Raw genomic sequence first — 52,564 nt, forward strand, 5'->3', positions numbered from 1 at the left:
TGCTCACACCCCTAATTGTGGAATACTTGGTTCACTATAACGCATATTAGAATGAACGGTACAAAACGGAGGAGTGCACATGGGCCGCCCGCAAGCATTCGACACGGACGCCGTCGTGCGCTCAGCCCGAAACGTCTTCTGGCGACTCGGCTACGAGAGCACCTCCGTACCCGACCTTGAGGCCGCCACGGGTTTGAACCGGTCGAGCATCTATCACGCATTCGGCAGCAAACGCGGCCTCTTCGATACCAGCGTTGAGAGTTACCTTACGGAGGTCGTGCGTCCGCGACTCGAGCCCCTCACAGGCGAAAAAATCTCCCCACGGGCACTCGTCGATTACCTGGTCGCGCTTCGCTCAGCCCTCGCTGAACGGTCCGCGCTCGCGTCACACGGGTGCATGCTCATCAACACGGCTGGCGCGAGGATCGGTCAGGACGAAGCAGTGCGAGAAGCCATTGCCGGCTACCAGCGCGAACTGCGGGCGGCATTCTTGCGCGGGCTACAAGCCGCCCACCCCGAGCTCGACGACGAGACGGCGGATCGGGGATCGCGCATCATCGCCGCACTCGTCATTACCGCCCTTGCCCTCACCCGAGCAGATTTCGACGCAGCAATGGAGAATGTCAATACCGCCATCGAACTCGCTGCAGGCGCAAACACGGGAGGGTCCGTTCGCGGATAGACCAGAGACCACGAAGGATGCAAAGCAGAAATCCGCCACCTGCACAGCCGGAGCCCCGCACGGCAACGCAAGTCTCGACAGGAGCAGATGCATGTCGGCGCGAGAGGTCACTGTCGTGGGCGTATCGGGTTGGTGAAGAAGCGGGTCCACGCAGCCCCTGGTCTGGTCGCCAGCCGTAGCCAGCGTTTCACTGAGCAGGCCTGCAGGGCCGTTAATACGAGGAGCGGTCACCGTGGCGATGTCTTTCGAGCGAGAATTACGAGAGCTCTCTCGAAGGACTCCGGCGGTGATCGCTCCTGCGTCAGCAACGAGGTTCACGACCACCATGCGGCCACACCACTCAAAGGGGCACTACTACGAGAACGCCCCTGATCTGCGATAACTCGCGGATCAGGGGCGTGATCAGGTTTTTCCCTGGAGCCTCAGAGACTTAGAAGTCCCAGTCCTCGTCTTCTGTCGCCTCGGCGGTGCCGATGACATAGGAGGATCCGGAGCCGGAGAAGAAGTCATGGTTCTCGTCGGCACCCGGGGAGAGGGCAGCAAGAATGGCCGGGTTCACGGCTGTCTGATCACTCGGGAAGAGCGCCTCGTAGCCGAGGTTCATGAGCGCCTTGTTCGCGTTGTACCGGAGGAACATTTTGACGTCCTCGGTGAGGCCAAGATCGTCGTACAGGGACTCGGTGTAGTCCTCTTCGTTGTCGTAGAGGTCCTGGAGAAGGTCGTACGTGTACTCCTTCAGTTCATCCTGTCGGGCCTGGTCCATACCGCTGACGGCGACCTGGTACTTGTAGCCGATGTAGTAGCCGTGGACTGCCTCGTCACGGATGATGAGGCGGATAAGGTCGGCGGTATTCGTGAGCTTGCCGTGTGCAGACCAGTACATGGGCGCGTAGAAGCCCGAGTAGAACAGGAATGACTCAAGCATGACGGAGGCGATCTTGCGCTTCTCCGGATCATCACCGTGGTAGTAGTCGAGGATGATGCGGGCCTTCTTCTGAAGGTGCTCATTCTCCTCGGACCAGCGGAAGGTCTGCTCGATCTCTTCCGAGGTGTTGAGCGTCGAGAAGATCGACGAATATGACTTCGCGTGCACCGACTCCATGAAGGCGATGTTCGTGTAGACAGCCTCCTCGTGCGGGGTGACAGCGTCGGGGATGAGAGAGACCGCGCCGACAGTACCCTGCACGGTATCCAGCAGAGTAAGGCCCGTGAACACGCGGGTCGTCATGAGCTGTTCCTGCGGGGTCAACGTATTCCACGACTGGATGTCGTTCGACAGCGGAATCTTCTCCGGCAACCAGAAATTGGCTGTCAGGCGATCCCAGACCTCTTCATCCTTGTCGTCCTCGATCCTGTTCCAGTTGATCGCTTGGACCCGTGAGACCAGGGGCAACTTTTCAGTCACGCCAACTCCTTTTTCTGATGAGGCATATTTTCAATCCATCTTGTCATGAACGAGACCCGTCTTCGAGAGGTGATCCCCACTCGCGGGCCTTGCCGCTAGCCGGGAAAGCCACATGGCCGCCCAGACCCGCATCTCACAGCCAATTGCCGCCATACTTCCAGGGCCTTGGAGAACCCTGGGTAGGGGCTCTCTCTAACGGCTGAAACTCTTCCCCTCGTCAAGCGCAGCGGGAAGAGTGTGGGTATGGCCAACGAAGAGAAAACACTGTCCGTTTCCCGAATCATCGACCATTCAGCGAAAGACATCTTTGACACGCTGTCTCTGCCCCAGCGCCATCCGCAGTTCGACGGATCAGGCATGGTTCGATCTGCCGACAACTCCGAAAGAATCCAGGCAACCGGCGACGTGTTCGTCATGAACATGGTGGGCAGGACAGGAACCGAATATCAGACCCATAATCACGTCACCGCTTTCGATGACGGAAAGATGGTCGGATGGAAGCCCGCTCTTGCCGAGAATCCTGGCGAACCGGGAGGCTGGGAGTGGCTCTACACGCTGAAGCCTCTCGATGCTCACTCAACAGACGTCACGCTCACCTACAGTTGGGGAGCGGTGACCGACAAGAAGCTTGCGGAAAGCCTTCCGCTGATCACCGAAGAAGAGATGGAGCAGTCGCTCAACCTCTTGGCTTCCGCCATCAACTGACCCGAGCGTCTCGGAACTAGAAGAGCGCAGGAGCGGTGCCGAGTGGCACCGCTCCTGCGCTCAGACGTTTCTCAGGCGTCGCGCTTCTTGATCGACAACGCACCGGCCCCGACGAACACGATCGTGTAGACGAGGAGCACTGCCAACGATGCGTTGGCGCTCAGAGCATCTTCGCGGAGCAGGACATCGCCGAGAATCCCTTCTTCTCTCGGCGCGACGGCCGATGACATGACGTTGATGGGGAAGTAGGGTGCCATGTCGCTGAGGAAGTCGAGCGGAATCACCTCGAGGATCGGGAGAATCAGGACGAGCCCGAACATGAGGGTTGTCGCTCCCACCGTGGAGCGAAGCACCGCCCCCATGCCAGCCGCCATGAGGGCCCCGCAGACGATGACGACGACGCAACTGGCAAGGCTAGCCCAGAAACCGATCTCTCCGAGCGGGAGCGAAACATCGTGGCGCGAGATCGAGATGTTGATCAGCAACGTTGAGAGCAGCAGAGCCGTGGCCGCAACGCTGGCCCAGAAGACGGTGAGGACAAGGATCTTCGCACCATAGAAAGACAGCCGCGAGCGCGAGGCGAGCAGGGATGTCTGGATCGTGTTGTGCGAGTATTCGGCTGTCATCACCATGGTCCCGAACGCGATCCCGAAGAGCAGCGCGATCTGGAAGATGCTCGTCACCATATAGGAGCTCGTGAAGGCGGCAAGTTCTCGACGCGACATGTAGGACGTCATCGAGTCGACCGCTTCAGCGACGAAGAAGGAGATGAGGAGATAGAAGAGGACCGTGAGGACAGAGATCACCCACGTTGAGCGCAGGGTCGTCAGCTTTCGCAGCTCCGAGCGGGCGAGGCGCGGGAAGGTCGGGCGGTAGTGCGTGACTGTGCTCATCGGTTTCCTCCTGAACGGAACTCGACGGACGAACCGGTGAGCTCCATGAAGACGTCCTCCAGGGAGGAGTGCGTGGTGGACAGCTCGTGGATCTCAAGACCTGCCACGTGGAGGGCGTGGCCGATGTCAGATGCTTGTGCGCCTTGGATGACGAGAGTGTCTCTGCCGTCCACGCGCTCAAGGGTCGGCATCATCTGCGCCAGTGTTTCGCCGATCGCAGCGAGGTCCGGGCCCGCCACGCGCACGGTGGAGTGACCGACGGATTCTGTGAACTGCTTGATGGGGCCCGAGGCGATGAGGCGTCCGCCGCCGATGACGACGAGGTTGGTTGCCGTCATCGCCATCTCCGACATGAGGTGGGAGGAGATAAGCACGGTGCCACCGATGCGGGCGTGGTTCTTGACAAGGTCACGCACCCACCGCACACCGTCGGGATCGAGACCGTTGACTGGCTCATCGAGGAGAAGGTACTCGGGGTTGCCGAGCATTGCGGTCGCAATACCCAGCCTTTGCCCCATGCCGAGCGAGAAGCCTTTGACCTTCTTTCCCGCGACGTCTGTCAGGCCCGTGAGGTTGAGGATCTCGTCGATACGGCTCTTCGGAAAGCCGTGAGTGTCGGCGACTGTCGCCAGGTGCTGACGTGCTGTCCGTGCAGGATGGAAGGCTTTCGCGTCGAGGAGTGCACCCACTGTCGTGAGCGGGCTCCGCAGCTGGCCATAGGGCACGCCCTGGATAAGCGCCTGGCCTTCAGTGGGCCGGTCGAGGCCGACAATGCATCGCATTGTTGTCGACTTGCCCGAACCGTTGGGTCCGAGGAAGCCCGTGACCTGGCCGGATGGAACGGTGAACGACAGGTGGTCGGTTGCCGTCTTCTTCCCGTATTTCTTTGTCAGATTCTCAATCGTGATCATAGGTGGCCTTTCGCCGATACGGCTCCACTGTATGCGCGATGGGGGGAGCGTTCCACATGATCGACACTCATCTCGGGAAAAACTCAGGGATTTCCCTGGTGGGAACGCCGGGGAGCAGTGCCCCGGTGGATGACCCGCCCTCACTCACGGTGACACGGCTACTGTTAGCTCATGATCCAGACCCCGCCCTCCTTGCGCTACTCGGGCCGCATCGCCGCCCTCGACATCGCCCGCGGCATCGCCGTTCTCGGCATGTTCGCCGCCCATGTCGGTCCAGAACGAGACGGCCTGTCGGGCTGGTTCTTGGATCTCGCGGATGGCAGATCATCGATCCTGTTCGCAACGCTTGCCGGTGTGTCTCTCGCGATCCTGACGGGGCGGAACGTCCCCTACACGGGTGTCGAGTTCCTCCAGGCAAAGGTTCGTATCTTCACACGCGCAGCGCTCCTCATCGCCATCTCGGGCGTCCTTGCCCTCATGAACGACATTGTCGCTCTTATTCTCACCTTCTACGCGACGTGGTTCGTGCTTGCCATCCCGTTCCTGCAGTGGCGCCCCCGAAACCTGTTCATCCTTGCCGGCGGGTGCTGGATTCTCGGCCCGATCGCAGCCACGTACCTCAATGTCTTCTTCGAGAAGGCAGGTCTCTACTCGATGGGGGACTCCTCGGGTTTCCTCGTCGACACTCTGATCAACGGAACCTATGTTGGACTCGTCTACATGGGGTTCGTCTTTGCGGGGCTCGGTATTGGACGCCTCGATCTGGCAGACCGTTCTGTCGCCGCGACCCTTGCCCCGATCGGCAGCTCTCTCGCAATACTCGGCTATGGAACTGCGTTCCTGCTGACGAAAATGGGCATGGGCCCGACGTGGGAGGACTACGGCTCGTCTTTTGTCGACTCCGGCGATCTGGGATGGCGGACGGACGGGATGGGGCCCGAATGGGATCCATCCGTTTCCGCGCCGAGCCTGGACATGTTCCTCGGGGCCGAACCCCACTCGGGAACGATTCTCGAAGCGATAGGTTCAGGCGGTTTCGCGATCGCCATTATCGGTTTCCTCCTCCTCGGGGGGCCGATTCTCGGAAAAGTCCTTTATCCGATCGCCTCTGTGGGTTCGATGCCGCTGTCCGCGTACTCGTTCCACATCATCGCCATCTGGGCCATTCCCGCCCTCGTCTTTCCCGACTCTTTCGCCCCGCTCGCGTGGCTTGTCGGAGCGACGCTCGTTCTCTGTTCCGCGTGGCGGCTGGTTCTTGGTCGGGGACCGTTGGAGCGGCTCCTGCACGTGGCATCGACGCGGGCCTCTCAGATCACCGCGCCGCCGCCCTATACTCCTCTGCCAGTCGCTCCCAATGGCGAATCTCCTCGTCAGTGATCTCACGGATGACGCGGCACGGATTGCCTGCGGCCACGACGTTCGACGGGATATCCCGTGTCACAACCGATCCTGAACCGATCACGGTGTGATCACCGATCGTGACTCCTGGGTTGACGACGACATGCCCGCCCAGCCAGACATTGCTGCCGATGGTGATGGGCTGGCCCGATTCGAGCAGCTCCGCGCGCGGGCCGGAGGCAATCGGGTGGGTTGCGGTGAGGAGGGAGACGCGGGGGCCGAACATGCAGTTGTCACCGATACGGACCTCACACACGTCAAGCACGATAAGGTCCATGTTCGCGAAGAAGTTCTCGCCAACATGCGTATTCCAGCCGTAGTCGAATCCGATGGGCGCCATGAGGGTGCACGACACGCCTCGACTGCCGAGGAGTTCAGTGAGGATCTCGTCGTGGCGGCGTTCGTCCGGCGAGGTATTGAACTCGCGCACGAGACGACGCGTCTCCCGCTGCAGTGCGGCGTTACCCTCTCCGTACATGTAGAGCTCCCCGGCAAGCATGCGCCGCACGTCGAAGGATTCTTTCGGGTCTGTCATTTTGCTCCTGAGCTCGACACTGCCTCTTTCTGTGGGGACCATTGTTCCATGAGCACTCCCGCAGTTTCGTTCCTCCAAGCCTCCGGCAAGCCTTTCCGCGTCTTTGACACCGATGTCGATGGAGTCGACTTCTCCACCATCGACATCGGCGCCTTCTTCGCGGAGCAGATGGGGATGCCGGGAGAGCGCGTCTATAAGTCGCTCATGGCGTCAGCGCAGGGATCCCTCGTCATGGGGCTCGTCCCCGTCACTCAGAAGATCTCGCTCAAGCATCTTGCACTGGCGGTGGGAAAGAGGAAGGCCACAATGGTGCCGCCGGAGAAGGCAGAGGAGCTGTCAGGCTCAGTCATCGGCGGGATCTCGCCTTTCGGGTTGGACACGCCCATGCCGATCGTCATCGACCAGGGAGCGTTCGCCCATCCGACGATCGCAGTGTCCGGAGGCAGTCGAGAGTTGAAGGTTGAGCTCACTCCCGCTGACCTCGTCGACATGCTCGGCGCGACGATCGCCGACATCGCCATCACGTGAGTGGGGGGCGATCCTCAACGGATCGCCCCCCAGGTGCTGGTGCTGGTGCTGGTGCTACAGCATGCAGGACACGCAGCCGTCGACCTCGGTCCCTTCGAGGGCCTGCTGTCGGATGCGCATGTAGTACAGGGTCTTGATGCCCTTTCGCCATGCATAGATGTAGTTCTTGTTGACGTCACGAGTCGTCACGGTGTCCGGGTAGAACAGGGTCAGAGACAGCCCCTGGTCAACGTGCTGGGTGGCTACCGCGTACGTGTCGATGATGGCCTCGGGGCCGATCTCGTAGGCATCCTTGTAGAACTCGAGATTCTCGTTGTTCATGTAGGGCGCGGGGTAGTAGACGCGGCCGATCTTGCCCTCCTTGCGGATCTCGATCTTGGACACGATCGGATGGATCGAGGACGTCGAGTGGTTGATGTAGGAGATCGACCCTGTCGGAGGCACGGCCTGAAGGTTCTGGTTGTAGATGCCGTGCTCCATGACAGACGCCTTGAGCCGCACCCAGTCCTCCTGCGTGGGGATGTGGATGCCGGCGAAGAGCTCCTTGACGCGGTCGGTCGTGGGAGCCCACTCCTGCTCGATGTACTTCGTGAAGAACTCACCCGAGGCATAGTCGGACTTCTCGAAGTTGTAGAACGTCTCGCCCTTCTCGATTGCCAGCTTGTTCGACTCTGTCAGCGCATGGAAGAGCACCGTGTAGAAGTAGATGTTCGTGAAGTCGAGCGCCTCCTCGGATCCGTAGTGGATCCGCTCGCGCCCGAGGTAGCCGTGCAGGTTCATCTGGCCCAGGCCGATGGCGTGGGACAGTCTGTTGCCGCGTTCGATCGACGGTACGGATGCGATATCAGACGTTTCAGAGACCGCGGTGAGGGCGCGGATGGCGGTGCCCACGGTCCGTCCGAAGTCAGGAGAGTCCATTGTCCGCGCGATGTTGAGCGAACCGAGATTGCAGGAGATATCCTTGCCGATCTCGTCGTAGGACAGGTCTGCGTTATAGGTGGACGGCTCCGATACCTGGAGGATCTCCGAGCAGAGGTTCGACATGGAGATTCGACCGTCGATCGGGTTCGCCTTGTTCACCGTGTCTTCGAAGACGATGTAGGGGTATCCCGATTCGAACTGGAGCTCCGCGATCGTCTGGAAGAAGTGACGGGCGTTGATCTTCGTCTTGCGGATCCGCTTGTCGTCGACCATTTCGTCATACTTCTCGGTCACGGAGATGTCCGAGAACGGCTTGCCGTACACTCGCTCCACGTCGTAGGGCGAGAACAGGTACATGTCCGCGTTGGTCTTCGCCAGCTGGAACGTGATGTCGGGGATGACGACCCCGAGCGAGAGGGTCTTGATCCTGATCTTCTCGTCAGCGTTCTCACGCTTCGTGTCGAGGAAGCGCATGATGTCGGGATGGTGCGCGTTGAGGTAGACCGCTCCCGCGCCCTGGCGTGCGCCAAGCTGATTGGCGTAGGAGAAGGAGTCCTCGAGGAGCTTCATGACCGGGATGACACCGGAAGACTGGTTCTGGATCTTCTTGATGGGCGCACCCTGCTCGCGCAGGTTGGTGAGGTTGAGCGCCACGCCGCCGCCGCGCTTCGACAGCTGCAGGGACGAGTTGATCGCCCGCGAGATCGACTCCATGTTGTCTTCGATCCGAAGCAGGAAGCACGAGACGAGTTCCCCGCGCTGCTTCTTCCCCGCGTTGAGGAACGTCGGCGTGGCCGGCTGGAAGCGCCCCGAGATGATCTCGTCGATGACGGGGTAGACCTGGTCCCTGTCGCCCCTGGCGAGGGTGAGTGCGACCATGACGACTCGGTCCTCGAAACGCTCGAGATAGCGCTTCCCGTCGAATGTCTTCAGCGTGTAGGACGTGTAGTACTTGTAGGCGCCGAGGAACGTGGCGAAACGGTACTTCGCGGCGTAGGCGCGTTTGAAGGCCGACTTGATGAACTCGAAGTCGTACTGGTTGAGCACATCCTCTTCGTAGTACCCCTCCTCGACGAGGTAGTCGAGCTTCTCCTTGAGGGAGTGGAAGAACACCGTGTTCTGGTTGACGTGCTGCAGGAAGTACTGCCGTGCGGCCTCACGGTCCGCATCGAATTGAATATTCCCCTCGGCGTCGTAGAGGTTGAGCTGTGCGTTGAGCGAGTGGTAGTCGACCCGCGGGTCGAGGGTTTCTAGCCCCGTATCTGTGAGCGTTGTTCCCAAAACTCTTCCAATCCTTGCTTGACCTTGGCGACGTCTTCTTGCGTGCCGAGGAGTTCGAACCTATACATGTGCGGGACTCGGCATTTGGCGGAGACTATTTCTCCCGCCAGGCAGTATGCCTGTCCAAAGTTTGTGTTTCCTGCAGAGATAACGCCTCGGATGAGGCTGCGATTATGCTCGTCGTTCAGGAACCTGATGACCTGCTTCGGGACCGCTCCCCGATTGTTCCCTCCCCCGTAGGTCGGAACGATCAGGACGTACTCCTCGTCGACGGTGAGATCTGGATCGCTGCGACGGAGCGGGATCCGCTCCGCTTCTATCCCCAGCTTCTCGACAAATCGTGCGGTGTTGTTCGTCGCAGACGAGAAATAGACAACTTTCGCCATCGTGCCATTCCCTTCGCCACAAACGTGCGGGCGGGAATGCCGCCCGCCGCGGGGCTGCTCTACGCTGACGCCGCTGCGCCGATGCTCGCGGCGACAAGAGCCTTGATCTTGTCCGGGCGGAACCCTGCCCAGTGGTCACCGCCTGCCATGACGACGGGTGCCTGCTGGTAGCCCATCGCCTTGACCGCCTCAAGCGCCTCGGCATCTTCTGTCAGATCGATCAGCTCGTACTCGAGGCCTGCCTTGTCGAGAGCCCGCTTCGTGGCGTTGCACTGCACGCAGGCCGGCTTCGTGTAAACGGTAATGCTCATCGAGCGCTCCTTCTTCCCACATCTGTCATTGTTCTTCTGCCGCGAAAGCCGCGGCGCCATCATGATCGAACTCCGACACTACACCTTGTGTTCCATTTTCGCACAACCACTAGATGGTGTGTTTTGACGTCTTGCTCACGACCATTGTGTGGACGGTCGGTGGATAACCTGTGGACGGCTCCAGCGACAGTCCGACAAGGGTCGAGACCGCCGCTCACCATCACCGGGTCGGATCATCATGGCAGGGGCCTCGGACAGAAACATCGACCAGTCCGATGCTGCGTCCACACGGTGTGGAAAGATTTCCCCAAAGTTATCCACAGCTGTGGATACAGGTGGGAGATCCGAGCGAGAATCTCGGCGTGTTGCACACCCGCGTGTTCGAACCTTCCCTGGCCCCGCGGCAAACCGGGCGAGCGATATCCCGCCCCACTCCACCCGCCGGCCACCAAGGGTGGGCCTCCGCCACGCGCGGCTTCGATAACGTATGCAAAACGTTATCCCAGAGGAATGGGTGAGCCGAGGCACACTTGATAGTCTGTACCTGGAGATTCCATCAACATGATCTACCGCACGCCTGCACGCCTACGCTTCGTAGGGCGGGACCAAAGAAATAAGGAGAGTTCATGAGCGAAACTGCAAAGCTCATTCTCGATGGCAAGGAATACGAATTCCCTGTCATTACCGGCACGATGGGAGAGAAGAGCATTGACATCAGCAAGCTCCGCTCGACCACGGGCTACATCACCCTAGACGACGGCTACAGCAACACAGGCTCATGCCAGTCGGATGTCACCTTCATCGATGGCGAGAAGGGCATCCTCCGCTACCGCGGCTACCCGATTGAACAGATCGCACAGAACTCAAGCTTCATCGAGGCAGCTTATCTGGTGATCTTCGGCAAGCTCTGCAACCAGCAGGAGCGCGATGACTTCGCCGACCTGCTGAGCGAGAATGCACCGCTCCACCAGTCGATGCTCAAGCACTTCGATGGCTATGGCTCGAACGGTCAGCCCATGGCGATTCTGTCCGCCATGGTCAACTCGCTCACCGCGTATGACCCGCAGGTTATGCACCCGGAGGACGAGAACGACCTGGTGTATGCTGCCGCGTCGCTGATCTCGAAGGTTCGGACGATCGCCGCCGCGTCCCACAAGACGACAATCGGCGAACCGATCATCTATCCCCGAAAAGATCTCAAGTACGTGGAGAACTTCCTCCACATGATGTTCTCGACCCCGTACTCCGAGTACGAGCCGACCCCGGAAGTCGTCCGCGCCCTCAACATGTTCCTCGTGCTCCACGCGGACCACGAGCAGAACTGCTCGACATCGACAGTGCGCATGGTTGCATCGTCCAAGGCCAACATGTTCGCCTCCGCCTCCGCCGGCATCTCCGCCCTGTGGGGTCGCCTCCACGGCGGTGCGAACGTTGCCGTCATCGAGATGCTCCAGAAGATCCACGACGAGGGTGTCGACCCGTCGGTCTTCATGAACGAGGTCAAGGACAAGGAGTCGGGCCGCAAGCTCATGGGCTTCGGGCACCGCGTCTACAAGAACTTCGACCCGCGTGCGACGATCCTCAAGGATGCCGCCTTCGACATGCTGGAGAAGATGAACATCGAGGATCCGCTCCTCGATGTCGCCCTCAAGCTCGAAGAGGTCGCCCTCCAGGACGACTATTTCGTTGAGCGCAAGCTCTACCCGAATGTCGACTTCTACTCGGGCATCATCCTGCGCGCCATCGGCATCCCGCTCGACATGTTCACCGTCATGTTCGCCATCGGCCGCATGCCAGGCTGGATTGCGAACTGGAAGGAAGTCCACGAGGACCCCAAGGCCCGCATCTACCGTCCCCGCCAGGTCTACCAGGGCGAGGTCGACAAGTTGTGGGTTCCGCGCGACCAGCGCTGACCTCAGACGCGCCCCTGCATTGAACTGCTCCCCGGACTGAGAAATCAGTTTCCAATCCGGGGAGCAGTTCACAATTAACGGGCGGCACATATGTCACGAAATCACCTTCGAGCACCATCGTGACTGGAGCAGAAGCCACCATCATCAAAACGGTCACTGCACCCGTATCAGCACCGCAACGTGCCCTAATCGGACGAGTGGGCGATGTGCGTGATATGCATTAAACACGCGGATTGGCGCGGTTTCCCCTGGTAGCGTGGAGGCGTCAACGCTGGCGATAGAGGGTTTTCCCATGCCCACGGCACTCAGACTGATCGTTGACTCACCACCACGAGATCTACTTGATTTGACCCGAAGTGAGGTGCAGAGGGTATGGCAGTCACGTCGGGACATCGTCGACAGTGGGGCGCGGAGAAGACGACCGCGCCGATGTCGATCAAGCATCCGGTGCCATCGCTGCGCAAGATCGTCGCAGGCCGTCTCGCTATCATCGTCACCATCGTGGCCTGGTTCATGTATGTCGTCACGACCATCATGCGCGAGTTCGTCGAGGGTGACACGGAGTCGCTGCGTTTCGTCCTCGAGGCGGTCTCCTACGTCTTCGTCGTCACGGCCCTGACCTTCTCCGCGTCCATGTATCTCTTGGCACGCCAGGGAGCCCTCTACCGTTTCCGCGATCACATGCGGACTCCGCGTGGCCCACTCGATCAACACTTCGACCAGGGAACCGGGCACGAGATCACCGTCCTCATCCCCTCCTATAAGGAGGAGCTTGACGTCGTTGCCAAGACGGTGTGGTCCGCAGCCTTGCAGGAGTTCCCGAGCAAGAGGGTCGTCCTCCTCATCGATGATCCGCCCAATCCGACGGATCCGGCCGACATTGAACAGCTTGCTGCGACGAGGAGCCTGCCCGTCGCCATTGCGGAGGAGATGGCTGCTCCCCGCAAGCGTTTCGAAGAGTCATCCGATCTTATCCTCAACGAGCTCGCGTCCTCTCAGCACGTCAGCCGGGAAGTCCTGGCCCACGTCTCCGAGGATTACGGCTACGCGGCAGAATGGCTCGAACGCAAGGCTGAGAACCATCCCATGGTTGACCATACAGATGCGTTCTTCGCTGATCGTGTCCTGCTCGGCCTTGCAGGGGACCTGCGGCTGACGAAGATCGCTTTGGATGGAGCGTTGGCGCAGGACACTGCACCCCCTCCGGAGCGGCTGCGCCAGCTCCACAACCGTCTCCTGTGGATCTTTTCCGCTGAGGTCATGGCTTTTGAGCGGAAGCAGTTCCATTCGCTGTCGCACGAAGCGAACAAGGCGATGAACCTCAACGCCTACATCGGGCTCATGGGGAAACGATGGAACGTCGAACCGTCGGCTGCGGGCAATATTCTCGTCCCCGCAGCGCCCGAGGGCGACTGCGATCTCGACGTGCCGTGGACGACCTACATTCTGACTCTCGATGCTGACTCGATGCTGCTGAGGGATTACTGCGTTCGCCTCGTCCACGTCCTCGAGGAGCCCGGCAACGAGCGCATCGCCGTCATACAGACCCCCTACTCGTCCTATCGTGGCGCCCCCAGCCGCATTGAACGCATGGCGGGGGCGACAACCGATATCCAGCACATCCTGCACCAGGGCATGACCTACTATAATGCGACGTTCTGGGTGGGAGCCAACGCCGTTATCCGGCGAGCGGCCCTGGAAGACATCGTCGAGCGGCAAACGGTGGGCGGGTTCGAGATTCTCACCTACGTCCAGGACCGCACGGTCATCGAAGACACCGAGTCGAGCATCGACCTCGGAACCCACGGGTGGACTCTCGAGAACTATCCGGAGCGCTTGAGCTACAGCGCGACACCCCCAGATTTCGGCTCCCTCATCGTGCAGCGTCGCCGCTGGGCGAACGGCGGTCTTCTCATCATGCCCAAGTTCGCCCGTCAGCTTCGGGAGCGCCGCTACCGCCGCGAGCGCGTCCTCCTGCGTGAAGTGTGGCTGCGCGTCAACTACATGGCATCGATTTCGTGGGCGAGTGCTGGTCTGGTCTTCCTCCTCGCCTTCCCCTACGACAGCCGCCTCCTCAGCCCGTGGGTGATCCTCGCGGCAGCGCCCTATTTCCTCTGCATGGCCTCCGACCTGCGTGACAGCGGTCATCGCCCCTCCGACATCTTCCGCATCTACGGCTTCAATCTTGTTCTGCTGGCCGTCAATATCGCCGGTGTCGTCAAGTCGATCCAGCAGGCTCTCACGAACACGAAGATCCCTTTCGCTCGCACGCCGAAAGTCCAGAATCGCACTGCGGCTCCGGGTATCTACGTGTTCGTGCCGCTCGTCATCGTCGGCTTCTCCATCGTCACCTTCATGCGCGACTATCAGGCAGAGAACTGGGGAAACGCCATCTTTGCCGCAACCAACGCGACCCTGTGCCTCTATGCGATCCTCGCCTATATCGGCGTACGGGCCGCGATCACCGACATGGTGCTGGGCGTGGTCAACTGGCTGTATGTGCCAGAGAAGCAGTCCCGGCGCAAGAGCCGCAAGGCACGCAGGGAGGCTCTTGCCCAGCGTCGGGCCGAGGACGCAGCCCGCCCCGTCGCGTGGGAAGCGATCCTCTATCATGGTGACCGCCGGCTCGGCCGGGACACGGTCCGAAAGAACGACCTCCGCCGCAGGATCAAACCCCGCTAGGGTCTGCCCTGACAGTTTAAGGATTACGACATGTCTCAGCGATTTCCTGGACGCCGGCTATCCCTCGTCCGCCTCACGTTCGTCATCGGCGTGACGGTCGCCCTTGCCATGGGCGGGACGACAGGCTTCCGCACGTGGCAGGACTCGCGCCAGGCGAGCGGGAGCGAGCCGTGGTTCTCCGCCTATGTCGATGTCACAGCAACCCCAACCTACGCCTTCGAGCAGCCGTCTGCGGATCACGAGCTCAACACGGTGCTCAGCTTCATCGTTGCGGCAGAGCGCGACACGTGCGAGGCGAGCTGGGGCACCTACTATTCCCTCGATGAGGCGAATGTTGCCCTCGATCTGGAGCGGCGTATCGCGCGCCTGCGCCAGAGCGGAGGAAACATTCTCATTTCACTCGGCGGCGAAGCGAACTCGAACCTTGCTCTGGCGTGCGATAGCGCCGACAGTCTTGCCGCTCAGTACCGGGACATCATCGATCGATATGATCCTGCCGCGCTCGATCTCGACATCGAGGGGGAGGCTCTCACTGACCTTGAGTCACGCCAGCGGAGGGTGGACGCCATCGCCCAGATCCAGGACGGCGAGACAGACCCCCTCCCCATTTGGCTCACGCTCCCGGTGGGACCGAGCGGGCTCACGACGGACGGCGTGGAGATCGTGCGGGAGTTCCTCGAGGCTGGTGTCTCCATTGCGGGAGTGAATGCGATGACGATGAACTACGCCTCGCAGGAGGCTGCCGACGATCTGGGCCAGGTGGTCATCTCATCGCTCGAGGCCACACATCGGCAGATCATGGCGATCTATGCCGACCACGGCACGCCGCTCGGCTCTCAGACTGCATGGCGGCGGCTTGGCGCCACGCCGATGATCGGCCAGAACAACATCACCGCCGAAGTGTTCTCCCTGGATGATGCGAGGGAGCTTCACGAGTTCGCCACTTCTGTCGGCCTTGGACGCATGTCCATGTGGTCGGCCAACCGTGACCGCACATGTGCGGACGCCTATGCCGCCATCAATGTCATGTCCGATTCGTGCAGCAGCATCGACCAGGGTGAGGAGACGTTCGCTGAGATCCTCAGCGGCGGATTCACCGGATCACCGAGCGAATCCCGTGCCACAGACGATCCTGCCGATAATGTGCGCCCGGAGGATATCGTCGACGACCCCGAGACCAGTCCGTACCCGGTGTGGAATGCGACAGCCACCTATCCTGCGAATACGCGAGTCGTCTGGCGCAAGAACGTCTATTCTGCCGAATGGTGGAACACGGCGATTCAGCCGGATGATCCTGCCTTGAACGCGACGGATAATCCCTGGCACCTGATCGGGCCCGTTCTGCCGGGGGAGACGCCCGTCCCGATCCTGACGCTGCCCGCGGACTATTACCCGCTGTGGGATATTGGCACGACCTACACGAGGGGCGACAGGGTGATGTTCAACGACGTCGCGTACGAGGCCCAGTGGTGGACGGTGGGAGACAATCCTGCCGCGGGTCAAGAGGATCCGGGAGCCTCACCGTGGCGCGTCATCACTCAGGAGGAGATTGAGGTGCTCCTGGCGGAGTAGTGGTTGCGGGGGTCAGACGACGGCGGCAAGCCCGTGGGTTTCGAATCTGAGCAAGGATTCCTCGACGAGAAGCGGCTTTCCGAAACGATATCCCTGCATGTACCTGACGCCCAGGTCTCGAAGAATCTGGTAGACCTCATCAGTCTCGACTCCCTCGAAGACCATGCGAGCATCCATCGAACCCACGAGGTTGACGAGTGCGCCCACGACGAGCCGGGCCTTGTGCTGGCGGATGCAATCCGCCATTGACTGGTCGATCTTCAGCACATCGAAGGGATAGTGCACGATCGACTGCAGGGTGCACGAGTCCCGCCCGAAGTCGTCGAGCGCAACGTGGAGCCCGTCGACCCCCATGGCCCAATTGAGACAGGAGATGATCTCTCGGGAGTGGCGGTCGAGCGAGGACTCGCCCAGTTCCAGCGTGAGTTCGATACCGCTGCCACCCCACTCGGATGCGAGAGCATCGGCGAAATCGGGGTCGACGAGCTGCTCGACATCGATGTTGACGTGGAGGCTCGTGAGAGTCGGCACGACGCTCTGGAATCTCTTGAAGTCAGCGAGCGAGGTCTTGACGAGGTGGATGCTGAGCTCCGTGAGCAGACCCTCGCATCGTGCCTCATCGATGATCTGCTCAGCCGTGAGGCTGGCGATCGCATCGGTGCCCGGCCGGACGAGAGCCTCCAATGCGACGATCGTGCCGGTGGTCGTATCGACGATCGGCTGGTAGGCGAAGACGAGATTGGATGCTGAGATCGCCCGCGCAACAGCCGCGCTGTTCTCCCGCGGCCGGGTTGTGTTGTGTGCCGTTTCGCCACCTGCTCCCGATCGTCGAGCTCTCCGACCCGCATACATGAGAGCATCTGCTTCTTCTACAACATGTTGAATATCATCCGTTGCCCCCGAAGAGAAGGACAGACCGTAGGACAAGACGATCGGTATCTCCACGTCGTCGACGCGGACCGGGTCGACAACGCTCATGAGGACCTCATCAACCCGACTATGTGCGGTCTGTTCGTCGTGAACGCCGGTGATGACGAGAACGAACTCGTCACCGCCCACGCGCGCCACGAACTCGTTCTCTCGAATGTGATCGGTAAACCGAGCGCCGAGGGATTTCAGGATGACGTTTCCAGCCTGGTGGCCGTAATGGTCATTGATGTACTTGAAACCATCGATATCGATGTAGGCCACAGCGAAACCGCCCTGCTCGCCCTGAGCGGTCCTGTCGAGCACCTCCATGAAGGCGCGATAGTTCGGTAGCCGTGTCATCGTATCCGTGAGAGCCTTCTCGAAAAGGTCATCGTGGTCCTGTCGGACGGTCGACATCGTCGCACCCATGTGGGCTATCGAGTCGAGAATGATGTGATCCGCCGCGAAGAGCGGAGGCTGGTTGCTGCCTCGTCGTGCGATCAAATGACCGTCCGACATCGGGGCAGAGATTTCGTTGATGTTGCGGCCCGCCTCGTGGCGGAACTCGATCTCGTAGTGGGGAAGTGCGGCCCGGACGAAATCCACGGCATGGTCGGGGACGGACTTGTCGTGCGACCAGGGAAGGTCGATGGCTGCGGCATGGAGTCCTTGGAGTTGCCTGTTGAGAGAGTGAAGGGTCCAAACGCTGGCCAGGATATAACACACCATACCAAGGACGAAGATGACGATCGGACCGGCCCAATGAAGTCCCAGAGCAGGGTTGCGGGTCGCGATGAAATCCTGGAGGCTGCGTGCAAGGAAAGACAGGGAGATGAGGCCGAGAATGAGGAGGCCTGCGCGGACGGGAATGATGCCGGCGAGGATCTCCCGCAGGCGCAGAGAGGTCACGACCGACATGCGGATCGTCGACATCGTGAAGCGGGCCAGGAAATAGATGAGCAGGCAGTAGACGGTATAGATTTCGTGCCAGCCGTAGGCCGACGTCAAGAGCTCCAGCACGCCGATCGAGAGCATGGCGCTTCCCATGATGTAGGCGGTCTGCTCTGCAGCATCGCCGACATGGCGGAGACGAGCGAGGAGGCTCACGAAGTTCGCGGCACCGCCGACGGCAAGCGTCGTAGCGAAATCCGAGCTCGTGTAGATGACAACGATCACTGCGGGCGCCGCTCCGAAGATCAGCGTCGCGTCGAGGCGGGACACAGCCGCGGTCAGGCTTCCCACCAGGGCAATGCCGACAAACGTGACGACGATCCACAGCGGATCCCATTCGATACGGGCAAAGAAACTGGAGACGCCGATCAAGGCCAGGGACACCACGGTCCACAGAACTCCCCACACGAGGGTCGCGCGATCGCTCAGCTTCCGCGGGACGGGAGCGTGATGGACGAGCCCTCCACGGAAGAAATCCGAAGAAGTCATAACGTTAACGTATCGCTAAGCGCGCCACACCACGCCTGTTTATCATGCACGTCACGTGTTCATTGTCTCTCACACGCACCTCTGAGCACCCTCAGCACTCGACGACGTTGACAGCCAGCCCACCTGCAGAGGTCTCCTTGTATTTCGAATGCATGTCTGCGCCCGTCTGGCGCATGGTCTCGATGACGGCGTCGAAGGAGACCGTGTGCTGGCCGTCGCCCCAGAGGGCGAGCCGGGCGGCGTTGATGGCCTTGACGGCGCCGATGGCGTTCCGCTCGATGCAGGGGATCTGCACGAGACCACCCACCGGGTCGCACGTGAGCCCCAGATTGTGCTCCATGGCGATCTCGGCAGCATTCTCGACCTGTGCCGGTGTCCCGCCGAGCGCTTCCGCAAGACCCGCCGCCGCCATCGCACTCGCCGATCCCACTTCGCCCTGACATCCCACCTCCGCGCCGGCTATCGACGCATTCGTCTTGATGAGGGCGCCAATTGCGGTGGCGGCAAGGAAGAAACGCCGTGCACCATCATCGTCTGACCCTTCGACGTGATGCCGATAGTACGTGTACACGGCTGGGACGATCCCTGCAGCACCGTTTGTCGGTGCGGTGACGACACGGTGTCCCGATGCGTTCTCCTCGTTGACCGCGAGCGCCCACAGGTTGACCCAGTCGATGCCGTACATCGAGTCGCGCTTGGTGCTCTCGCTCAGCTCCCGATAGAGACTGGGGGCTCGCCTGCGAACGCCAAGACCCCCGGGCAGGACGCCCTCTGTGGCGGTCCCTGCTTTGATGCAGTCCGTCATGGCAGCCTGAATGTCTGAAATGTACTGGAGGACCTCCCCGCGTTCCCGCGCGGCGGTCTCATTGGCCCACACGATGTCGGAAATCCTCTTCCCTTCGCTGATGCAGAGGGTGAGGAGCTCATCGGCCGTCGAAAAGGGGTAGGGAGCGCGAGTCGAGTGTGCCGCTTGGGATTCGCTAGTCGCCATTGCTCGCACGTCCGGGTTCGCTGCGGGATCCTCGGACAGGTCTTCCATGATGAAGCCGCCGCCGATGGAGTAATAGGTTCGGGCAAGCCTCTCATCCCCCGCATATGCCGTGATGGTGAGCGCGTTGACGTGGTAGGGGAACCGGATTCGCGGCGTCAGGAGCATGTCCTCCTCGAGGTCGAAGGGCACTGTCCCGAATCCTGCGACGGTCACGTGCCCAGTGGTACGAACCTCGTCCATGATCCCGTCGACCGCTTCCGTGCCGACACTTTCGGGACGATATCCTGCCAGGCCTAAGATGACGGCCCGGTCGGTCCAGTGCCCCCGCCCTGTCGCCCCCAAAGAACCGAAAAGCTCGATCGTCACTCGATCGAGGTCCCGACCCTGCCACGCGTCGTACAGCAGGCGGGCGAAGGCGTGGCCTGCCTTCATCGGCCCGACCGTGTGAGACGAGGACGGCCCGATGCCGATCCGGAACATGTCGAAGACTGATAGCGGACGGTTGGCTTGGTCTGCTCGGAGCTGGCCGGAGACGATGGCGGCGGGGAACGAATGCATGGGTCCTACCCTTCGGGGGCGATTGGTAATCGGTTCCGGAGTGCTGGCACGACATGCTTGGCGAGGAGTGGTGCCAAGTCTGTCGGAGGGTTAGCGGCGAGATCGAGCCACGTGATTTCGGCTATCTCTGCGCGTGGGTGGAGTGTTGACTTCTCATCGTCGGTCAACGGTGCGGCAACGAATATGGTGGATGATACACGCCAACCCGGCTCGTTGGCGGCGATTTCGTCATATGCCCCCAACAGAGTCAACTGGTCCGAGGACCGCGTCAGCCCCACCTCTTCGAGGACTTCACGAGATGCGGCCTCGATGGCGGTCTCTCCCGGTTCGAGTTTTCCGCCGACAAGCATGAACTTGTGGGTGTTCTTCTTCCGGACGGTGAGGAGCCGGCCGTTGTCGACGAAACAGACTCCTGTGATCGTGAGGATCATAGACGTTCGTTGATCCGTTCGACCTTGGCGGTCAGCTGGCCCGAATATCCTGGCCGAATGTCTGCTTTCATGACGAGAGACGCTCGCGGTGAGACCGCCAGGACGGCATCTGTTGCCTCTTTGACGACTGCCATGACCTCATCCCATTCACCTTCGATGGTGGTGAACATGGAGGTGGTTTCGTGCGGGAGGCCGGACTGTCGGACGATGGCGACGGCGGCGGCGACAGCTTCGGAGACTGACCCGTCCTCGGCCTGGGAGGTTGCAGGTGCGACAGAAAATGCTAGTAACATCCTTTTACGTTAGTTGACCAACCGGCCCGAATCTAGGTTAAGGGTCGCGCTAAAGACATCAAAAAACGCTCGGATCGCGATACAGTGAGATGATACAAAGCGCAGAGGAGTCCCTATGCCAACCATGAACGTTGAATCCTTCAACCTGGATCACCGGTTCGTCGACGCACCCTACATTCGCGTCGCCGACGTCAAGAAGCTGCCGCACGGAGACATTCTCACAAAATATGATGTCCGCTTCTGCCAGCCCAATGTGGACCACCTCGATATGGCGACCATTCATTCGATCGAGCACACGTTCGCTGAGCTGTCCCGGAACCATTCGGATGCGGTCATCGATTTCTCTCCGATGGGATGCCAGACGGGCTTCTATCTGCTCATGGCAGGCGAACATTCGGACGATGAGATTCACAGTCTCGTCGCTCAGACTCTGGCGGATCTTATCGACGCTGATGAAGTTCCCGCAGCCAACGAGGTGCAGTGCGGGTGGGGAGCGAACCACAGCCTCGACGGCGCGAAGCAGGCTGCCCGGGCGATGCTTGATCAGCGCCACTCCTGGGCCCAGGTCATGAAGGCCTAGCCATGCGTACAGCTGCCGCCATCGTTCTCACCGCCATGCCGGAAGAGGCCAAGCCCTTCCTCGACAAGGCCCGCCTCACCCAACGCGTCGGGGAACTCACGACGCCCTCCTCGTTCAAGGCCTGGTTCCTCGAACTCGCCTCTCCCCGGATCCTCCTCGTCCAGACCGGTATCGGCCAGACCGCTGCCGCAAGCGCACTGACATGGGCGCTCGGACAGGTCTCGACTCGGGACGTCTTCATCTCCGGGACAGCGGGAGGCCTCCACACCTCTGTCAACGTCGGCGACATCATCGTCGGCAGCGAATACCGGTATGGGATGGCAGATGCGACGGCGTTCGGGTACGAGCTCGGCCAGGTCCCTGGACAGCCTGTCACATTCACGGGGTCTGACAGAGTTCTCCAGGCACTCGACCTCGTCGATGGCAAGAACATTCGACCGGGCCTCATGCTCTCCTCGGACAGCTTCATCACGGCGAAGAATGTCAGTGCCGTCCGTGACGCGTTCCCGGACGCTCTGTCGACTGACATGGAATCCACTGCGGCAGCCCAGATCTGCCACGCGTACGGGACAGGTTTCGCCGCTGTTCGCGCGGTCTCCGATCTGTGCGGGCCTGCCGCAGATCAGGACTTCCACATGGAACTGGACAAGGCTGCGAGTCTCGCAGCAGACACGACACTCGCCCTCATCGCCCTCCTGCGCGGAGGCGACCGCCCCGATCGTCGTCGCCGCCAGTTCGGCCTCGATGCTCTCTACGCCGCTCTCTACACCGTCATCGCCATCGACAATGAGCTCGAGCCGAGCGATGCGAGCGGACTCGACCTCGACATGTCGGATCTGACTCGTGACCTGCACGAGGAACAGGTGGCGGCCTTTGCCGAGCTGATCGCTGCAGGGAAGGCCTTCGTTGCCGAGAACCCCCACGGTCGGATCACATCCCAACGGTACGATGCGATCAGAGCAGAGATTCTTCACGACTTGAATCTGGCCGGCGGACGAGGACGGCAGACGTGGCCGCCTACTTCACAGACGATCATGAAACGTTTCGATGGCTACTGGAACAACGCGATGACGTCGATCGGCCTCACGAGCGGCAGCGGGCGCCGTCGGGGTGGATTGAGGTATTCGGATGAGGATTATCGCTCCGCCATCCGTCTCTACCATGAGTCGATGACCGCCCAGCGGAAGAACCCGTCCTATTCCGGCTATCAGCAGTGGTTGGCCGACCAGGACAAGGCCTTCCCCTCGGGCGCTTCGATCCGCCAACACTTCGGCACGTGGGCGGACGCAATCCTCAGCCTCTACGAGGAGCGCTAGAAGCCCTCCGCGGCGCTACTCCCGGCGTGCGGGGGCTTCCCCGGTTCACCAACCGCTCCCCCTCATCGACCGGCGTACGCAGATCGTCTCTGCGTAGCCGTGGGGCATCCTTCGCACCACAGCCGCCGGTGGGTGCGCGATGCGGCTTAGCCGGTGAAATGGAGCCTAGAGCCCCTGCCTGTCCCATTCGCGTGCCAGGCTGACAAGGGATTCTTCGCGCGCGGCGGGATCGTAGGCGTAGCAGGTGAGGATCACTTCATCGAGTGCGTGCATGTCCACGAAGCGGCCGATCTGCTCAGCGACTGAACCGGGAGTACCTACGATGAGTCTCGGATCGTTTCGCGGCAATGGTTCAACCTTCTCCTCCGCCGGCGGCTGGAGGGGACCGGCCGCTCCGAAACGAAGCTGGTTCTGCAATGCCCTGTGGGTGGTTGCGAGATAGAGGGCTTCCTCCTCGGTATCCGCCACCATGACGTTCACCCCGGCCATCACCGTCGGTTGAGACACCTGCGCCGTCTCCGCATCAGTCCGGAACCGGTTCCGGTAGACGCTGAGGGCGGCTGACATGTGGGTCGGTGCGAAATGCGAGGCGAACGAGAACGGCAACCCCAGCTCGGCGGCGACCTGGGCGCCTCCCGTTGACGATCCCAGCATCCAGAGGGGCACGTGCGTGCCTTCGCCGGGGATCGCACGGACGGTGCGATGGAGGTGCTGGGGGTTCACGGACAGTCCGAGAACGGAGGCTTGCGCACCAGACACGCCGTCCCCCTGTTCGATGTCGCCGAAGAACCGCTGCAGTTTGAGCACGTCTGCCGCGACATCGTTGAGGTCGGAGCCTCCGCGACGGAGTTCCGCGGCCGTGACCGGATCTGTCCCGGGGGCGCGTCCGAGCCCCAGATCAACCCTGTCGGGGTAGAGCGTGGCAAGAGTTCCATAGTATTCGGCAACCATGAGCGGCGAATGGTTGGGAAGCATGACCCCGCCGGAGCCTACCCGAATCGTCGATGTATGCTCGGCTGCCCGCCCGAGAAGGAGAGCGGTGGCTGACGACATGAAGGTCGACGATCCGTGGTGCTCCGCCATCCAGAACCTGTGGAAGCCGGCCTGTTCCGCCGCCTGCGCGAGCCTCAGGGAGTCATCGAGTGCCTCTTTTCTCGTTTTCCCGACAGAGGCGGGGGCAAGGTCGAGGATGCTGAGCGGTGTTGTCATACCGCTACTCTTCCCGACCCTGCCCTCAGCATTCAAGCACTGATGCTACTGGCGAACCCCCAACTGCCACAGCACGAAGGCTCTCCGCAGAGCCTGGTCCTCCCATGCGTTGTAGCGGCCCGACCGTCCGCCGTGGCCCGCCACCATCTCCGTCTTCAGCAGAAGGGGCCGGTCCTCACCGTTCGTCGCCACATCCTGAAGGCGGGCTATCCACTTGGCGGGTTCGACGAAGAAGACTCGCGTGTCGTTGAGGGAGGTCGTGGCGAGTATTGCCGGATACTCTTTCGCCTCGACATTCTCGTACGGGGAGTAGCTCTTCATGTACTCGTAGACCTCGGGATCATGGTAGGGATCCCCCCACTCCTCCCATTCTCCGACCGTCAATGGCAGGGAAGGATCGAGGATGGTTGTGAGAGCATCCACGAACGGCACCACGGCTGAGATGGCACGGAAGCGATCCCCTCCCATGTTCGCGACAGCTCCCATGAGCATGCCGCCCGCACTGCCGCCCTCTGCCGCGAGACGGCCCCGGTCCACCCACCCGGATTCGTGCAGGTGGTCGGCTGCGGCGATGAAGTCTGTGAAAGTGTTCTTCTTCTGGAGCATCTTGCCCTCGTCATACCACTGCCTCCCCATCTCACCCCCTCCGCGAATGTGTGCGAAGGCGAAGACGACGCCGCGGTCGAGGAGGGAGATGATGGAGACCGCGAAGGAAGGATCGACAGAGATCTCGTACGAACCGTAGCCGTAGAGCAGGCCCGGGTTTGTGCCATCCGGTTCTATGTCGGCCCTGTACGCGAGCGTCAGCGGGATCCTCGTGCCGTCTGCTGCTGTCGCCCATTCCCGGCGCGTCACGTATCTCGAACGGTCATAGTTCGGGACTTCGTTCTCCTTGAGGAGGACCGTCTGCCCTGTCGGTACGGAGTAGCTGTACACGGAGGCTGGCTGGATGAGGGAGGTCAGCGTGTAATCGATCGTTTCCGTGTCATAGTCGTTGTGTGCGAGATCGATCGTCGACAGGTCCGCGCTGGGGAGCACGAACGGCTCACCCCAGCCCTGGTCGCGGGGGATGATGCGAAGCTGCGGCAGCCCGCCCGAGCGCATCGACACGACGGCGAAACGTGCGAACGCACTGACTCCTTCGATCCTCTCGCCAGGGCCTGCGGCGAGGAGCGGCTGCCAGGATTCCGGTTCGCTCGCCCCGAGGTGGGCGGTTGCGACCTCGAAATCTGCTCGATTGAGGTTATGGACGATGAGGAGGTGATCGCCAGCCGGTTCGACGCTGTAGTCGAGTCCATCGCGGCGCGGGGAGACGACGACCATCTCACCGTCTGCGGCGGCCGGCATGATCCGCACCTCGGATGTCAGTCTCGACGAGGAGTGGAGCAGGAGCCACTGCCCATCGCGCGACGTGTAGGGAAGGACGGTGTATTTCTCGTCCTCCTCCTCGTAGATCAGCCTGTCCTCGCTCATCTCCCCGCCCAGGGCGTGGACCCACACCTGGTGGGATCGCCAGGCGTCATCGACCATTCCATAGAAGAGATGGCGGGAATCCGTCGACCATTCCATGCCGTAGCCAGCGCCCGTCACGGCCTCGTCGACGACGTCGCCGGTTTCGATGTTCGTCACTCGGATCGTGAACCGCTCATCGCCCGAGACGTCGATGCCGAGGGCCACGAATCGACCATCCGGGGATACCTCGAAACCTGCGGTGCTGAAGAACTCTCGCCCCTCGGCGAGAACGTTCTGGTCGAACAGCAGCTGCTCGCCGTCGGTCACGACGGACGGGTCGGGCCGCTCATCGCTCTTCGTGCGATGGAAGGAGGCGTAGGCCTTGCCCTCATAGGTTCGGGCGAAATACCACCATCCCCTGTCGAAGAACGGTACGGAGCTGTCCGTCTCTTTCGTCCGCGACTTGATTTCACGGACGATGTCTTTGCGCAGCTGCTCGGTCGGAGCCATCACCTCATCGGTGTAGGCATTCTGTGCGTGGAGGTAGTCGAGAACCTCAGGGTCTGTCTTGTCCCTCATCCACTCGTATGGGTCGACGACAGTATCGCCGTGGAAGCTGCGTGTTGTGGGAATCTTCTTCGCTACGGGAGGCATCATGCCACCAAGCCTAGGGGATCCTCGGCCATCCGTTCGGTTCGCACCCGCCCAGATCGAGTGTCTGCTGCATCATGACAGGTGCTCGACCATCTGCTCGGCAGGATGTCTCATGACCATACCCGAGGTAGTGCCCCGTCTCGTGGTTGACGAGATAGGTGCGATAGTCCTCAACAGTTCCCCCCGCATCAAGAAAATCTGGAGTTGCGCTCGACCAACGATCGACATTGAGGATGATCTCGTCGTCGATCCGGCATGACGTGTACCCATTCGTGGGGAGCGGGGCACACAGCTCGTCCACAGTGCCGGGAGTGGCCAGTCTGATCGTCAGATCCGCCTCCTCGATAACAAGGTCGAAGCTCACGGAGCCATCCCCTCCCCAGCCCCGCTCATCGTTCGCCGTATCGAAGACGAGTTCCGCGAAGGCGTCCGTGTCGACAAGGAGCTCTCGTTCGGTCACGATCGCTACGCGTACAGTCCTCTCTGCCTCCGGCCCGGCTCGCTCGATCGTGGCGGGCGTGAAAACCCCGGCCGCGGGCTGGTCGCTCCGATCGATGCCGCCAAGGCTCTCTCCCACCTTGGCAGCGGCACCCACCGTGTCGTCGGGAGCGACAGAGAGGCCGCTCGCCAGGCCGAGTAGGAGTACCCCACCCCCAATTTTTATAACGTTTCTATAACGGGACATGGTGTGATGCTACGTGACGGGACCACCGTGACGTCAAGCGTGCGGCAGGTGATATAAGAGGATCATGGAAAGAGTCGTCGTTCACGTGTGGTCTGAACTAGCCGACCCCCGCAGCCTCGAGGGGATCCTCAACCTCGTCTCCGCCGTGTCCGGCCGGAATGTCGCCGTCGAGCATCACGCCTTCATCGCCCCCGCCCCGGAACCCGTCCAGGCGGGAGACCCCGAGAACCACCCTTCGACTCGGTCCGCCCAAGAACTGATCTATGCGGCGAAGGAGCAGGGCGCCACTCCCGAGGAGGCCGCCGAGCGCGGCTTCGCCATGGCAGTGCGACTCCACGAAGCATCCCGTGACGGCATCGACCTGACCAATCTTGACAATCTCCTCGCGCTCGGCGCAAGCGCGGGCCTCGACCCTGACGCCCTTCGTTCCGGCCTGGCGGAGGGCCGCTGGGCTGAACCAGTCAGGGTGGATGAAGCAGACGCTGATCGTCTGCGCCTGCGCCAAGCACCCTATTTCATCATTGCTGGCATGTACTCCCTCGAGGGGCCCTCCACCCCGTCGGACATCGCCAAGATTCTCGACACGGCGCGCGATACGCTCAGGGAACGGATGGCGGCGGCGGAAGCGGAAGCACGAGAGCTGTTCGGCTGGCAGGGCTAGCTGTTCCGGTCGCGTTCGATGACAGCGAGACGGTCCGCCTCTTCGTTTCCAGCATCGCCGTCATGTCCGCGCACCCAGTCGATGCGGGTCGTGGCACTGCGGCTCTCGTAGGCGTCGAGGAGCTCCTCGACGAGTTCTCGATTGGCGACCGGCTTACCGTCCGCCTTCTTCCAGCCCTTACGCCGCCACCCCGGGGCCCACTTCGTGACCACGTTGATGACGTACTGGGAGTCCGCGCGAAGAAGGAGGCTCCTGTCCGGATCGGCATATCGTATCGCCTCGAGCATTGCCGTGAGCTCCATGATGTTGTTCGTCGTCCGCTTGGCGCCGCCTGAGCCGCTCTGACCCGTCAGCTCATCCACCCACGCCCATCCCCCAGGACCAGGATTACCTGAGCAGGCACCATCGGTCGCAATGACCTGGTCGAAACCATACTGGTCAGCACCGTTGACGTAGGCCGTCGTCGGCGCCTCGATCGCGGGAACATCCTGCGCGATCTCCTGAGGGGCGGTGCGCGCACGAGCCTGCGCGCGTTCGATCGCCGTGAGAGGCGCAGACTCACCAGTGTCATCGAACAGAGTGTCGGGGCTGAAGCGCGGGGTCACGGTCATCCGTTCGAGGCCCGTCGCCGCCAGGAGAACATAGACGTCGGGGTGCCACATGCCGCCGCCGAACGCATGGTCGTCCGCCTCGATCGCCAGATCATGGCGCAGGGCAAGATCGGACGGACCTGAACCGGCCCCGATGAGGCCGAGCCTGTCGAGATGCTGCACGACAGTTCTCGGGGCAGTATTGCACGACAGGGCAAGGTCGAGGACGGTGAGCCATTCGGAGGATTCCATAAAACAAGGCTACCTGAGCATGCAGAAGCGCCCGCCACGAGGGCGGGCGCTTCGTGAGCTACTACTCGGAGACGACGTCGACCGTGGTCGTTGCCGTGACATCTGCGTGGAGACGGATCTCCACGCGGTAGGAGCCGAGGTTCTTGATCGGGTTAGCGACCATGACCTTGCGACGGTCGATGGTTGCGCCCGTCTTCTCCTGGGCTGCCTCGGCAATATCGGCGGCCGTGACGGCACCGAACAGGCGGCCGGAAGCGCCGGTGCGGACCGCGATGGTCAGGGTAGCGCCCTCAAGCTTGTCGCGCAGGCCCTGTGCCTCCTCGACCGAGGCGATGACGCGCTTGCGGCGCGCTGCTTCCATCTGGTCGATCTGCTTCTGTGCACCCTTGGTCCAGCGGGTCGCGTAGCCGCGGGGCAGCAGGAAGTTACGTGCGTAACCGTCCTTGACCTCGACGACATCGCCGGGCTCGCCGAGACGGTCGACCTCATGGGTCAGAATAAGCTTTGCCATGGTGACCCTCCTTAGCGGCTGTTGCTCGTGTAGGGAAGCAGTGCCATCTCGCGGGCGTTCTTGATGGCCCGGGCGATAAGACGCTGCTGCTGGACGGACACGCCGGTCACTCGGCGTGCGCGGATCTTGCCGCGGTCCGAGATGAACTTGCGCAGAGTTGCGGTGTCCTTGTAGTCAATGTTGTCGACCTTCGTCGCCTTGACGGGGCCGAGCTTCTTCTTCGGCTTGCGAAGGTTTGGCTTCGCCATGATTGATCTCCTCGATTACGCGCTTGCGCGCAGAAAGTTGGTTAGAACGGGGGCGCGTCGTCGAACTTCGAACCCTGCGGGCCTTCGGCCCACGGGTCGTTCTGCGAGCCGCCTGAAGGACCGTCGAAGGAGACATTTCCGCCGCGGTTCCCACCGCCGGCAAAGCCTCCCCCGCCGAAGCCTCCGCCACCGCCGCCACCGGAGCGCTGGGTCTTCTGAACCTGCGCGGTCGCATAGCGGAGGGAGGGGCCGATCTCGTCGACCTGCAGCTCAAGAGAAGTGCGCCTCTGGCCCTCATGTTCGTAGGACCGAACCTGGAGCCTGCCGGTCACGACAACCCGCGTCCCCTTCGTGAGCGAGTTGGCGACGTTCTCGCCGTACTCACGCCACACCGAGCAGCGCACGAACATGGCTTCGCCATCTTCCCACTGCTGGGTCTGCTTGTTCATGGTGCGGGGAGTCGATGCCACCGTGAAGCTCGCCACCGGGATACCTGAGCTGACGTAGCGCAGCTCCGGATCGGAGGTGAGGTTGCCTACGATGGTGATGATCGGTTCGCCTGCCATAATTCAGTCCTTTAGAGCTTGCTTAAGCGTTCTTGCGCAGCAGCTTCGTGCGCATGATGGATTCGTTCAGACCCAGCTGACGATCAAGTTCCTGTGCCGTGGCACTGGTTGCCTTGAGGTCGACGACGACGTAAACGCCCTCGGTCTTCTTCTGGATCTCGTAAGCAAGGCGACGCTTGCCCCAGGTGTCGACGTTGTCGATAGAGCCGCCGTCGTCGACGACGACTTTCAGCATCTTCTCCAACGAGGGTCCGAGGTTGCGCTCGTCAACTTCCGGATCAAGGATGATCATCAGTTCATACTGACGCTGATCCATACCCACCTCCTTTGGTCTCAACGGCCACGGTATCTCCGTGGCAGGAGGGTATACGTGTCCTGAAGACACCCGACTACCTTAGCGCGTTCAGCCGTCGAATGGCAGTGGGCGCCGCGATCGGACAATGTGCCGTTCCGCACCGGGACGCACGGGCAGAGCATCCCCGTCGTTTGCGCCTGTCGGCGGATCAGTCGGAGTCGGCGATGGTGTCGGGGTCGGAGTCGGAGTCGGCTCGACTGTCGGCTCCTCCGTTGTCGGTTCCTCTGTCGGCTCCTCCGTCGTCGGCTCCTCCGTCGGCTCCTCGGTTGTGGGTTCCTCCGTCGGCTCCTCCGTCGTCGGCTCCTCCGTCGGCTCGACCGTGGGCTGGGGTGCGGGCGTGCGCACCGGTTCGGCAATGTCCGGGGTCGGGAAGCTCTCCACTTCCATACCCCGCGTCGCCTCCATCATGAAATCGAGCCAGATCTGGGAGGGGAAGCTGCCGCCCTGGATCGCGTTCACGCCACCGAAGGGCGTCAACGGCTCCTCTTCGCCGTTGGGCCCGATCTGGTACATGTCCACCACCGTGACGAGCTGGGGAACATACCCGGCGAACCAGGCCGAGACAAGGAACGATGAGGTGCCGGTCTTGCCCGCGACGGGACGTCCCAGCTGGGAGATCTGGGATGCGGTTCCGTTGGGTCCGACAACCTGTTCGAGCGCGTAGGTCAGCTGCGCGACATCGTTCGAGTCGAAGACACGCTCGCCGGCGGCCGTACCGGAGAAAGTCACGTCTCCGTTGACGTTGCGAACCTCTCGCACGATGTGGGGCGTCGTGCGGACACCCTGTGCCGCGAACGTCGCATATGCTCCCGCCATCTCCTTCGCCGTGGGGGACGCTGAGCCGAGGACGTTCGACAGAGAATCGTCAAGACCAGGGGTTGATTCTGGTAGGCCGGCACGCACAGCAACATCCTTCGTCGCGGCGGGGCCCACCTCTTCGTTCAAACGGATATACACCGTGTTGACCGAGTTGGCGGTCGCCGTCAACAGATCGATCATTCCGAGGCCGCGGAGCTGGAAGTTCTCGAACTCGAGATCCCCCACCTGGTAGGGGGATGACGAGTCGAATGTTTCCCTCAGGCTGATGCCGTCCTCGATACCGGCCAGCAACCCGAAGGGCTTGAAGGTCGACCCTGCCTGCGCGCGATCCTGCGTGGCCGTGTTGCGGGCTCGGACAAGATAGTCCTCACCGCCATACATCGCCCTGATCTCCCCGTTCTCGGGATCGACAGAGATCAGCCCGACATAGTTATTGTCCGGGCGATCCTCCGGCAGGTTGCCGACCGCGTCGACAGCATACTGCTGCATGTCCTGATCGATGGTCGTCACGATGTCGAGACCCAGCGTGTCCAACTCGTCCTCGGTGTAGGCCCCCGAGTTCACCAGCTCGTTGCGGACCTCCTGGAGGATATAGCCGTTCGGCCCGGAATACTGATTCTGGGTGGCCGGTTCGATCGTCTCGGGGAAGCGTGCCGCCGCCGCCTCGTCAGCGGTAATCCAGCCGTCCTCCGTCATGCGGCGCAGCACCCTCTCCCATCGCACCGCAGCCGTGTCCGGGTCGACGGCAGGATCCCACCGAGATGGTGAGGGGATGACACCGACAAGCAGCGCCGTCTGGTCGAGCGTCAGGTCTGCCGCGCTCACACCGAAATACGATTGCGCGGCCTCCTCGATACCGTACGCGCCTCGGCCGAAATAGATCGTGTTGAGATAGTTCTCGAGGATTTCGTCCTTCGACTGCTCCTGGTCGATCTTGAGAGCCAGCACGGCTTCGCGGATCTTGCCCGGGATCGACGTGGTCGTGCCCATATAGTAGCGCTCGACATACTGCTGGGTGAGTGTCGATCCACCCTGGCGGGGCAAGCCCCTCAGGTTGTTCAGGGCGGCCCGCGCCGTACCGCGCAGGTCGACGCCGGAGTTCTCGTAGAATCGCTGATCCTCGGACGAGACAACAGCATGGGGCACGGAGTCCGGCAGGGAATCGAGCGTGACGGACGTGCGCCGGACCTCCGCATAGGTCCCGATCTTGGTCTCGCCGTCCGAATAGAACACGTCGGTCGACTGGGCGAGAGCGAAGTCATCCGGCTCGGGCACCTCAGTCGTCAGGTAAAGGTAGGCGAAGGCGCCCACACCGGTGGCGATGACGAGAAGGAACGAGCCGAAGATGAAGCGCCACGAGGGCAGCCAGCGGCGGATCGGACCCTTTCCTCGACGCGGGTAGTTCCATAGCGGCGTCCTGCGGGGCGCCGTGGTGCCCCGTCGTGCTGTGCCCTGCTCCACGGAGCCGGTTCGGTTTCCTGCCATGTGGCCGATTATTCCCTACGAATCGAATGTTTGCGCAACTTGCGACGCGGCTTCACCTTTCCTGCCTCGGCGGGACCCGTCCGTCGCAGGCCTCGAGTTGCTCGGGCGACAGCTGTGGGAATACCTCCCCACATGTCTGGAGATTCATAGGAAACGTCATAGGTTCCCGACTCCAGCCTGCGTTTCGATTCGCCCTCGGAGATGAGGAAAGCATCCACCCATCTCGTCGACTGTGAGGAGTCGATGAGGATCGCCTTGAAGAAGAGCGTCAGCGGCACCGCGAGGAGCGCACCGAGCGGTCCCACGACCACGCCCCACACCATGAGGGACAGGAACGTCACGGTCACCGACAGGCCCACAGCATCGGCCGTGAACTTCGGCTGGATGAGGGACTGCATGATGAAGTTGATGAGGGAGTATGCGACGACAACCCACAGCATCAGCTGCCAGCCGCCTTCGAGGAGGCCGAAAAGTGCTGGCGGGATGACACCGAGGACGAAGCCGATGTTCGGAATGTAGTTGGTGATGAAGGAGACGAGAGCCCACGCGAGCGCGAGCGGAATCCCCAGCGCCTGGAGCGCAATCCAGTCGAGTACAGCGACGATCGCGCCGAAGATCGTGGAGACGAGCCAGTATTGGCGGACACGCCCCTCGAATCCGGACAGTGCTTCGTGGAGGTGGGGGTGGGCTCGTTCCACGAGAAGGGAACGGTACTCCATCGACAGCGTGTCGACGACGATGAAGAAGATCGAGAGCGCGACGACGAGCACGAGCCCGCCGATTCCCGACACCTGGTCGATCAGCGTGCGTGCCGTCGTCATGATCGTGTTGAGATCGAGCTGGTTCAACAGATCGTTGATGCTCGACGGGTCGTAGCCCTGCCACTGCAGGAACTCGCTCTGCTCGAAGAAGTCCGAGACGTTGTTGATGGTTCGTGCGAAGCTGCCCTGATAGGAGGCGATGACCTGCGGCAGGGGGAGGAAGGCGAGAACGGTGAGACCGATCACGGAGGACATCGTGAGGATGAGGACGAGGATCGACGCGATCGCCGATATCCATTTCGGTACGCCCTTGCGCACCATCCAGCGGTGGATGGGACGGATCGTGAGGACGAGAGTGAGGGCGAGGAATGCTGGCGCCAAGAAGGACGCGAACCGGCTCAGCCCCCACAGGCCGATGGCGGCCAGGGCTCCCGCGAGGAGAATCCACACACCGGTGGGGATCACCTCCTGCCGGGCACGGTTCGCAACCATCATGTCGTCCGCCGGATCATCCCGTTCGAGGACGGGTTCCTGAGGCGCAGTATGCGCGGCATCATCCTTTTTCACACCAGCCAGCCTTTCGTCACCACTGAGAGTACATTCCCCACCGCCCAGCACTCCCCTGTTTGAGGGAAAGTCGGACAGCTAGCGACGATCGACGGGACGCGGTTCACCGCGAAGCGCCCCCGCCTTCCTCCCGTACCAGTATGCGAGGAGAAGATAGCAGAACACGAGCGCCCCGAAGCCCGGCCTTGACCAACCCGTATCCGGCAGCATCGCGGCCGCCAAGGCTGCCGCCCCGACGAACGCGGCGTTGTACATCATGTCGTAGAGGGCGAAGGCACGGCCCCGGTAGGCGTCGTCGACATCGCGTTGGACGATCGTGTCGACCGCGATCTTCGCGCCCTGCACACCGAGCCCCATGAGGACAGCCGCCACACCGATCCAGGGCAGGCTCGGCGTCGCCATCAGCAGCAGTTGGGAGAGTGTCGACAGTCCGAGGCAGACAACAATCCACTGATGCGGCGTCATTCGCTCATGTGCAAGAGGTGTCAGGACAATGGCGGAGCCGTTGCCGGCGAGGGAGATGCCGGAGAGCAGCGCAAACATCGCCAATCCCGCATCAGCATCAGCAGGATCGGTCAACAGGTTCCGGGAGATGAGGAGCAGGGCAATGAAGTTCACCCCGTACAGGAATCGGTGGAACGCCATGACAATCAGGGCATACCCGGGGGTTCCGCGGCGCGCCAGGTAGACGGCGCCGATGCCGAGATCAGCGAGAACTCGCTTCAGCTGGGCAGTCAGTGACAGGTCGACACGACCGTCGGGGCCGAGTTCCCCGCGGCCGATGAGGGACGCGGCCCACACGGCTCCCGCAAGGAGGATTGCGGCAACCACAAGACAGGATGCATCCCGGCCAGGACCCACCGGGATGACACGGTTGATGACGAAGCCGATCACGGCTCCCACGACTGTCGCAACCGCACCAAGGGTGGGAACGAGCGAATTCGCCATGACGAGCTGCCGACGCGGGACAACATGCGGCAGCCCCGCCGACAGGGCCGACAGGAGGAATCTGTTGACACCGAGGGTGACGAGCGCCAGGACGGAGACGATGAGGAAACCGGCGCCTGCATACATGAGCGCCGCGAGCGCGAGGCAGAGAAAAGCGCGGATGGTGTTTCCCCACAGCAGGACCGACTGGCGGCTCCAGCGGTCCAGCAGGGGGCCCACGAAGGGGCCGACGATGGTGAAGGGCAGAAGCAGGATGGTGAAGGCGGCCGCCACGCCGCCCGCCGTTGTCATCGCGGCAGGATTGAAGAAGTAGAGAGTTGCGAGACCGACCTGGAACATGCCGTCGCCGCATTGGGAGATGAGGCGCACACGGAAGAGCCGACGAAACCCGTCGTGGACGAGAAGGTCCTTCAGGTCGGCACGCACCGCCATTACAGGTTCTCCTCCGCCCAAGCACGCAGGAGCCGTTCTGCCTCTGCCGGATCGAGGGGCCCGTTCTCCAGGCGCAGCTCGAGAAGGAACGCTCGGGCACGGCCGACGGCGGGGCCCGGCTTGATGTCGAGGATCTCCATGATCTGAGCGCCGTCGAGATCGGGGCGCACTGCGGCAAGCTCTTCCTTCTCCTCCAGCTCCGCGATCCGCTGCTCCAGGTCGTCATATGCGGCCTGGAGCCTCATCGCCTTGCGATGGTTCCTTGTCGTCGAATCTGCCCTCGTGAGGCGGTGGAGACGCTCAAGCAGCGGTCCAGCATCGTTGACGTAGCGGCGCACGGCCGAATCTGTCCATACCGCTTCCCCATATCCGTGGAAACGCTGATGGAGCTCGACGAGGCGGGACACGTCTTTGATGGTCTGCTTGTCGAAACGAAGCTCCTTCATGCGCTTCCTCGTCATCTTCGCGCCGACGATATCGTGCTGGTGGAACGTGACCTTTCCGCGTGGACCGAACTGGCGGGTGGCGGGCTTCCCCACGTCGTGCATGAGAGCAGCGAAGCGGAGGACGAAGTCCGGCCCTGGAACGGGTCCATTCTCATCCGTCTCCAGATCGATCGCCTGGTCGACGACGGTGAGAGTGTGCTCGTAGACGTCCTTGTGGCGGCCATGTTCATCGACAGTCGACTTGAGGGCGGCGACTTCTGGCAGCACCTTCTCCGCGACGTCCGTGTATTCCATGATCTCGATACCCCGGCGGGGTTCCTTCGCGGTCATGAGCCTCTCCAGCTCCGCACGAATACGTTCAGCTGACACGATATCGAGGCGGTCTGCCAGTTCCGCCATGGCCGACATCGTCCCTTCGTCCACATCGAAGCCGAGCTGCGCCGTGAACCGGGCCGCCCTCATGATCCTCAGCGGATCGTCGGAGAAGGAGATGTGCGGATCGATCGGTGTCCGCAGGATCCCATCGACAAGATCCTCGAGGCCTCCGCAGGGATCGACCAGCTCGAGCGACGGCAGACGCACCGCCATCGCGTTCACCGTGAAATCTCTCCTTGTCAGGTCGCCTTCGAGAGTGTCGCCGAACGCCACTTGGGGTTTGCGGGAGTCCGGGTCGTACTCGTCCGACCGGTATGTCGTCACTTCGACGGTGATCCCCTGGTAGGAGGCTCCGATCGTGCCGAACTCTTTGCCGATATCCCAGGTCGTGGCTCCGGTCGCGGTCAGTATGGCGAGAGTCTCATCCGGACGCGCGGACGTTGTGAAGTCCATATCATGCGGGGGAATGCCCAAGCAGGCGTCGCGCACGGGACCACCGACGAGCGCAAATTCGTGCCCTTCCCTGGCGAAACGCTCTGCCACACGTAAAACTGCTGGTGGGAGCGCCTCAAGGGCCGCTTGTGCGGCGCCGAGACGGCGTGCGGTTTCCTGAGATCTGGACACCTGGAGTCACGTCCTTAATTAAGGGCGGGCCACGCCGGGGAGGCCCTGCTGGGATAGACTTGCGCGAACATTATTACAGTTAAGAGTATGCCGATGCCGGGACCGATTCCTCGACCGCGCGGCCCACAGCCGTGGCGCCGTGCTGTTTCGGCGACCCGAATCGGCGCCCGACGCTCCTACCTTCCCGTCGTGAACGAGACATCGGCGGGCGGCATCGTCGTCAAACCTGTCGATGGAATCGCCTGGGTGGCCGTCATCGCGCGCCGCAATCGAGGCGGACGCCTCGAATGGTGCCTGCCGAAAGGTCACCTCGAGGGAGACGAGACAGCGGAGGAAGCCGCGATTCGCGAAGTCTCGGAGGAGACGGGGATCCACGGGCAGATCCTCACCCATCTCGCAACGATCGACTACTGGTTCTCCGGCACGGATCGGCGCGTCCACAAGGTAGTCCACCACTTCCTCCTCGAGGCGCTGTCGGGAGAACTGACGACCGAGAATGATCCGGATCAGGAGGCGGAAGACGTCGCCTGGATCCGACTCGATCAGGTCGCATCCCGTCTCGCCTATCCGAATGAGCGGAGAATCGCCATGCTCGCTCGGGACGTGCTGACGGGACAGGTGTGAAAAGGCTTGCCGCCGCAGCCTGCGCGGCTGCCCTGCTCGGATTCGCACCCCTCCCCGCGTCTGCCTCGGACGCGATCGAGATCGAGATCACGGACATCGACCCTGTCCACACGCCCGGCGAGCCGCTCTCCGTCGAGGTCACCGTCACCAATCCCGGACCTGCACGGGAGGCTGTCTCCCTTGATCTCACCGCGCAGACAACAGTGCCCCTCTACCGATCATCGGTGACTTCGTGGATCTCCGATGACACCGTGACAAGCTCGATGCTGACCCTCGACCGCCGGTCCATCGATCTTCCCACCGGCCGAACAACGATCGATATCGACGTCCCGCGCGAGGTCCTCACGTGGGGCAACACGTCCGTGTCGTGGGGTCCTCGCGGCGTGCAGGCCGCCCTCTCCTTCGATGAGGCGACGATTGTCGATCGCACATTCCTCACAACAGAGCCGTCGTTCGATCAGGAGCCCATGTCCTTCACGGCCCTCGTGCCGCTCACCATCGCGAACGACGAGCTCGTGCAGGTTCCCACAACGTCCGAACGGTACGGTCAGTCCATCGAGGCCCTCTCCGCGGGTGATCTCGGCCCGGACGAGGTCCTGCCGGATCCTGTGACCTCTGCCGTGCGGGATGCTGCCGGCCGCGTCACGGCAGACATCGACGACCTGACCAGTCCGGGAATCACCCTTGCTCTCGATTCTGCTTTCGCGGCTCTCGACACGGTCGATCTCACGCAGGAGAGCCTGTCCGCGTTCACCGACGGCGACGGCCATGAGCTCATCATGCTTCCAGCTCTCGATGCTGATCTCTCCGCATGGGCAGGAACGGGGGAGGACCTGTTCTTCCTCTCGCACGTCGCGCAGGCCGAGCAGTCTCGCCAGGTCCTCTCGGGACGCAATATCCCTGCCCGGTCTGATGTTCTGTACACGCCGGGTTCCGTCACCGCGTCGGTCGCGGAGCTCGGGATCGCGCATGGCTCGAATCTTCTCGTTGTCCCCCGGTCTGATGTTCCCGCGGTCGAGGAGCCGAACTGGACACCGTCTGCCCATGCTCTTCTGGATGATGTGGGGACGGAGGCGGTTCTCGTCGACGACGAGCTCTCCGCCCTCTTGGCAGGCGAGTCGGAGCTGACCGAACTGGATCGGCGTCAAACACTGCTGGCGCTCACGGCCGTGCACTATCGGGAGCGTCCCAACGATCACCGTCCCCTTGTCCTGTCTCTTCCGAGGGGAGATGACCTGGCGGTGACGGTGTCGGATGTGAACGCGATGCTTGATGTCTTGGACGACACATCGTGGCTAGCCGGCGTGACACTGTCGGATATCGAGGAGCTTCCGTTCGATCCTTTCGCCCGCGAGGACCTCAGTTCCGGTCGGTCTGACACGAGTGCTCTCACTCCCGCCCTCATCGACTCGCTCACGACAGCCGGTGACGCGATCGTCGCCATCGGCGATCTCACCTCCCATCCTCTCCTGTTCGAGGATGCTGCGTCGACGACATACCGGATCGCCGGGTCGTGGTCGTGGACTGCGGGGCCGGGCGAACTGTCGAACAGGGTCGGCTCCGTCCAGGCTCTTTCAGGATCCCTGACGTCCGCGCTGAAGGTGCAGTCCTCTTCGACCATCAACCTCATCTCCCAAGCATCCGAGTTCCCCGTGCACATCACCTCCACGCTCCCTCTCCCCATCGAGGTCGAGGTCGATGTCGTCAGCGAGGATCGGCGCCTGCAGTTCGAGGTGGTGACCACGACCCTGCAGCCGAATACGACGACCACGATCGGGATCCCGGTCAAGGCTGTCGGGTCGGGAAACGTGCGGACCCAGGTCGACATCGTCGGCCCCGACGGCAGTGTGCTGGGCACGGGTGCAGAGATCGATATTCGGGTGCGAGCGGACTGGGAGAACGTTGGCACCGCTATTCTCGCCGGCCTCGTCCTCCTCGTTCTGATCATCGGCGTCATTCGCTCCGCACGCCGCGGGACACGGACGCAGCCGCTCAGCGAAACCGATATTCAAGAACTGGAGGACTAGCCTGTGGCCAGCGGTATTGCACGGAACTCGGCAGTCATGTTTGCGGGAACCCTCGCGTCTCGCGCCCTCGGCCTCGTCCGCTCTCCGCTGCTGTTCGGAATTGTTGTCGGCCTCAACTATCCTGCCGGCAACGCATTCGACATCGCGAACAAGCTGCCGACTCTCATCTACATGCTTGTCGCTGGCGGTGTCGTCAACGCCGTCCTCGTGCCGGCTATCGTTCGAGCCTCGAAACGCCATGACGACGGAGGGGCCGCCTACATCAACAAGATGGTGACCCTCGGCGTCCTCGTCCTCGGAGCGATCACCGCGATTCTCACCTTCGCCGCGCCGCTGCTCGTGTCCCTCTTCGCGTCCGGGCTCAGCGGCGAGTGGTATCAGCTGGCTGTCGCGTTCGCCTACTGGTGCGTACCCCAGGTCTTCTTCTACGGCATGTATACGCTCCTCGGGCAGATCCTCAATGCGAAAGAGAACTTCGGTCCCTACATGTGGGCACCCGTTCTCAACAACGTCGTCGCGATCGGCGGGATGCTGGCCATGCTGGCCATGTACGGGGCGGTCAGTCCTGAGACTGCTCTCGATTCCTCCGTGTGGGATGCCACCCGCATCGCCGTTCTCGGCGGCAGCGCCACCGCTGGCATCGTCGCGCAGGCGGCAATCCTCCTCATTCCGCTCTATCGCATGGGAGTGCGCCTCTCCCCGGATTTCAAGTTCCGCGATGCTGGGCTGCGCTCGGTTGCGGAATCCGGTTCTTGGGTGCTCGCAGCCATGGCTGTCGGTATGATCCCCACTCTCCTCATATCGAACGTAGCGTCGGTCGCATCTCAGCGAGCATCCGACATGGATGCGCTGGATGCTCTCGGTGTCCCCGGCAATGCGGCATACACGACCGCCTACGGCCTCTACTCGCTGCCGACCTCTCTCGTCGTCGTCTCTATCGTCACCGCGATCTTCACCCGCATGGCGCATAAGGCAGGAGAGGGTGACATGGCGGGGGTTCAGGAGGATACGTCGCGTGCCCTCCGCATCGTTGCCGTCTTCACCTTCCTCTCGACCGCCCTCATCGTCGTCCTCGCCGTCCCCGCTATCCGTGTCATCAGCCCAGGCTCGTCCTGGCAGGAAGTCTCCTCGATCAGCTGGGTTCTGCTCACGATGTCGCTCGGCCTCGTCGGGGTCGGCTCTTTCACAGTCCTCCAGCGTGTCTACTACGCCCTCGAGGATGCGAAGGGCCTGTTCCTCATCCAGATCCCGTTCTTCGCCCTCCACTCGGTCCTCACGCTGTCGACGGTCCTCCTCCCCGCCCAATGGATTGTGGCCGGGGTGGGGCTGTCCATGGCCATCACCAACACGGTGACGTGTCTCGCCGCGCTCCTCCACCTCAAGCCGCGGCTCGGCGGTATAGACGGCCGCGTTCTTGTCGTGTCGTTTCTTCGACTGGGTCTCGCCGCCGCACTGGCGGGCATCACCGGATTCGTCACGCTCCGCTTCTTCGGACCCCTGTCGGAGCCCTTCTCCCCTGCTAATGGGATCGTCCGCATTGCGGTCGTCAGCATCGTGATGACAGTGGTGTATCTGGCCGTCATGAGGATTGCCGGCTCACCGGAGCTCGAATACCTTGTCAGGCCCCTGACGGCCGTTCTGCGTCGCCTTCGAGGGCAGGCGGCACCCGCAAGCACTACACTGAAGACCAATGAATCAATCCCGACCAACGGAGTAATCGTGTCCTTGAACCTGGTATCCGGGCGGCGACTGCGCGACCGCTACGAACTTGTGGCATCCATGGGCTCAACGGAGGGCAGGGACGTGTGGCAGGGCGTCGACACGGTTCTCGGCGTCGACGTGCGGCTCATCTTCATCCCCGCCGATGGTCCCACGCACGACGCCACCGTCGATGCTGCACGCCGCGGCGTGCTCGTCGACGATGTTCGTCTCATCAAACTCCTCTCGATCTTCGACATGCCGGGCGCGTCCGTCATCGTCACAGAGCTCCCGTCGGGTGCAACCCTGGCCGACCACATCGCGCACGGGCCGGTGCCAGAGGACCAGGCGCGAGCTATCGTCGGCGAGACTGCCGGAGCAATCGATGCGGGGGCACGTCGCGGGGTCCGCCATCTCACCCTCCGCGAGGAGCTCGTCCATATCGACGAGAATGGATCCGTTCTCGTCGACGGCCTCGGAATCGATGCCGCCTTCGACGGCCACCTGCCGTCGGAGATGGAAGGCAGGGAGCTCGACCGGAGGGACGTCGAGAACCTCGCAGTCCTCCTCGGGGCCCTCATTCTCGGGGAGAGCGCGCCTCTCGACGACCGGACAGGGTTCCTTCACCGGGCGGCCGAGAAGTGCACGGACGAAGACGTGGCCGCACTGCTGTCGCAGGTGAGCGCAGGCGACGGACCCCGGACGACAAGCGACATGATCCGGGCACTGGCTCCGTGGGGCCACATCGAGCTCGACAGCATTGCCGCATCAACCCCCGGACGAGCACACGCAGGCCTTCGATGCCATTACGGACCCCTTCGGCGGCCCGGAACCCGTGAGCACCGCGGAGCATGCGACGCCGCCTCCTGCCGTGTGGCCGAAGCGTTCGGATGAGCTTCCTCTCGACACGGACGTTTCCGACGCCCCCTGGTCGGGTTTGCAGGGCGGAGAAGACGACCGTGAGCCGGCGAGCCGACGAGTGAACGCATCCGCTATTCTGCTTGCCGTCATCGCGCTGCTCGTCATCGTCATCGGCGCCCTTGCCCTGAACTACCTGACGAGCGGCACGGATCCCGTGACGTTGGAAGACGAGACAACGTCCGTGGAAGGGGAGACTCCGGGCGGGACGGAGACAACTCCCGACGAGTCTGCTGAGCCGACAGAGGATGCCATCGACTATCCCGAGCCGACCATCCAGTCGGTCACGCTTCTCAACCCGCAAGCCGCCAACCTCGATCCGTCGACGGTCGACAGCCAGGACAATCCCGGCTCAGTCTCCAACGTGTTCGATGGCAACCCCGCAACGTCATGGTCGTCCTGGTGGTACTCGGATCCGGCCTTCTGGATGAAGGACGGTATCGGGCTGGAGATTACGCTCGCTGAGGAAACGGAAATCACCGAGGTCGTCTTGAACGTTGACGGCAACGGTGGCTTGGTCCAATGGAGGGATACCGTGAATGCGGCACCGAACTCCGGGCAGATCATCGCCGAGGGCGCCATGTCCGCAGAGACGCTTCTGACAGCATCGGAGCCCGTTGTCGGCCAAACGATCATTCTCTGGTTCGAAGATCTACCGACAGCGAACTCCGATGGTCTGTACCGGATCGACATCTCTGAAATTACCGTTCGTTAAGCAAGGGGAACCAATGTCAGATATTCGCGACGTCATCATCGTCGGATCCGGACCCGCCGGATATACCGCTGCGATCTATACCGCACGCGCCGGGCTGGCTCCGCTCGTCCTCGCTGGCGCTCTCGATGCCGGTGGTGCACTCATGACCACGACTGAGGTTGAGAACTTCCCCGGTTTCCCCGAGGGCATCCAGGGCCCGGATCTCATGGAGAACATGAGGGAGCAGGCCGAGAGGTTCGGGGCGATTATCGAGTTCGACGACGCAATCGAACTGAACCTCGAGGGCGATGTCAAGGAGATCAAGACTGCTACCGACACGTATCGTGCGAAGGCGGTGATTCTTGCCCTGGGCAGCGAGTACCGCAAGCTTGGCCTCGATGGAGAATCGACCTACTCCGGCAAGGGTGTGTCGTGGTGCGCCACCTGTGATGGCTTCTTCTTCAAGAACCAGGAGATCGCCGTAGTCGGCGGCGGAGATTCAGCCGTCACCGAGGCACTCTTCCTCACGAAGTTCGCTTCCAAGGTGACTGTCATCCATCGCCGCGGCGAGCTGCGGGCCTCGAAGGTGATGGCCGACAGGCTGCTCTCCCACGACAAGGTCGAGATGGCATGGAACAGCGCCGTCACGAAGATCAACGGCGATGGCCGCCTCGAATCGGTCACGCTGACCGACACCGTGACGGGGCAGCAGCGTGACCTGCCGGTCGGCGGGCTCTTCATCGCCATCGGCCACGATCCGCGCACCGGAATCGTCAAGGACCAGATCGATCTGGATTCGAACGGCTACATCGTCGTCGATTCCCCCACGACAGCCACCTCCATCCCCGGTGTGTTCGCATGCGGAGACGTCGTCGACCATCGCTACCGTCAGGCCATCACGGCCGCCGGTACGGGTTGTTCTGCGGCGTTGGACGCCGAAGCCTACCTCGATGAGCTGTGAGGCACTGTTCTTCACAGCGCCCTGGTGCGACCCCTGTCGACAGGCAGCCCCGATCTTCTCGGAGGTCATGAGGGAAGCGAACCTTCCCTCCACCATTGTCGATGTCGACCTCACCCCGGACCTGGCAGACAGGTTCGGGGTTGAGCGTCTACCGACTTTGGTCATTGTCTCGGACGGTGTCCTGAGGGGTAGTCTGACTGGGTCTCGACCAAAGGCAGAAGTGCGTTCGTTTGTCGACAGCGCTCTCGGCGAGGTTGACCCGCCCGTCCTACCGACAGTGGCAGACTAGTAGAGGCCCAGCGAAGGAGTACACATGGCACACACCACCGATAGCAGCGCACCACAGTCGGCACGTGCTTCGGCGGGTACCCGCCTCGATCCCTGGTACTCCTCCTACGCCGACCGATCGCTGGGAATGAGGGCATCCGAGGTACGCAGCCTTTTCGCCGTCGCCAACCGTCCAGAGGTTGTATCTCTCGCTGGCGGCATGCCGAACATCGAAGGCCTCCCTCTGGATTTCCTTGCCGAGATGACGGCACGGCTGATGAGGGAACGTGGACCGAAACTCCTCCAGTACGGCGGAGGGCAGGGCGAAGAGGAGATTCGCACCCAGATCGTCGAGGTCATGCGCCACGACGGCATCCACGCACATCCCGATGACATCATCGTGACGACAGGCTCCCAGCAGGCTCTCGATCTCATGACCGAGATCTTCATCAATCCCGGGGATGTGGTCGTCGCCGAGGCACCGTCCTATGTTGGCGCTCTCGGCGTTTTCCGCGCCTATCAGGCTGAGGTCATTCATTCCCCCATGGACAATGACGGCCTCATTCCAGAGGCTCTTGAGGACACTCTGACACGCGCGGAATCGCTCGGGAAGCACGTCAAATTCCTCTACACGGTTCCCAACTTCCATAATCCTGCTGGCGTCACGCTGTCGCTTGAACGCAGGCCACAGATCGTTGAGATCTGCCGCCGACACGGCGTCATCATTCTGGAAGACAACCCGTACGGACTCCTCGGTTTCGACAGCGAGCCGCTTCCAGCCCTCCAAACCTACGATCCCGACGCCGTCGTGTATCTCGGTTCCTTCTCGAAGATCTTCGCGCCCGGATATCGGGTGGGATGGGCATTGGCTCCCTACGCCGTCACGCAGCGCATGGTCCTGGCCGCGGAGTCGGCCATCCTCTCCCCGAACATGGTGGGTCAGCTATCCATCGCGGAATACTTGAAGACATACGACTGGTTCCAGCAGGTCAAGGAGTATCGCAGCATGTACCGCGAACGGCGCGATGCGATGCTCGAGTCCCTGTCGGAGTACCTGCCCAGCTGCTCGTGGACAGTCCCCGATGGCGGCTTCTACACGTGGGTGACGCTGCCGGAGGGTCTCGATGCTCACGCGATGCTGCCCCGCGCAGTCACACATCGAGTCGCCTATGTTTCGGGGACAGCATTCTTCTCTGACGGTCAGGGCCGCGATCACATGCGCCTGTCGTACTGTTATCCGACGCCCGACAGCATTCGTGAAGGCGTGCGCCGTCTCGGCACTGTTGTCGAGGCGGAGAAGGAGCTCGTGACGATGTTCGGTGCTGAACGTCGCCTCACGCATGGCTCCGCCGTCGATCATCCATCCACCGAGACTCACTGAAGCGGGAGACATCATGACCACCCCACGCACTGTTGCCATCCTGGCTGGCGGACTCAATCACGAACGTGATGTCTCGATTCATTCGGGCAGGCGTGTCGCGGGTGCCCTCCAAGAAGCCGGATACCATGCCAAGGTTCTCGATGTGGATTCCAATCTTCTCCAGCGCCTGGACGCGATCGAGCCGGATGTCGTGTGGCCCCTCATTCACGGTTCGACCGGCGAAGATGGTTCCCTCCAGGATCTGCTCGAACTCATCGGACTCCCCTATGTCGGGACCAATGCCCACGGGAGCCGTCTCGGCTTTCAGAAGCCGGTAGCCGGGACCATGCTCTCTCGTGCCGGCATCGCGGTTCCACGCTCGACATCACTGCCGCAGTCGCTGTTCAGGGAAGTTGGCGCGACCGCTATCCTCGATCTCGTCGCATTGCGTTATGGCTTCCCGGTCGTCATCAAGCCCGCCGCTGGAGGCAGTGCTCTCGGTGTCAGCATCGTGAAGGAAGCAAAGGATCTTCCTGGAGCCATGGTCGACAGTTTCGCCTACTGCGACCGCGTCCTTATTGAGCAGTACATCGCAGGATCCGAAGTTGCCGTCTCCGTTCTCGAGACAGAGCAGGGTAAACCCTTTGCCCTGCCGCCGGTGGAGATCGTCACGAACGGCCTCTACGATTACGATGCTCGATACAACGCTGGGCGTTCTGAATATTTCGTTCCGGCTCGTTTATCTGACGATCTGCTGGCGATGTGTATGGACGTCGCTGTGACCGCACATCGGGAGCTTCATTTCCGCCATATTTCCCGGTCCGATCTCATGGTCGATTCCCATGGTGTGCCCTGGTTTATCGACGCGAACTCTGCTCCCGGTATGACGCAGACGTCCCTGCTCCCTCAAGCCGTGGCGCGCTACGCAGAGGAGAAGGATATGGCCCCGAGCGATCTGTATTCACAGATCGTCGAGGCCGCCCTGACGTTCTAGGCTGTCAGGGTATTACTGGTCAGAGACTCTATCGACCGGAATCGACAGGACGTCGAGGATTCTGTTGAGATCGTCGATCGATCCGAAGTCCACGGTCATCGTGCCCTTGCGTGCACCGAGCTTGATCTTCACTCTCGTGTCGAGGCGATCCGAGAGATCCTGCGACAGCCGTTGGAGCTGCGGGGCAGCCTGATGATGCTGCGACCTCGGTGTCACACGGGCGCGGGGTTCGTCCCCCAGAGCCACGATCTCTTCGACAGCGCGCACGGAGAGGCCTTCGGCAACGATCCGCTGCGCGAGACGCTCCATCGCCGCGGGGTCGGTCAGTCCGAGCAGAGCTCTGGCATGGCCGGCCGACAGAACACCGGCAGCCAGCCGCCTCTGGACGAGGGGTGGGAGCTTGAGTAGCCGCAGCGTGTTGGAGATCTGTGGGCGCGATCGTGCGATCCGACGGGAGAGCTCTTCTTGCGTGCACCCGAAATCTTCGAGAAGCTGCTGGTAGGCAGAAGCCTCTTCGAGGGGGTTGAGCTCTACTCTGTGGAGGTTCTCGAGCAGAGCGTCGCGAAGCAGATCGTCGTCCGCCGTATCGCGCACAATCGCCGGGATCTCCGCAAGACCCGCCATCGCTGATGCCCGCCATCGCCGCTCGCCCATGATGAGCTCGTATCCATGCCCGTCATCGCCTTCACGAACGACGATCGGCTGAAGGAGGCCGACTTCAGCGATAGAGGCGGCAAGCTCAGCAAGATCGTCCTCGTTGAAGACTGTACGTGGCTGACGCGTGTTCGCGACGATGTCCCCTATCGGGATGATCTTCAGGGTCGCACCCGGCACCGGTACGAGGTCTTGCCCATCCCCTGTCGCCTCTGCCGTGTCCGGTGATTCGTTGGAAGGACTGTCATCTGTCAGAGTATCCGGTGCAGCCGCGCCACCGAAGAAGACGTCTATCGGCTGCTCTGCTCGCTTTGTCTTCTTTGTCTGTGGAGAGCTCTGCGGTGGGATGAGGACCGAAAGCCCCTGGCCGAGTCCCCGCCGACGTTCTGCCATTATTTAGCTCCTCGTTTTGCGATCTCCAGCGATGCCTGTTCGTAGGCGATTGCACCGGGTGACGCTGGATCATAGGTGATAACGGTCTGTTGGAAGCTCGGCGCCTCCGATATTCTGACGGACCGCGGTATTTTGGTATTGAGCGTGGCATCGGGAAAATGCTCCCTGACGTCCAGAGCAACCTCATTCGACAGGTTTGTTCGACGATCAAACATCGTCAGCAATATAGTTGAAATCTCAAGTACTTCATTCATGGAGTTTTTGACGAGATTGATGTTGTTAAGAAGCTGACTCAACCCCTCAAGCGCATAATACTCGCACTGAATCGGAATGAAGACCTCCGTTGCTGCAACCATCGCGTTGATTGTGAGAAGACCGAGGCTGGGCGGACAATCGATAAGAACATAGTCCACGCGCTCTTCACCCCGATCACTTGTCGTCGACAGGTATTCATCGAGCGCTACCTTCAAGCGGCGTTCGCGATCGTCGACATTGACCAGCTCGATCTCAGCGCCGGCTAGCTCAATCGTCGCTGGAACGACGCGGAGGGACGGACCTTCTTTGCTCTGTTCTGTGACTTCGGCTATCGACATTCCTCCGAGAAGGATGTCATAGATGGATGCGACGTCCGAGTGGTGTTCAATCCCGAGAGCCGTTGAGGCATTGCCCTGCGGGTCCGAGTCTATGACCAGCACGTTCATGCCGTGCTTCGCCAAAGCCGCAGCAATATTGACGGTTGTTGTCGTCTTTCCGACGCCACCTTTTTGATTGGTCACGGCCATGATTCTTGTAGCCTGTGGCTTCTCGAACTTGGCACGATTGAGACGCTCGCGAGCAGAGACACTTTGCGCTAGCTCCGCTGCGATCGGAGATCCCTGTGTCGCGATAGCCTCGTAGAAGCTCTCTCGTTCACTCTCTGGAACACGCATTCGTTTTTTGCGTGGGTCAGCCATGCACTCTCCTCTATTGGGTCCGCTTCACCATTCTACGCACTTCAGGAAGGATCGGCGTCACGTGCTGTCGGCGTTTCACGTGAAACAAAGAGTTCTCAAGCTTCCGTATGTTTCACGTGAAACATCGCGATGTGGTGGTTGACTCGAGTGCAGGCTCACGCGGCGCATATCGTCCCGATTGGGCGTGTTTCACGTGAAACATATCTTCCGATACAAGAACAGCGGTGCCACAACGCGCCCGCTGCGCCACCAGAGGTTTCCGCAATGTGTCAGTTCATCGAACCTCGACAAGGCCACGGATTGACATTCTGGCATTAGTTTCACGTGAAACATGACGGCGAGATGTCCCCGCGTAGCCCGCGTGACCAGTCCGAAGGACGCAGCATCGTTTCACGTGAAACATATCTTATGAATATTGAAGAGCCCATGCGGTCCCGGTCCACCAGCACCGTGTTTCACGTGAAACGTCGTACCGGAGTGGCAGCAAAGAAAGTCTGAATTGTATGTAGTCACGAACGCTATGGTTGCCCGACGTTTCACGTGAAACACCGTGATAAACGTCTATATATCGCGACCGTGCCACGCTATCGATTGGAAGGCACGATATGAGAACCAGCTTCCTCGCCACGTGGACAGCTCTCCCGGTACCCAGTTGGGCTGGCTCAGATCAGGGGAGATAGAGCTCTGGAGAGCATGATCCCCATCAGCCGACCCGCCATGAGAGAGTAAGAGCGGCACTACAGGTCATCAATGAGTTGCAGGATCCTGACGCGACCACTTCTGCTTCGACTGCGAATAGCCATTGGGCGCAGGATAGTGCTTTGAACCGGACGATCGCTCTAGAAGCAGCAATCCGAGCATCAGGACGATTCACTGAAGGGGAGGGGCGTATCGAGAGAACTCGGAAGCGTCGATCGGCAAGCGAAACGACTATGATCTGACCCCGCCGATGGATTGTTGATTCGTCTCGCTTGTTTTGCGGGGACCGCCTGCACATGGCGATCCCCTCGGAAATGATCGTAGAGAATAGGACCGTTCTAAGAACTTCACTATATCACTAGGCTACTATATGTTACTTCTTCTTGGCGACGACAACTCTTGTGACCTCGTCGGTTCCCGGGACACTGACGACGTGCAGATCAACGGTCGAGATCTTGTTCTTCTTGAATGCCGGCTTCGCTTCCTCGATCTCCAGCTCTGCACGTTCACCTTTGAGAGCGACGAGCATTCCGCCGCTCTTCAGCACCGGCATGGACATCGGAACCAATTTTTTCAGGGCTGCTACCGCGCGAGCTGTGACAACCTGAACCTGGAATTCGCCGTGCAGATCCTGAATCCGTTTCCGGTGAATGGTCACGTTAGTCAGGCCGAGCGCTGCCGAGACTTCCTCGAGCCACACCACGCGACGCTCCATCGTCTCGACGAGATGAACGTGGACGTCGGGACGAGTCGTGGCGAGAACAATCCCGGGCAAACCACTTCCCGATCCGATATCGATGGCAATCGAACGTTCTGGAACGAAGTCGTTGATCGCCATCGAGTTAAGGATGTGCCTTGACCACAGTCGCGGAAGTTCCCGGGGGCCGATCAATCCACGCTCTTCACCGTGGTCCCACAGCATCTGCGCATAGCGGTCAAGCTTCGACCATGAGTCTCCGAAGAGCTCTTCGCCGTTGGATGGAGTGTCGTCGTTCCTCAAGGAGCCTACTCGTCGTTCTCGTCGGCGTCGGAGCCCTCGTCGTCGATCGCCAGGCCGATGACGACATGGCGGGCGGGGCCGACACCTTCGGAGTCCGATGCGAGCCCGGCCTCGGCAACCGCGTCGTGAACGACCTTCCGCTCGAACGGATTCATCGGATCAAGGTGCTTCTCTTCGCCCGAGGCGAGGACTTCCTTGATTGCTTCCTTTGCGATCGCGAGCACTCGTTCCCGGTGATGAGCACGATAGCCGTCGATGTCGAGCATGAGCCGGGAACGTTCCCCGGTTGCTGTTTGAACAGCAAGGCGGGTCAATTCTTGGAGTGCGTCAAGCACCTCACCGTTCTTCCCCACGAGCTTCTTCAACCGCGGATCCGCGCCTTCGTCCGCGACTATCGCGAGACTTGCGCGGTCTGCTTCCACGGTGATGTCGATATCGCCATCGAGATCGGCAATATCGAGCAATTCCTCCAGGTAATCTGCGGCGATATCGCCCTCCGCATCAAGACGCTTGATGAGAGATTCACGTTCGTTAAGTTCAGACATACGTGTCCTTTTCTACGTAAGAGAAGCGATCCTCGCTTCACGGTGTGGGAGGGCTACTTTCCCTGACGCTTTTCTCGCTGGATGCGGCGCTGTTCGGCACGGCGTGCGGCCCGAACGGCAGCACGCTCGGCCGCGGTCAGTCCGCCTTTGTCGACGCCATCGGCAAGCTCATGGCCAACTTCTTCCACTGCTTCATCAACGAGATCCTCCGGGCTCTCCGGTGTCGACGCGACCTCGGGGGCTGGTCGATCTTTCTTCTTCTTGCCGGCCGGCTGATCTGAGACCTCGGGCTCGGGCGCGTCTGCAATGACCTTCTTCGCCTCATCTTTATCGATGCCGCGCTTCTTCGCACGGTTCTTGCCGACAGGCTGCTGTCGCTGCCGCTTCGGCTCCTCGACGATGACATCCTTCGGCTCCTCCGCAGGAAGACCCTTCTTCAGGCGCTTCTCGCGATCGCGCTTCTGCTTCGCCTTGTAGGCATCGGAGCCGGGTGCGGGAGCGTTGGTGATCATGTACATCTGCTGGCCTGCTGACCAGATGTTGGAGACGACCCAGTAGATGAGAACGCCGATGGGGAAGGCAACACCGGAAATCAGGAAGATGACTGGGAAGATCCAGATCATCATCTGCTGCGTGCGGTACATCGGATTGTCGGAGCTCTTCGCCTCTTCAGGCATGTTCTTCGAAATCATCATGCGCTGAGAGAAGAACATCGTGGCTGACATCGTGACGACAAGGATCATCGCGACGATACGAACCGTGAGATCATCCCCGCCACCGAGCGTGGGATTGTTGAACGATGCGGCAAGGGGTGCACCGAACACCTGAGATGCTTCGATCTGCTCAGCCATCGCCTGATCAAGCGGACCGATAGCTCCGCGGTCGCCGTTCGCAATCGGGACCAAGTTGTTGAGAACCCTGAAAAGCGCAAGGAAGATCGGAGTCTGGATCAGCAGAGGCATACACGCGGCGAAGGGCGACGTTCCTGCGTCCTTATAGATCGCCTGCATCTCAGCCTGCATGCGCTGCTGAGAATACGTGTCCTTCTTACCCTTGTACTTCTTCTGAAGCTTCTTCAGCTCGGGCTGAATGAGCTGCTGCGCGCGAGAAGAGTTGATCTGCTTCTTGAACAGCGGAAGGATGAGAATACGAACAACAACGGTCAGACCAACGATCGACCACACCCAGGCAGAGCCCGAGCCCTCGGGCAATCCAAGTGCCGTCAGTCCCGTGTGGACAATGTTCATGATCCACGCGATGACCCACATGATGGGGAAGAGGATAGTATCCAAGGCTCAGCTTTTCCTTGTCTCGGTGTTACGCCACGCTTGTGGCTCGTTCGAAAAATTCGTGTTCTGCTGTGCCGAGTGTGGCACGGTGTCCTCGCCGGAACTAAAATCGTTGGACGCGGCAGAACTCTCTTGACCTTCTTTCCACTTTCGCAGAAGCTCCTCATGGCCCAACGGCTTGCCCGGCCACGCTCCTCTTTCAGGAACGTAGTCCGCACCGCCCTTCGACCACGGGTTACAGCGAAGAATTCGCCAAGTGGCTAACAGTGTACCCTTGCCGCCGCCGTGAACATGCATGGCCTCGAGGGCATACTGGGAACAGCTCGGATAGTACCGACATCGGGGAGGGAATCGCGGGGACACGTGTTTCTGATACCAGCGGATACCGCGACTGAGTATTCGTGCGCCCGTCACGGTCGGTCCTTGAATGCCTTGGACCATGCCCGGTCGAGATCAGACTCGAGTTCCGACCACTCTTTCCCGCGTGCAGCGGGAAAAACGCGCACAACAACGCTTTCGCCTGGGCGAAGATGCTGGACTCTCTCCCGCATCAGGTGCCGCAGCTGCCGGCGCACCCGGTTGCGGACAACAGCATTGCCGACTGTTTTAGGCACGACGAAGCCGACCAGGGCAGAAACCTGGTCGGCTGGGTCTGCGTCGTCCGGCGAACAGACGTGAAGCATGAGGCTCGACGATCTACCTCGAACTCCACCTCTGATCGTGGCCCGAAAGTCTCCGGACGTACGCATACGATTGTGCGCCGGAAGCACGAGCCCTCAGCGTCTTAGGCAGAGAGCTTCGCGCGGCCCTTGCGACGACGGCCGGAAAGGATTGCGCGGCCAGCGCGGGTAGCCATGCGCTTGCGGAAGCCATGCACCTTCGCGCGCTTGCGGTTATTGGGCTGGAAAGTCCGCTTCACCATGATGATCTCCACTCGGTCTTCAAAGCTATCGGGCAAAAGGTTGGTTCCGATAGTCACTTAACTAGAAAAGACTAGGTAAAACCCGACGTGGGGTCAATGACAGGGGCTCCGAGGTGACTAGGTTCACCGCGCGTGGAGGTGTGCAACTTTGTCGATGTGGTAATTCACATCCGGTGAATAACGTCCATCCACAGCTGTGTAACCACATTCTTGTAATTTCCGACTTTATCTCACGCCTGAGCCAAAAACCTGCCCCAAATCTTTTCCACAGGTGTGGATAAAGCT

General features: G+C 61.4%; 49 protein-coding genes. 18 read left to right on the top strand and 31 right to left on the bottom strand.

What is annotated here, in order from left to right; all coding sequences use genetic code 11:
- The first annotated feature begins 79 nt into the window (after positions 1-79).
- Positions 80-682, top strand: coding sequence for a TetR/AcrR family transcriptional regulator (locus H2O75_RS10515; protein WP_182171783.1), 603 nt, complete (start codon positions 80-82; stop codon positions 680-682).
- A 430-nt stretch (positions 683-1,112) separates the two neighbouring features.
- Here the strand turns inward: H2O75_RS10515 and nrdF are convergent, their stop codons facing one another.
- Entirely contained in the window at positions 1,113-2,087 is a 975-nt protein-coding gene (gene nrdF, locus H2O75_RS10520; protein WP_182171786.1) for a class 1b ribonucleoside-diphosphate reductase subunit beta, read from the bottom strand.
- A gap of 243 nt (positions 2,088-2,330) precedes the next feature.
- Between nrdF and H2O75_RS10525 the strand changes: the two genes are divergently transcribed.
- Positions 2,331-2,792: an SRPBCC family protein gene (locus tag H2O75_RS10525; RefSeq protein ID WP_182171790.1), complete on the top strand. Its 462-nt coding sequence runs from the start codon at positions 2,331-2,333 to the stop codon at positions 2,790-2,792.
- 71 nt (positions 2,793-2,863) lie between these two features.
- Here H2O75_RS10525 and H2O75_RS10530 read toward each other — a convergent pair whose 3' ends face one another.
- Together H2O75_RS10530 and H2O75_RS10535 are read right to left on the bottom strand one after the other, a co-directional pair.
- On the bottom strand, positions 2,864-3,685 hold the full coding sequence (locus H2O75_RS10530) for a DUF2705 family protein (protein ID WP_182171793.1): 822 nt from the start codon (positions 3,683-3,685) through the stop codon (positions 2,864-2,866).
- On the bottom strand, positions 3,682-4,596 hold the full coding sequence (locus tag H2O75_RS10535) for an ABC transporter ATP-binding protein (RefSeq protein ID WP_182171796.1): 915 nt from the start codon (positions 4,594-4,596) through the stop codon (positions 3,682-3,684). Before H2O75_RS10535 ends, H2O75_RS10530 begins: the two co-directional genes overlap by 4 nt.
- Positions 4,597-4,767: 171 nt before the next feature.
- Here H2O75_RS10535 and H2O75_RS10540 point away from each other — a divergent pair, with 171 nt between their 5' ends.
- A complete protein-coding gene (locus H2O75_RS10540; protein ID WP_182171799.1) occupies positions 4,768-5,973 on the top strand; it encodes a heparan-alpha-glucosaminide N-acetyltransferase domain-containing protein in 1,206 nt (401 codons plus the stop codon).
- Here H2O75_RS10540 and H2O75_RS10545 read toward each other — a convergent pair.
- The gene (locus tag H2O75_RS10545; RefSeq protein WP_182171802.1) at positions 5,909-6,529 is read right to left on the bottom strand and encodes a sugar O-acetyltransferase; all 621 of its coding nucleotides are present in this window, start codon (positions 6,527-6,529) and stop codon (positions 5,909-5,911) included. The genes H2O75_RS10540 and H2O75_RS10545 overlap by 65 nt on opposite strands.
- Positions 6,530-6,577: 48 nt before the next feature.
- On the opposite strand from H2O75_RS10545, the gene H2O75_RS10550 reads away from it, so the two are divergent.
- Positions 6,578-7,057 (top strand): aminoacyl-tRNA deacylase, encoded by a 480-nt coding sequence (locus H2O75_RS10550; RefSeq protein ID WP_182171805.1) that lies wholly within the window; start codon positions 6,578-6,580, stop codon positions 7,055-7,057.
- Between the two features lie 54 nt (positions 7,058-7,111).
- On the opposite strand, the gene nrdE is transcribed toward H2O75_RS10550, so the two are convergent.
- Genes nrdE through nrdH form a run of 3 tightly spaced genes read right to left on the bottom strand, consistent with a single transcriptional unit; the run spans position 7,112 to position 9,956 of the window.
- The gene (nrdE, locus tag H2O75_RS10555) at positions 7,112-9,259 is read right to left on the bottom strand and encodes a class 1b ribonucleoside-diphosphate reductase subunit alpha (RefSeq protein WP_182171808.1); all 2,148 of its coding nucleotides are present in this window, start codon (positions 9,257-9,259) and stop codon (positions 7,112-7,114) included.
- Positions 9,229-9,645, bottom strand: coding sequence for a class Ib ribonucleoside-diphosphate reductase assembly flavoprotein NrdI (nrdI, locus tag H2O75_RS10560; protein WP_182171811.1), 417 nt, complete (start codon positions 9,643-9,645; stop codon positions 9,229-9,231). The genes nrdE and nrdI overlap by 31 nt, the downstream gene beginning before the upstream one ends.
- Before the next feature lie 59 nt (positions 9,646-9,704).
- Positions 9,705-9,956 carry a glutaredoxin-like protein NrdH gene (gene nrdH / locus H2O75_RS10565; protein WP_182171814.1) on the bottom strand — a complete coding sequence of 84 codons (252 nt, stop codon included), beginning with the start codon at positions 9,954-9,956 and terminating at the stop codon, positions 9,705-9,707.
- A gap of 626 nt (positions 9,957-10,582) precedes the next feature.
- On the opposite strand from nrdH, the gene H2O75_RS10570 reads away from it, so the two are divergent.
- From H2O75_RS10570 to H2O75_RS10580, 3 genes are all read left to right on the top strand, one after another.
- Positions 10,583-11,869: a citrate synthase gene (locus H2O75_RS10570; RefSeq protein WP_182171817.1), complete on the top strand. Its 1,287-nt coding sequence runs from the start codon at positions 10,583-10,585 to the stop codon at positions 11,867-11,869.
- 372 nt (positions 11,870-12,241) lie between these two features.
- The gene (locus H2O75_RS10575) at positions 12,242-14,551 is read left to right on the top strand and encodes a glycosyltransferase family 2 protein (RefSeq protein WP_220462740.1); all 2,310 of its coding nucleotides are present in this window, start codon (positions 12,242-12,244) and stop codon (positions 14,549-14,551) included.
- Between the two features lie 30 nt (positions 14,552-14,581).
- Positions 14,582-16,123: a carbohydrate-binding protein gene (locus tag H2O75_RS10580; RefSeq protein WP_182171819.1), complete on the top strand. Its 1,542-nt coding sequence runs from the start codon at positions 14,582-14,584 to the stop codon at positions 16,121-16,123.
- 12 nt (positions 16,124-16,135) lie between these two features.
- On the opposite strand, the gene H2O75_RS10585 is transcribed toward H2O75_RS10580, so the two are convergent.
- From H2O75_RS10585 to H2O75_RS10600, 4 genes are all read right to left on the bottom strand, one after another.
- Positions 16,136-18,472 (bottom strand): bifunctional diguanylate cyclase/phosphodiesterase, encoded by a 2,337-nt coding sequence (locus H2O75_RS10585; protein ID WP_182171822.1) that lies wholly within the window; start codon positions 18,470-18,472, stop codon positions 16,136-16,138.
- Positions 18,473-18,563: 91 nt separating this feature from the next.
- A complete protein-coding gene (locus H2O75_RS10590) occupies positions 18,564-20,021 on the bottom strand; it encodes an L-serine ammonia-lyase (RefSeq protein WP_182171825.1) in 1,458 nt (485 codons plus the stop codon).
- 5 nt (positions 20,022-20,026) lie between these two features.
- Positions 20,027-20,452 (bottom strand): NUDIX hydrolase, encoded by a 426-nt coding sequence (locus H2O75_RS10595; RefSeq protein ID WP_182171828.1) that lies wholly within the window; start codon positions 20,450-20,452, stop codon positions 20,027-20,029.
- Complete coding sequence (locus H2O75_RS10600) at positions 20,449-20,745, bottom strand: thiamine-binding protein (protein ID WP_182171831.1); 297 nt, start codon at positions 20,743-20,745, stop codon at positions 20,449-20,451. The genes H2O75_RS10595 and H2O75_RS10600 overlap by 4 nt, the downstream gene beginning before the upstream one ends.
- Positions 20,746-20,860: 115 nt before the next feature.
- Here H2O75_RS10600 and H2O75_RS10605 point away from each other — a divergent pair, with 115 nt between their 5' ends.
- Entirely contained in the window at positions 20,861-21,325 is a 465-nt protein-coding gene (locus H2O75_RS10605; RefSeq protein ID WP_182171834.1) for an S-ribosylhomocysteine lyase, read from the top strand.
- A 2-nt stretch (positions 21,326-21,327) separates the two neighbouring features.
- Positions 21,328-22,641, top strand: coding sequence for a 5'-methylthioadenosine/S-adenosylhomocysteine nucleosidase (gene mtnN, locus H2O75_RS10610; RefSeq protein WP_182171837.1), 1,314 nt, complete (start codon positions 21,328-21,330; stop codon positions 22,639-22,641).
- 165 nt (positions 22,642-22,806) lie between these two features.
- On the opposite strand, the gene H2O75_RS10615 is transcribed toward mtnN, so the two are convergent.
- The 3 genes from H2O75_RS10615 to H2O75_RS10625 are packed head-to-tail and all read right to left on the bottom strand — an operon-like array spanning position 22,807 to position 26,641.
- A complete protein-coding gene (locus tag H2O75_RS10615; protein WP_182171840.1) occupies positions 22,807-23,850 on the bottom strand; it encodes an LLM class flavin-dependent oxidoreductase in 1,044 nt (347 codons plus the stop codon).
- A 45-nt stretch (positions 23,851-23,895) separates the two neighbouring features.
- A complete protein-coding gene (locus H2O75_RS10620; protein WP_182171843.1) occupies positions 23,896-25,959 on the bottom strand; it encodes a S9 family peptidase in 2,064 nt (687 codons plus the stop codon).
- Positions 25,960-25,969: 10 nt separating this feature from the next.
- On the bottom strand, positions 25,970-26,641 hold the full coding sequence (locus tag H2O75_RS10625) for a DUF3152 domain-containing protein (protein WP_182171846.1): 672 nt from the start codon (positions 26,639-26,641) through the stop codon (positions 25,970-25,972).
- 64 nt (positions 26,642-26,705) lie between these two features.
- Between H2O75_RS10625 and H2O75_RS10630 the strand changes: the two genes are divergently transcribed.
- Entirely contained in the window at positions 26,706-27,302 is a 597-nt protein-coding gene (locus H2O75_RS10630; RefSeq protein ID WP_182171849.1) for a DsbA family oxidoreductase, read from the top strand.
- On the opposite strand, the gene H2O75_RS10635 is transcribed toward H2O75_RS10630, so the two are convergent.
- From H2O75_RS10635 to H2O75_RS10675, 9 genes are all read right to left on the bottom strand, one after another.
- The gene (locus H2O75_RS10635) at positions 27,299-28,144 is read right to left on the bottom strand and encodes a ribonuclease H family protein (RefSeq protein WP_259365255.1); all 846 of its coding nucleotides are present in this window, start codon (positions 28,142-28,144) and stop codon (positions 27,299-27,301) included. The two genes, H2O75_RS10630 and H2O75_RS10635, sit on opposite strands and share 4 nt — an antisense overlap.
- A 61-nt stretch (positions 28,145-28,205) precedes the next feature.
- Positions 28,206-28,655 carry a 50S ribosomal protein L9 gene (gene rplI, locus H2O75_RS10640; RefSeq protein WP_182171852.1) on the bottom strand — a complete coding sequence of 150 codons (450 nt, stop codon included), beginning with the start codon at positions 28,653-28,655 and terminating at the stop codon, positions 28,206-28,208.
- Positions 28,656-28,666: 11 nt separating this feature from the next.
- A complete protein-coding gene (rpsR, locus tag H2O75_RS10645; RefSeq protein ID WP_182171855.1) occupies positions 28,667-28,903 on the bottom strand; it encodes a 30S ribosomal protein S18 in 237 nt (78 codons plus the stop codon).
- 41 nt (positions 28,904-28,944) lie between these two features.
- On the bottom strand, positions 28,945-29,469 hold the full coding sequence (locus tag H2O75_RS10650; protein ID WP_182171858.1) for a single-stranded DNA-binding protein: 525 nt from the start codon (positions 29,467-29,469) through the stop codon (positions 28,945-28,947).
- Positions 29,470-29,491: 22 nt separating this feature from the next.
- Entirely contained in the window at positions 29,492-29,785 is a 294-nt protein-coding gene (gene rpsF, locus H2O75_RS10655; protein ID WP_182171861.1) for a 30S ribosomal protein S6, read from the bottom strand.
- Between the two features lie 87 nt (positions 29,786-29,872).
- Entirely contained in the window at positions 29,873-32,128 is a 2,256-nt protein-coding gene (locus H2O75_RS10660; protein WP_182171864.1) for a transglycosylase domain-containing protein, read from the bottom strand.
- A gap of 8 nt (positions 32,129-32,136) precedes the next feature.
- Positions 32,137-33,456: an AI-2E family transporter gene (locus H2O75_RS10665; RefSeq protein ID WP_182171867.1), complete on the bottom strand. Its 1,320-nt coding sequence runs from the start codon at positions 33,454-33,456 to the stop codon at positions 32,137-32,139.
- 78 nt (positions 33,457-33,534) lie between these two features.
- Complete coding sequence (locus H2O75_RS10670) at positions 33,535-34,836, bottom strand: MFS transporter (protein WP_182171870.1); 1,302 nt, start codon at positions 34,834-34,836, stop codon at positions 33,535-33,537.
- On the bottom strand, positions 34,836-36,281 hold the full coding sequence (locus H2O75_RS10675; RefSeq protein WP_182171873.1) for a CCA tRNA nucleotidyltransferase: 1,446 nt from the start codon (positions 36,279-36,281) through the stop codon (positions 34,836-34,838). Before H2O75_RS10675 ends, H2O75_RS10670 begins: the two co-directional genes overlap by 1 nt.
- A gap of 93 nt (positions 36,282-36,374) precedes the next feature.
- On the opposite strand from H2O75_RS10675, the gene H2O75_RS10680 reads away from it, so the two are divergent.
- The 8 genes from H2O75_RS10680 to H2O75_RS10715 are packed head-to-tail and all read left to right on the top strand — an operon-like array spanning position 36,375 to position 45,824.
- Positions 36,375-36,905, top strand: coding sequence for an NUDIX hydrolase (locus H2O75_RS10680; protein WP_374971575.1), 531 nt, complete (start codon positions 36,375-36,377; stop codon positions 36,903-36,905).
- Entirely contained in the window at positions 36,902-38,932 is a 2,031-nt protein-coding gene (locus H2O75_RS10685) for a DUF6049 family protein (protein WP_182171879.1), read from the top strand. The genes H2O75_RS10680 and H2O75_RS10685 overlap by 4 nt, the downstream gene beginning before the upstream one ends.
- Before the next feature lie 3 nt (positions 38,933-38,935).
- Positions 38,936-41,524, top strand: coding sequence for a murein biosynthesis integral membrane protein MurJ (gene murJ / locus H2O75_RS10690; RefSeq protein ID WP_182171881.1), 2,589 nt, complete (start codon positions 38,936-38,938; stop codon positions 41,522-41,524).
- Complete coding sequence (locus H2O75_RS10695; RefSeq protein WP_182171884.1) at positions 41,502-42,263, top strand: discoidin domain-containing protein; 762 nt, start codon at positions 41,502-41,504, stop codon at positions 42,261-42,263. Before murJ ends, H2O75_RS10695 begins: the two co-directional genes overlap by 23 nt.
- Positions 42,264-42,276: 13 nt before the next feature.
- Positions 42,277-43,203, top strand: a complete 927-nt coding sequence (trxB, locus tag H2O75_RS10700) for a thioredoxin-disulfide reductase (RefSeq protein WP_182171886.1) — start codon at positions 42,277-42,279, stop codon at positions 43,201-43,203.
- Positions 43,193-43,492, top strand: a complete 300-nt coding sequence (locus H2O75_RS10705) for a thioredoxin family protein (RefSeq protein WP_182171888.1) — start codon at positions 43,193-43,195, stop codon at positions 43,490-43,492. Before trxB ends, H2O75_RS10705 begins: the two co-directional genes overlap by 11 nt.
- A 24-nt stretch (positions 43,493-43,516) precedes the next feature.
- Positions 43,517-44,851, top strand: a complete 1,335-nt coding sequence (locus tag H2O75_RS10710) for an aminotransferase-like domain-containing protein (protein ID WP_182171890.1) — start codon at positions 43,517-43,519, stop codon at positions 44,849-44,851.
- A gap of 13 nt (positions 44,852-44,864) precedes the next feature.
- Positions 44,865-45,824, top strand: a complete 960-nt coding sequence (locus tag H2O75_RS10715) for a D-alanine--D-alanine ligase family protein (RefSeq protein WP_182171892.1) — start codon at positions 44,865-44,867, stop codon at positions 45,822-45,824.
- 12 nt (positions 45,825-45,836) lie between these two features.
- Here the strand turns inward: H2O75_RS10715 and H2O75_RS10720 are convergent, their stop codons facing one another.
- The 8 genes from H2O75_RS10720 to rpmH all read right to left on the bottom strand — a co-directional run bounded on the left by H2O75_RS10720 (position 45,837) and on the right by rpmH (position 52,279).
- Positions 45,837-46,871 carry a ParB/RepB/Spo0J family partition protein gene (locus tag H2O75_RS10720; RefSeq protein WP_182171895.1) on the bottom strand — a complete coding sequence of 345 codons (1,035 nt, stop codon included), beginning with the start codon at positions 46,869-46,871 and terminating at the stop codon, positions 45,837-45,839.
- The gene (locus H2O75_RS10725) at positions 46,871-47,824 is read right to left on the bottom strand and encodes a ParA family protein (protein WP_204736175.1); all 954 of its coding nucleotides are present in this window, start codon (positions 47,822-47,824) and stop codon (positions 46,871-46,873) included. The genes H2O75_RS10720 and H2O75_RS10725 overlap by 1 nt, the downstream gene beginning before the upstream one ends.
- A gap of 1,072 nt (positions 47,825-48,896) precedes the next feature.
- Complete coding sequence (gene rsmG / locus H2O75_RS10730; protein WP_182171898.1) at positions 48,897-49,523, bottom strand: 16S rRNA (guanine(527)-N(7))-methyltransferase RsmG; 627 nt, start codon at positions 49,521-49,523, stop codon at positions 48,897-48,899.
- A 5-nt stretch (positions 49,524-49,528) separates the two neighbouring features.
- Positions 49,529-50,068 carry a Jag family protein gene (locus H2O75_RS10735; RefSeq protein ID WP_182171901.1) on the bottom strand — a complete coding sequence of 180 codons (540 nt, stop codon included), beginning with the start codon at positions 50,066-50,068 and terminating at the stop codon, positions 49,529-49,531.
- Positions 50,069-50,121: 53 nt separating this feature from the next.
- Complete coding sequence (gene yidC, locus H2O75_RS10740) at positions 50,122-51,360, bottom strand: membrane protein insertase YidC (RefSeq protein WP_182171904.1); 1,239 nt, start codon at positions 51,358-51,360, stop codon at positions 50,122-50,124.
- Positions 51,361-51,363: 3 nt separating this feature from the next.
- Positions 51,364-51,798 carry a membrane protein insertion efficiency factor YidD gene (yidD, locus tag H2O75_RS10745; protein ID WP_182171907.1) on the bottom strand — a complete coding sequence of 145 codons (435 nt, stop codon included), beginning with the start codon at positions 51,796-51,798 and terminating at the stop codon, positions 51,364-51,366.
- A complete protein-coding gene (rnpA, locus tag H2O75_RS11020; protein ID WP_182171910.1) occupies positions 51,768-52,127 on the bottom strand; it encodes a ribonuclease P protein component in 360 nt (119 codons plus the stop codon). The genes yidD and rnpA overlap by 31 nt, the downstream gene beginning before the upstream one ends.
- A 14-nt stretch (positions 52,128-52,141) precedes the next feature.
- Positions 52,142-52,279, bottom strand: a complete 138-nt coding sequence (gene rpmH, locus H2O75_RS10755; protein WP_182175246.1) for a 50S ribosomal protein L34 — start codon at positions 52,277-52,279, stop codon at positions 52,142-52,144.
- Positions 52,280-52,564 lie beyond the last annotated feature (285 nt).

This window comes from Flaviflexus equikiangi, assembly GCF_014069875.1.
GTDB classification, from domain to species: domain Bacteria; phylum Actinomycetota; class Actinomycetes; order Actinomycetales; family Actinomycetaceae; genus Flaviflexus; species Flaviflexus equikiangi.

What these genes read in the sequence shown, in the direction of transcription:
- H2O75_RS10515 (WP_182171783.1), top strand. Translation starts at nt 80, where the DNA reads ATGGGCCGCCCGCAAGCATTCGACACGGACGCCGTCGTGCGCTCAGCC.
- rpmH (WP_182175246.1), bottom strand. Translation starts at nt 52,279, where the DNA reads ATGGTGAAGCGGACTTTCCAGCCCAATAACCGCAAGCGCGCGAAGGTG.
- H2O75_RS10660 (WP_182171864.1), bottom strand. Translation starts at nt 32,128, where the DNA reads ATGGCAGGAAACCGAACCGGCTCCGTGGAGCAGGGCACAGCACGACGG.
- H2O75_RS10725 (WP_204736175.1), bottom strand. Translation starts at nt 47,824, where the DNA reads ATGGCTGACCCACGCAAAAAACGAATGCGTGTTCCAGAGAGTGAACGA.
- H2O75_RS10525 (WP_182171790.1), top strand. Translation starts at nt 2,331, where the DNA reads ATGGCCAACGAAGAGAAAACACTGTCCGTTTCCCGAATCATCGACCAT.
- rpsR (WP_182171855.1), bottom strand. Translation starts at nt 28,903, where the DNA reads ATGGCGAAGCCAAACCTTCGCAAGCCGAAGAAGAAGCTCGGCCCCGTC.
- nrdH (WP_182171814.1), bottom strand. Translation starts at nt 9,956, where the DNA reads ATGAGCATTACCGTTTACACGAAGCCGGCCTGCGTGCAGTGCAACGCC.
- H2O75_RS10650 (WP_182171858.1), bottom strand. Translation starts at nt 29,469, where the DNA reads ATGGCAGGCGAACCGATCATCACCATCGTAGGCAACCTCACCTCCGAT.
- H2O75_RS10545 (WP_182171802.1), bottom strand. Translation starts at nt 6,529, where the DNA reads ATGACAGACCCGAAAGAATCCTTCGACGTGCGGCGCATGCTTGCCGGG.
- H2O75_RS10535 (WP_182171796.1), bottom strand. Translation starts at nt 4,596, where the DNA reads ATGATCACGATTGAGAATCTGACAAAGAAATACGGGAAGAAGACGGCA.
- H2O75_RS10550 (WP_182171805.1), top strand. Translation starts at nt 6,578, where the DNA reads ATGAGCACTCCCGCAGTTTCGTTCCTCCAAGCCTCCGGCAAGCCTTTC.
- H2O75_RS10620 (WP_182171843.1), bottom strand. Translation starts at nt 25,959, where the DNA reads ATGATGCCTCCCGTAGCGAAGAAGATTCCCACAACACGCAGCTTCCAC.
- H2O75_RS10585 (WP_182171822.1), bottom strand. Translation starts at nt 18,472, where the DNA reads ATGACTTCTTCGGATTTCTTCCGTGGAGGGCTCGTCCATCACGCTCCC.
- H2O75_RS10735 (WP_182171901.1), bottom strand. Translation starts at nt 50,068, where the DNA reads ATGTCTGAACTTAACGAACGTGAATCTCTCATCAAGCGTCTTGATGCG.
- H2O75_RS10575 (WP_220462740.1), top strand. Translation starts at nt 12,242, where the DNA reads ATGGCAGTCACGTCGGGACATCGTCGACAGTGGGGCGCGGAGAAGACG.
- H2O75_RS10595 (WP_182171828.1), bottom strand. Translation starts at nt 20,452, where the DNA reads ATGATCCTCACGATCACAGGAGTCTGTTTCGTCGACAACGGCCGGCTC.
- H2O75_RS10680 (WP_374971575.1), top strand. Translation starts at nt 36,375, where the DNA reads ATGCCGGGACCGATTCCTCGACCGCGCGGCCCACAGCCGTGGCGCCGT.
- rpsF (WP_182171861.1), bottom strand. Translation starts at nt 29,785, where the DNA reads ATGGATCAGCGTCAGTATGAACTGATGATCATCCTTGATCCGGAAGTT.
- H2O75_RS10715 (WP_182171892.1), top strand. Translation starts at nt 44,865, where the DNA reads ATGACCACCCCACGCACTGTTGCCATCCTGGCTGGCGGACTCAATCAC.
- H2O75_RS10625 (WP_182171846.1), bottom strand. Translation starts at nt 26,641, where the DNA reads ATGTCCCGTTATAGAAACGTTATAAAAATTGGGGGTGGGGTACTCCTA.
- H2O75_RS10605 (WP_182171834.1), top strand. Translation starts at nt 20,861, where the DNA reads ATGCCAACCATGAACGTTGAATCCTTCAACCTGGATCACCGGTTCGTC.
- H2O75_RS10630 (WP_182171849.1), top strand. Translation starts at nt 26,706, where the DNA reads ATGGAAAGAGTCGTCGTTCACGTGTGGTCTGAACTAGCCGACCCCCGC.
- rplI (WP_182171852.1), bottom strand. Translation starts at nt 28,655, where the DNA reads ATGGCAAAGCTTATTCTGACCCATGAGGTCGACCGTCTCGGCGAGCCC.
- nrdI (WP_182171811.1), bottom strand. Translation starts at nt 9,645, where the DNA reads ATGGCGAAAGTTGTCTATTTCTCGTCTGCGACGAACAACACCGCACGA.
- H2O75_RS10530 (WP_182171793.1), bottom strand. Translation starts at nt 3,685, where the DNA reads ATGAGCACAGTCACGCACTACCGCCCGACCTTCCCGCGCCTCGCCCGC.
- H2O75_RS10580 (WP_182171819.1), top strand. Translation starts at nt 14,582, where the DNA reads ATGTCTCAGCGATTTCCTGGACGCCGGCTATCCCTCGTCCGCCTCACG.
- H2O75_RS10590 (WP_182171825.1), bottom strand. Translation starts at nt 20,021, where the DNA reads ATGCATTCGTTCCCCGCCGCCATCGTCTCCGGCCAGCTCCGAGCAGAC.
- H2O75_RS10720 (WP_182171895.1), bottom strand. Translation starts at nt 46,871, where the DNA reads ATGGCAGAACGTCGGCGGGGACTCGGCCAGGGGCTTTCGGTCCTCATC.
- mtnN (WP_182171837.1), top strand. Translation starts at nt 21,328, where the DNA reads ATGCGTACAGCTGCCGCCATCGTTCTCACCGCCATGCCGGAAGAGGCC.
- H2O75_RS10600 (WP_182171831.1), bottom strand. Translation starts at nt 20,745, where the DNA reads ATGTTACTAGCATTTTCTGTCGCACCTGCAACCTCCCAGGCCGAGGAC.
- yidD (WP_182171907.1), bottom strand. Translation starts at nt 51,798, where the DNA reads ATGGTCCAAGGCATTCAAGGACCGACCGTGACGGGCGCACGAATACTC.
- H2O75_RS10635 (WP_259365255.1), bottom strand. Translation starts at nt 28,144, where the DNA reads ATGGAATCCTCCGAATGGCTCACCGTCCTCGACCTTGCCCTGTCGTGC.
- H2O75_RS10710 (WP_182171890.1), top strand. Translation starts at nt 43,517, where the DNA reads ATGGCACACACCACCGATAGCAGCGCACCACAGTCGGCACGTGCTTCG.
- H2O75_RS10570 (WP_182171817.1), top strand. Translation starts at nt 10,583, where the DNA reads ATGAGCGAAACTGCAAAGCTCATTCTCGATGGCAAGGAATACGAATTC.
- H2O75_RS10670 (WP_182171870.1), bottom strand. Translation starts at nt 34,836, where the DNA reads ATGGCGGTGCGTGCCGACCTGAAGGACCTTCTCGTCCACGACGGGTTT.
- H2O75_RS10615 (WP_182171840.1), bottom strand. Translation starts at nt 23,850, where the DNA reads ATGACAACACCGCTCAGCATCCTCGACCTTGCCCCCGCCTCTGTCGGG.
- H2O75_RS10540 (WP_182171799.1), top strand. Translation starts at nt 4,768, where the DNA reads ATGATCCAGACCCCGCCCTCCTTGCGCTACTCGGGCCGCATCGCCGCC.
- H2O75_RS10705 (WP_182171888.1), top strand. Translation starts at nt 43,193, where the DNA reads ATGAGCTGTGAGGCACTGTTCTTCACAGCGCCCTGGTGCGACCCCTGT.
- trxB (WP_182171886.1), top strand. Translation starts at nt 42,277, where the DNA reads ATGTCAGATATTCGCGACGTCATCATCGTCGGATCCGGACCCGCCGGA.